This is a genomic window from Rhizobium sp. NZLR1b (genome assembly GCF_019685155.1).
GTDB lineage: Bacteria > Pseudomonadota > Alphaproteobacteria > Rhizobiales > Rhizobiaceae > Rhizobium.
Genome location: NZ_JABDWC010000032.1, coordinates 1 through 57671, shown reverse-complemented (window position 1 = coordinate 57671; position 57671 = coordinate 1). Strand labels below are relative to the sequence as shown.

Sequence of the window (57671 nt, the reverse complement as noted above, 5' to 3'; positions counted from 1 at the left end):
AGCGCGATCTTGAAACCTGTCACCGCCATATCCTGGAGGGAGACAGCAGACAGTCCGAGTGCGCCCCAGAGGAAGTAGAGGATCAGGAAGATCGCCAGGATGGCTGAGACAAGATTGCTGTGTTGAGCAAACAGGCCCCAGGCCCGTTCGAGGGAGGCTTCGTTGATCTTGTCGAAATATCTGAGCGCATCGCCATAGAAATTGATCGCGTAGCTGACTGGATCCATGTCGCATCCTAATTGACAGGCCGCATCGGGCCGCAATCATCCGTGACGGCTCTCGCCAGCGCCTGTTCCGGCCGCGCTGGTTGCGGCGCTCTATCGTAGCCGAGCGCCGGCACCGGGTTTTCGTCGGCCGAGCATTTCGCCAGTTGTTCGTATTTGCCGCCGCAGCCAGTGAGGGCCGCGCAACAAAATGCCAGGATGAGGGTCAGCCTCACTGCTCCTGCTCCTGGAACGCCTTCAACTGATCTCGAACCGAGGCCCCCTGCTGCTCCCCGCCTCCATCACGCATCACGCTGTCGGGAAGGGGTGCGAAGGTCTTGAGGTTCTGCGACGCGGTGGCGAGCGCCGCCTTGTACTGCTGGTTTAAAAGCATGACCTGGTTGTTGAGGGAACCAACGGCCTCATTGGCGGTCTGATTGCCCTGCAGCACCATCTGGGTGTTTTGTTCGAGCGCACCCTTCAGATCCTGAGCCGTGCCGATCTTCTCGGTTGCCTGCATGAACGAGTTCTGCCGATCCTTGGTGGCGCTGTTCATCGCATCCGTCAGCGCCGTCATCGTCGTCAAGGCATTGACCCCTTGCGAATAGGCCTGGTTGGCGCCGGAGAGCTCTCCACCCTTGACGGTATCGACCACCATCTTCACCAGGTTGAGGCCGTTGATAAGTTTGGCGGCCGTATTCTGAAACTCACCGCTGATGCCGCCGAACACGGCTTGGTTTCCCGACAGGATCCTCCCGAAATCCGGCGCTTGCCCCATGCTGAAGCCATTGCCGGTCGCAAGCTTGGCAAACTGGCTGGCATCTTGACTGCGATCGCCGGTGATCGCCTGCAAGGTCTTCGTCGTGTTGTCCTTGACGACCGAGGTGTCCTGCTGGATCTCAGACGACAGTTTCTTGATGTCCTCACTAAGCGAGATGTTTTCCGAATCCTTGACCGGGACCTGCGCGTAAGCATGCGAGACGGCAACGATGCCAAGGGCTGCCGCGATGACAAATGTCTTCATGTGCCTAACCTCTCTTGTCCGTTCAGTTTGCTGTCGGTCTGGCATCGACGACCGTCACCAGGCCCAATACGGGATCCTGCATCGCCGAAAAGGTCGCGATGGTGCCATTGGCGCGTGCCTGTTCCTGCAGGTCATCGAGCCAGCGCTGGATCTGCTCGGTCGTGGCACTCGACGGCACGGCAAAGCAGCGGGTGCTGCCGGTGTCGACGATCGTCGAAGGGCATTGGATTTGCGCCATGACGAGCGAGCCGTCGAAATCTTTGGAATTGCCGCCACCGGAGCCGCGCAAGTTCGCCGATGACGATTGCAGCCCGGCCTGCAGGCGCTGCAGATATTGCTGGTTCGCTTCAATCGATTTCCCAAGCAGATCATTCCAGACCGATCCGCGCTCGACCTGCGCCTGCGTGTTGCGATCGACAGCCTTTTTCAGCTGCTCACCGCAACCGTTCCCGTAGCTCGCGCTTTCGGGCTCGGTGTTGTCGCCAGCTGGTGGGGTTCGGTCGCCATTCTGCGCCTTGTTGCGGCCGTAGTAGGCGGAGACCTTTTTGACATAATCCTGGGTTTCAGGAATGTTCGGGATCTGACCATTCTGCAGCGACTGGCGATATGGCCCGGCATTGTAGCCGGCGGAGATCAGGTCGTAGCGACTGCCGAACATTCCCTGGAGTTGCTTGATGTATTTGACGCCCCCGCGGATATTATCGCGCGTATCGTAGGGATTGACGCCCAGCTGAGCTGCGGTTCCTGGCATCAGCTGCATGACACCGGTGGCGCCGACCGCCGAGCGCGCGGACTGTCGGAAACGCGATTCCTGTTCGGCGATGGCGAGCGCGAAATTCGGATCGACGCCCTGGCGGATCGCCTCGTCCTCGACCATGCGGGCGACTTCCTGCTGACTCGGCGTCCGCTGCGATGATGCCGCCGGTGCGGTATCGCCACTCATGCCATCTGCCGAGCAATCGGCGGGTGCGCCGGAGCCTTGGCCGGGCGCCACGCTGTCCGTCGTTCCGCCCGAGGCGCCTTTCAGTTTCCGGGTATCTGCCTGATAGCCCTGGTACCAGTTCAAGGTCGCCTGCTGGATCTTCTGGCGGGCATTGTCGATGACCGGAACCTGGGCGCGGGTGGCGGCGGGGGCTACCACTGTCGCCAGCGCCAGCACGGCGGCCGTCGCCAGCTCAGGAAGTCTTGCGTTGGTCATCGGACGCTTCTCCCTCCCAGTCGCAAAATCTCGACAGCCAGTTCTTCGGATCGTCTCCGTATTCGTCGAGCAGCATCTCGACCTCGCGAACGGTCTCCTCCCGGCCGGACAAGACCTTGATGAATTCCGGCATGTGGGACATGTCGACACGCGCGATCACGCTGCTCTTCGCCTGCTTGATCAGCATGAAACGCGAGCTCGGGTCGCCGTTCTTGACCCATTCGAATTCGGCCCTCGAGAGTCCGAAATTCTCCATGTAGGAGTGCTCGTCGGCCTTCGGATTGGCAAAGAAGATATTGGTCGACGTTTGCTCGATGATCGTGCGGCTGACGCTGGACTGCACGACGTCGTCGGCCGACTGCGTGCCAAATATCACCAGACCGTTCCGTTTCCGGATGGTCTTGAAGTAGTCCTTCATGGTGCGCTTGAACTCGTCGTCGTCGAGCAGCTTCCAGGCTTCGTCCATCAGGTTGATGATCGGCGCCTTCCCGTCATAAACCTCGTCCAACCGATGGAACATGTAGAGGAGGGCCGCGGTACGCACCGTCGGATCGTCGAGGATCGATGTCATGTCGAAGCCGATCATCGGCCTCGAAATATCCAAATTGTCATCGGCATTGTCGAAGAGCCAGGCATAGGGGCCGCGATCGATCCATTTGTCGAGTCGTGCGATCAGACTGCCTTCGGTCCTCTCGCTTCCAGCGAGCAGCGCCCGCAGCGAGGATAGACGACGATACGACTTGTCCTTCGTCTTAAGGACGGATTTGATCGCGCTACGGATGATCGCTTCTTCCTGTGGCGTCAGGCTCTCGCCTTCCTTCGATGGCTTCAGCATCAAGCTCAAAAGCCGGTACAGGAAAACGCGGTTCTCCTCGGTGTCGACGAGAAGCAAGGGATTCCAGCCCGCCGGTTCGCCGGGTTCGAGTGTCATGTATCGCCCGCCTGCCGCACGAACCATGATGTCGAGACCACGATCCTTGTCGAAGACGATCGTCTTCAGTCGCGGGCTGACGCGGTAGGCCTGCAGAATCAAGAAAGCCATGATAACGGTCTTGCCTGAACCCGTCGGTCCGAACACCGTCATGTGCCCGACGTCTCCCTGGTGGAAGTTGAAAAAGAACGGCGTGCCGGAGGTCGTCTCAAAAATGGTGATCGCCGGTCCCCAGTGGTTTCCGTCCGGCTTGCCATAGGGATAGGCGTGAAAACTACTCAAGCCCGCGCAATTGAGCGTCGAGATGAGCGCGCGCCGCGCAATATAGGCCTGGTTGCCAGGCAGTTGCGCCCAGTAAGCCGGCTCGGCGTTCAGATCTTCGCGAACATAGGAGGCGCCAAGCGCCCCAAGCTCGTTTCCGATCAGCGCCACCGCATCGTCGAGTTGAGCCGTCGTCCTTGCGACCGGCATGATGGTGAGGTGATGCTCGGTGAAGGCAACGCGTTTGCGCGCAAGCTCGTCGCGGGCGATGTCGAGATTGGCCTGCACGCTGGAGCCGCCCTCGTCGGCCTTCGACATCTGCCGATCGAGCCTTTCGATGCGGCTGCGCGCAGCCATGTCGTCGATGAACGACATCGACTGGGTCAGCACCATCTCGAAGGGCAGCTTGAGGATGTAGTCGAGCATGCCGGCGCCGGTCTCGGGCGGATATTCCTTCAGCGATACCATCGCGGCATAGCGATCATCGCCTGATGTTTCGCCTTGGAGATGGATGATCCGGTTGCCGATCGACGTGCGCCGCGCCGGCAGCATCTCGTCGATCGGTATGTTGCCGAGACGGATCGGGCGGACACGGCCGCCGTTCAGCAGCGTGTAGAAGAACTCGCATTGCTCCGAGAACCAGATTGTTCGCGTGCCTTCCTCAAGCATCGTGTCGTCGGAGATGGTCCGGTAGATCGTCTTTCCGTCGCCAAGATCGACCTCGGCGCGCCGCACGTCTCGCAAGACTTTCGGACCGTAGGCGGCAAGCGATTTTTCCAGTGCCCTTGTTGCTTCGACAAGCTTGTCGCGCATCGCACGAAACTGCTCCCTGCGCACGACATCGCCGCCGATGCCCATGACACGGGAGAGCGCCGAACCCTTCTTGAACAAGGGCCGTACAACAAGGGACACATAGGTGTCGTTGACGAACATCTCGTTCCTGGAGATGCTCGACTGATAGACGTCATCGAGACGCCGCATGAAGGGATCGGCGAACGCCGATGGCAGCGACGGCGCTACCTTGCGCCTGATGACATGGGTGTAGAGAGCAAAATTGCCGATCGACGAAATCGCGCGGAAAGCGGCGTTCCGCTGCCGCTGCAGCATGTTGATCGTCTCGATATCGGCGGTCTCGAAGGAAAAGCCGGTCAATTGCACTGTGGAGACCAGGCAGTCGTTCTTCAGTCGGATAATGCCGTTTTCGATCGGCACATAGAACGGGACGTGTGTCGATATGCTGCGGTCGGCGAATATCTCCCAACCTTTCGACAAGCTCCCTTTCAACGATCTCGCCATGGTGCCCATCGATCACGCCCCATAGGTCCTGATGCCACCGCCGAGCCTTCGACCCAGAGGATTGACGCCGCACATGCTGAGGCGTCCGACGATCTCGAAAAACCACAGGTCGAGCTTCACCGTCAGCACATAGAGAATGCTGTGAAGGATCACGAAGGAGACCGGGAACCAAAGGATCGAGCCTAAGATCATGAACACCATCAGCGAGATGAAGCATTCCGCCAGAAAGTATGTGTAAGGGATCCCCATGACCGTCGGCGGCCGTGTCAGAGCGAGGATGACCGGATGGCATTCGATGTAGTCGTCCCCGCCGTCGGTGTTGCCGCTGAATGCCGCCATGATTACGACCCACTGCCAGCGAGGAAGTCGACCAGTTCGGCGGCAGCAAACATGCCGGCAAGGCTTCCCCCGACCCGAAGCAGGGCGCCCCAGGACCAGTATCCGAAGGCTGCGGCCAGAAACATGCCGATGAAGGCGATCGCTCCGACCGAGCGGCCGAAGGGGCCGGTAAAGAACTGCACCAGCCGGTCAGCGGCATTTTGCAGCGCATCAAGGTTCTGCGCCGCCGCTGGTTCGAACTGGCTGACAAGCAGGATCAGGCTGGTCGCCAACACCATCGCGGCATTGCCGACCCACTTGCGCTTTGCCCTCGAACGCCAGGCGACGCCGGCATAAAGGACTGCCATTGCGATTACATTCATCAATGCACCTCTTCCTTGACGATTTTAACCGGACCGCCAACGTGGGTCGGTCCGTCTTCCTGGGGGGAGCGGTTCGCCGCTGTGAGCGGATCTGCAACAGAAAAAACAAGCATCGGCGACTTGGCGCGGTCGGCAGTTCCTGCCCGGCGCTTCGAGCCGGACTCCGACGGAACTAACAGGCCGCCATGCATGCCCGTAGCGGTCGCCACCGCGCCAACGTAGAACCCGACGACACGCGTGACATAGTCCGCGGTTTCCCGGATCAGCGGCAAGGAGTGGCGAAGATCGACACGAGGCTCACCGGCATTATAAGCAGAGGCGACAAGCACAGGATTGCGATACTTGTCGATGAGAACACGGAGGAATCGAGTGCCGGCGCGGATATTCTGTTCGGGATCGGTGAGATCATTCGCACCAAAGGCTGCGCCGATCCGCGGCATCACCTGCATCAAACCGACGGCACCGGCAGGACTGACGAGGCGTGGATCGTAGCTCGCATTTTCGGCCCGCATGATCGAGAGCACCCAGTTCGGGTCAACCTCTTCCGCAGCGGCGATCGTCACTGCCAGTTTTGCATATTCTTCGGGAATGCCGGAAAGCAGATCAGCTCGAGGCGGCGCCAACGACTGTTTGGCATCCAAGTTTGGTTCGGCCGCCGGATCAATGACCGGTGTGGCTGGCCTCTGGTCGAAAGAGAAGACGCCGATTGGCGAATGCACGGTGCGATCGCGCCGTGCACCAGCCGCTTCTCCTGGTAAACCCGCACGCCGGTTATCAAACTCTTCAACCTTTTCCAATGGGAGAGCACTGGCACCAATCGGACGTTCATCGTTCGGCGCGTCAAAGCGCTGGCTGAAGCTGACCCAATCGATTGTCGGCTGTGGCGGCTGCTTGGCTGCAGCGGCCAGACTTGACCCGGCGATTGGGTTCAACCGGGCTGCCACTCTCCCCACCTTCTCAGTCGTGATACCGCCAGGCCCAACAGCGTGAGCAGGCGTTCCTGAATAGAAGGGCAGATCGCTGTCGCCGGAGTTGGAAGCGAAACCGGTGAGCAGAATTGTCGACATTCCAGCAACCCACAGCGTGCTTCGCGACCATGCCTTTTGCGGTGTTTTCACAGGCGGAAGTGGGATTCGTTCCATGGCCGAACCAGTTCATAATTATACTGCGGTATAAGATTTTGAACTGCATTCCGTTACGGAAATCAACCTTAAAATTTCACTCCGGTATAATTATCGGCAGCGATAGCGATGGCGGGGCGCTCTTTTCCTGAGCAAATTCAGTCGTCTAGCCGCGACCATTTATCTGGCATCCAGCGATATTGGATCTGTTCGCGATCGCCCAGAACACGCGCTAAGCGCACCGCAGTGCCTCCTTTGATCAACACCGGACTGACATCCGTTCCTGATCGAGGCTCATAGATTCGGCAGACGAAATTGGGCAATTCCCTCTGGATCCCCGAGACCGGATAGCAGGACGCGACCTGATAGCGGCTGTCACCGCCACTGATATTAAGACCCGTCTGCTGGACAGGACCGAGGCGTTGGCGTCCAAACCGTGTACCATACTCAAGCTGGCACTCGACGATATTGCTGGCATAGGCTCTGCAAGCGGTGAGGCTGAGGTAAGCAAATGGGACTGGGGGCAGCGGTCGCGTTGGGTGTGTCAGGTCGCCACATCCGGACAACAGGATCAATATAGCCAAAGATCCCGATCGCGTTTTGGAAATCCGCATCGTGTTGCTTTCTAATTTTCCTGCCGATATCCGGCATGGGCAAGGGTTTCGAGGAAGAGATCACGGGCAAGCCGGCAGTAGGGTGATGATGGCTGTGCCAGGTGGAGCTGCGTCAGGACCAGTCCGAGATTGGAAACAGTGGCCACTACGACGGCGAGGTCATCATGGAGGGTGTCACGGCAAATCTCCCGACCTTCGTGACCTTTCACAGTGATGGCGTAGTCATTACGCGCGATGCTGTGCCACAGTTCGACGGTACCGGTTTCGCCGCCTGTGCTTTCCGCATCGCAGATCAGCATGAGCGCGTAATCTGGATGCGGCAGGCCGCTTTCCTCGATTGACGTGCCGCCATGGAATTCCGTCAACACAACGTGCGATGCGAAGAGCAGCATCCGTTCGTTGACCAGCAGACGTCTCTGCCCAAGGCGGACAAAGCCGTTCATGGCGACAGAGCGGGTAGCGGCAGGTGAAAGACTCTCCCCGCAGTGCTGGCAGATCGCCAGCAAGTGATCGTTCCTGAATTCGAACGCGTTGTGAAAGCGGTTGACAATGGACTGCTCGACATTCTTCGTTCGACCACCGAGCGACTCGACGAATGCGAAGGCATCAAGCGGTGTCCATGGCCGCTTCAGAACATCGTTCTCAGAGCTGTCGGCAGCGTTGACGAGGCTCGATGGTCCGACGACAATGCCGGCGGACCGGGTCTGTGCGCCGCAGCCCGGGCAATCGATGGATATCGGAACTTTGTACCATTCCTTCGTCAGTAGGGATCGATTGTGTGTCAGATGCAGACCCGGTTGTTAACAGCGTAGAGGGCGCGCAGGTGGTGTTCTGATCTCCGACCTTACCCCTCGCGCAGCGAGCTATACTTATACTCCAGTGTAATATTTTATCAACCAGATGAGGCCGCCTGAGTGCTTCAAATGCTGCGGAGACGACCTGCCGCAACATCCGACGCATGAGGGTTATATTGAGCAAGGGGCGCCGCCCACATCAATGGAAGCACCAAAACCCGATGAAGCGGTCCCTCCCGCTGACGCGGCAGAGTCTTCGCTGCCACAGCCAGCCAGGAACTGCCTCCAAGATGATTGCTGAATAGCATTCACTATCGTCAAACAACGACGAAGCAGCCATCGTTGCATGAACCCTTCCCTCAATCAGTTCAGGAGATTCTATGCAGCGACGTCAACAAATCGAGCAGGAGACACGCAAGAAGATTTCCGATCCGTATGACGTCGACTACTTCGCCAAGAAGCACGGGATAAGCCTCAAAGATGCCGCTCGGATCATCAACCTCCATCGCTCGGACAGGGTTCTGATCGGGCGGCATACCATCTGAAAGACTCGTGTTGAAGACCGAGGCTCGCCGTAAGGTCGTTTGCCTCACCCGCAGCCACGCACAAACGACGTCTTGAACCCGCACCTGCTGATGATCTGAGTTCGCACTGTCGGCGCTCTATCCGTCGCGACGTCTGCTCAGCGCTCGGCTGACAGCTTTCCTGCAATTTCTCAAGCAGACGGTTGCCAACGGAATGCCCGATGGACTGGCGGCTTACGTTGGCAAATGGCAGGTAAGAGCCTCCCCGCTAAAAGCAGCCTCGACGTTCATTCGCAAGATCGCTCATCAGCGCAATCGCCGAACTTCGGATTCGCGAAATCACCTACCAGCTCATACGCGCAATCCGCAAGACGCCGCTTTGCTCAACCACCTATTCGCCGAAATCGCCGATGAGTGATAAACGCGATCGCCGGTTCGCCGATGCGCGGAGTTGGCGAAGCACCCCCTCGCCTATTATGCCAGTCGCACAATCGCTGACGAACCTATTCGCTGCTCCACCGACCAGCCCAACCGCCGAAACGCGAGAACGCCGGATCTCTCACTGACCGATTGGCGAAACGGGGGAATTGCCCGTCCGCCGATTCACCGACCAGCGATTCAAGGTGGCGCCGTGAGGATGCGCCTCTTTCTGCCACCGAAACGACTTCTACCGGGACCAAGTCCATACCCGGGCAACCCTACGCCTGCGAATAAGCGGTGACAGATTCCTGCACTGATCACGCCTCTCGGCAATCGCCCCTCGGGCGAAAACGGCTAATGGTATACCGTTAGCCTATCCTGCCATCCTCACCAAATCTGCCTGGCCACTGTGCCCGAGGCGCTGATGCGGTTGCGAGTCGTCAGACAATGCAACAGCGACGACAGGCGCAAGCCTGTCGTCTGCGCCGGAGGAACAGCGCGGTGGACAGGCAGATTTGGTGAGGATGCTGAAGCGAGCCATCGTCGTGAGGTGTCGGGATGTCCGTGACCGGAGGGAGCGGTCATCGATGACATCCGAACGATGAGACGGCGAGCGCACCGCAGGAGAGGACGAGTACCTGGAGCGGATGCCCGAAGCGTGAGGGCGCAGCGCAAGGTACTCGTCCTCTCCGTCTTGTTTGGGGAAGTCGCGGCAGCGTCCGCCTAGCGGCCCGAGAGGCCGGGCGGGTCTCGACCCGCACCGCAGGGAGAGGGGAGATTGAGGGGAGAGGCGGCAAGTCTCTCCCCTCAAGACCGCGCGCAGACTCGATGCCTGTAAGCGATCATGCCAGCAGAAGAAGTGAGAGACGGACACGTCCGTCTCTCACCGCGCATCAATCGTAGACGACGCGTGCGATGCTGATACCGATGCCCACCTCGCTGCGGATGGCGCGGACGATCGGGGCGAGCGTGCCCAACTCGGCATCGGTGAGGGCGACAAGCCTTGGATAGCTGATCTCGATGCCGTCGCAATCGGCCGAAAGCGCATAGTGCCATTCGTCGCCGTTCATAAGGTATTCGTTTGTGTCGAAGTCGATTTCGAGGTCGTCGAGCAAAGTGGTCCGGAAACGGGCAAAGCATTCCTCTTCGCCACGAAGCTGGAAAGCGGCGAGTCCTTCCTCGTCCGGCTCGTTGGCAAGCTGGCGCTCCAGTGCCGTGATGGATTGCACCCGCGCAATTGCAGATGCCAGCTCGTCGGCGAGCTCGTCATGCAGTTCCCGCAAGAATTCATCCTCGCAACCGATGCGATTTGCAAGGACGATGAGCCTGAAGCCCGCAAGCACTGCGAGCTGATGGACGTAGTACCAATCATTGGACATATCAGTGTCTCCTTTCTGTCTCTGACGAAAGGAGCCCGCACCGTAGCCGCGAGGGGTCAGGGATCGCGGTACGCGACCGCCAACGGCGGCAAGCGGAGGAGCCGATTTTCTGGCGATGGCCCGAAGGGACGGCGACTGAAAATTGGAGGGGCCGCGCAGTCCTTGACGCCGGAGCGGCGGGTGCACAATGGGACGTCAGAGAGAGATAGACCACGGCGCCGCCAGGCGCCGTGTCCGTATCCGGCGTCCAGCCGGCCATGCAGCCTTATCATCGGCCGTAGTCGTGAAACATTCCCGCCGCCGATGCGACAACCGCGAGAGGGGCGTGACCCGAATGGGCGGAGACCGTTTTGCGGGCTCCGTGAGCGACGGCGAATAGCACCGTCCGCCGCAGGCGGCTCGCCCGGATCATCCGCCGACAAGCCATCATCAGCATGAATCAATTGATACCGACCGATTCAAATATGTCGTTGGACGCCGAGACCGCCTTGCTCGATTCTCCGTGCCATGATTGCGCAACGCTACCAGCTCTATGTCGAACGCACCGACGCTTCGAAAAACATGGCCCGCTACTATGCCATGTCGATCGAGCCCAACCTGTTCGGCGAGGCCTGTCTCATCCGTCGATGGGGTCGTATCGGCGCAAGAGGTCAAAGGCGGGAGCATCATTTCGCGCGGGAGGAAGAGGCGGTCAGGCTGTTCCTTCAGCTTTTGCGAAAGAGGCGGTCGCGCGGATACAGGCCGAGACCGCATATCCGGGAAGATGCATCGGGTGATCGATAGCGAAGGGAGTGCCGCGGAGGCAGATGCCATCCTGATGTCGATGGCATGGGAGCGAAACAGGAGTGGGGGTATCCCACCGCTTCCGCCCTTCCCACAAGAACCTCCGCAGGTTCTGACACCTGCCAGTGGCGAGCGAAGCTGGCCTGAAGCGCCGGTCGATCCGGCGCCTCAGGCCAGGCGACATGGCGAAAGCCACCCTCAGAAGGGTGGCTCGGTGTCGATTGCGCCTTCCTGCTCTGCGGTGATCACCGCCAGTTCGGCGCGCGCCAGCTCCAGTTCGTTTTCAATCTCGCGGCGCTCCACCGGGTCGATTGCTTCGCGCAGTTCGAGTCGAAGCTCTTCAATGTGTTGTTCCAGAAGCATCGTCGTCTCCTTGACGTTTGTGAAAGACGACGCGCACGGTCATGGGTGCGTGGCGGGGTCAGGGATCGCGGAACGCGACCGCCAGCGGCGGCGAGTGGGGGTGCCGATTTTGTCGGAGTGCAGGGAACCGGAGCGGAGGCAAAATTGGGGGCACCGCTCGTCCTTGAGGCCGTCATGCACCCATGACACCCTCGGACGGACTGAGCAGACATTTCCTCAGGTATGGCACCAGAGATCCGCAAGCGGGCTCGATGCCCGCTTGCGGATCCACCATGCAGACCCACGGAGATGCCTCAAAGTCCTTGGTAGTTGTGGAAAAATGGGCAAATCGTTGATCTTGACGCGGTGCGTCGATGACAGCGCTTTGATCCCCTGTCAGGGATTCTCACATTAACGTTGATGCGGAGAATTGACATGACCACCACGAATGAAATCGCCGACAAGATCGCGGGCGAACACAGCCTCACCAAGGCGCAGGGGAAAGCCATCGTCGAAGCGGTCATCGCTTCGATCACCGAGGCCGCGGTTGCCGGCAACGAGACCAGCCTGCCCGGCTTCGGCAAGTTCAAAATAAAGGAAACGCCGGAACGCGAGGCTCGCAACCCGTCGACTGGCGCAACGATCAAGGTTGCCGCGGCCAAGAAGCTAGCCTTCACGCCGGCCAAGGCATTGAAGGATGCGCTGAACAAGTAATCTTGTTGGCCAAGCAAAAAATAGCCCGGCGTTGTGCCGGGCTATTTTCGTTTTGGGTTTGCGTCAGCGGGCGGATGTCCCGTTGAGAATATCCTGGATGATCGTGTCGCTGACCGCGTCATGCGCTTCGCGGGCATGGTCGTCCAGCAGCCTGTGAAGAATGACGGATGCCAAGGGTATGAAGTCGAAACCGCGTGCGATTGCTGCGGACCGCAGTTGCGACAGTGTTTCGAACTCCCTTAAGTCAGTGCCAAGCCAGAGTTCGAGATCCTCGCCACCGGCATCCGGAAATGCCTGGAGGAAGAACGTCTGAAGCGGGCGGTCGTAGCCGATAATGGCATCCGGGTCGGAGTGGCGGGATGCGGTCCTGGTGACGGCAATTGTGTAGCGGCTCATGGCGGCCTCCTTTGGAATGGGGGGCGCCGACCCCGATTGCGGGGCCGGCGGTCCGGCTCAGGCCGGGCTGTTCCAGAGGATGACCTTCTTGCCGGGATCGCCGCCGGGCGCCGGGGCGACGTTGCCGAAGATCACGCCGATCTCGGGCGCTTCGATCTTCGTGGAGATGTATTCTTCGCCGGTCTGGCGGGAGATGCGGTTCCAGCCCGCGCCGATCTCAAAGCCGGTCTTGCGGTGGATGATGCGGTAGTCCGGGGCTTCTTCGCTCGCCTTGTTGGAGTTCGGGACGAGGGCGATCGGGGCGTTGACCCGGATCGTGGCGAAGACGCCTTCGAGAGTGCCGTCGGTCTTTTCGGTGAGGGTTGCGATCGTGGTTGCCATGGGATTGTCTCCTTCGTTGCATCGGGACCATTCCCGATGGCGCCCGAAGAAGGGGCCGCGCCGCAGGCGTCACCGCAGCGTAGCGAAGGGGAACCCCCTTGCGGGGTTGACGCTGATCGCGGCCGGTCCCTTAGAAAGGCGACATAAAGAACGGGAATGGTCCTTGATTGCGACGTCGGCGGGAGACCTCGCCGTGGCGGCCGTTCGATGCCGCGCCGAGTGCCGCGCTCGTGACATGCGTTGGTGGTGTTCGGGTCAACACACGCTGGCCGTCAACCAGTCGGGCACATCGCGAGAGATCAGCACAGTCCTGATCCCATCCTCATCTTCAAAGATGGCCTTCGGTGGCGTGAGGCCCGAGCCCTCGGCCTTCCCTGACGCGACTGCAGTTCCGCGGAGCGCAACCGCGTGACAGACGTGATTTCAAGGGAGGTCGCTTCGGAGGGCGGCGGGGATGCGGCAAGTCTCAGTCGAGGCGGTTGACCCGGCCGGTTCGGCCGCGGGCCTCGGCAAACAGTCTGGCGATCTTCACCATGAAGGACTTGCTGAAGCGGCCGAGGATATCCTGACCGGGCTCGATGTACCAGGAGCGCTCGACGATATCGTAATTGTATTCGTCGACCATGATCCAGCACTGCTTCAGATCGCTTAAGCCCGCGCGCTTGCGCTCGATGTCCGGGATCTCCAATGAGGCGCGACCCGTTTGCGGCGGTTGGGTGGTGATGGCGAGAAGCGCCAGATGGGTATTTCCATCGGCGGCATTGCGGATGGCGACGACGACGCAGACGGGACGCTGCTTGCGGCCTTCGGTCTCACCGCGCTGCTGCTGCCAGGCCCAGAGGTAGGGATAGGAGATGACCTCGCCGGGTCGGAATTCACGGCTCATCGTCGTAGCCTTCGCCATGCGCCAGCCGATCGAGCGCCTCGTCGAACAGTTCCGCATGCTCGGCGGGCATTTTCGAGATATGAAAGGCGCGGCGGGGGTCGCCACCGGTGCGCATGCGCTCATAGTGATCGTAGCTCATCAGCACGAAGCGAGGCTTCTTGTGGCGAGTCAGAACAACCGGCTCGCGGCTTGCCGCATCGGTAACGTCGCCGATCTGCTTGTTGAGGTCGCCTGTCGTGAACTGCTTCATCGCAAAGATCTCCACTTCGATTCCCATATAATCTATTTTTCCCATGTTTTCCATCTTTTCCATGTATCCGGGACGACGGCGCTCACGCGCCGTCTCCTGAAGCCTGCCAGACCGGAATGCCGAGCCGGCGTGCCTTGTCGGCGAGATTGCCTGTGATGCCGTTTCCGGGAAAGACGATCAATCCGGCGGGCATGACCGACAGCATATCGTCATTGCGACGGAACGGTGCGGCCTTGGCGTGTTTCGTCCAATTGGGCTTGAAGGTGATCTGCGTCACCTTGCGGGCCTCAGCCCAGCAGGCAGCAATCCGTTCGGCACCCTTCGGAGAGCCGCCGTGCAGCAGCACCATGTCGGCATGCTTGGCATGGGCCCGATCGAGCTTGGCCCAGATCCGCTCATGATCATTGTAGTCCATGCCGCCGGAGAAGGCGATCTTGGTGCCGGCGGGGATCAGAACCTCGGTCTCGGCGCGCCGCCGCGCGGAGAGGAAGTCGCGGCTGTCGATCATCGCCGCCGTCATGTTGGCGTGGTTGACTTTCGAGCCGGTGCGCGGCCGCCAGGACGATCCGGTCTGCGCCTCAAACAGATCGGCGGAAACATCGCGCATGAACTCGAAGGCGTTGCGGCGTTCCAACAGCGTGATGCCCTCGGCGATGAGGCGCTCGAGCTCGACACTCTTGACCTCCGAGCCGTCCTGCTCGCGCTGGCCGGTGCGCTGCGCTTCCTCGTTGCGATCGAGTTCGCGCTGGATACGCTCGCCGGCGCGATGGAAGAGATTGGGGATCGACCAGACCAGGTCTTCGAGATCGGGCTCCAGCCGGGTGTCGCCGAGCATTTCTGCGAGGGCGGCGAAGATGGTGGTGATCGATGACTGGACCTGCGGTTCCTCCGGCAATGGCCGCGGGTCGGGCTCGTCCTGGAAGGGGCGATTGCCGTAGACCTGCATCTCGTAGATGAAGCGGTCGGTCGGGGAGGAAGCGTGGTTGGGCTCGAAGCCGTCGTCGGGGTGGAGGATCAGGTCCATGGTGGTCTCCGTTCGGTGGGCCGCGCCTCTCGCGGCCTGACGGCGAACCCGGTCACGCGGGCCGAGGCCGGAACCGCAAGCGAAGCGCAGCGGCCCAGCGAAGCGCCGGGCGGGGACAAGAGGGTTTCTTGATCCGCGAGGAATGACGGACCATTGCATCGGCCCGAAAAGTGGGAACCGGTTTTCGGAGGAGCCGATGCGCGGAAATGGCCCGGCAGGGGAAGAAACCCGACTGACCCGCTGAAGGCCGGAGCCCCGCGTGGTAAGAGTCGCCTCTCGGCAGGCCCGCGGGCGCGCCCATTCGCAATGAGACGAATGGACCGCCCTTCGCCAGTGCTGCCGCTAGCCCCTCCCCCACCCTTTGCGCCCAGCTTCAGACGGGCAGGAAGGCCATCATGTCTTCGGGGATGAGTTGAGCCCTGAGGCTTGCCGTCAGCCGGTCGGGACCCAGCCAGCGAAGATCCTCGTTGAAGTCGCCGAGCTCCGGCGACAGCACCAGCGGCAGGATCCCGCGTTCCTGTGCCCTGCGGCTCAATCCCTCGACCCCATGACGGCCGGCCGCATCCGCGTCGGCGGCGATGTACAGGCGCCGGCATCCGGGCGGGAAGTTGAAGGCCGCGAGGTGATTGGCCGTCAGGGCTGCGACCATCGGCATGCCGGGCACCACGTGTGAGAGGGACAGCATGGTTTCGAGGCCCTCGCCCGCCGCCAGGACTGGTACAGGATCGGTAACTGGATAGCGGAAACGGACGCCATTACCGAGCAGCCCACCGAGAGCACGGCGCGGATCGTCCACCTTGGCCTTGCCGACGCCATCGGGATCGAGCCAGCTGCGGTGCACGCCGGTGATGGCTCCGGCCGCATCGGTCACTGCCGCAATGAGAGCCGGAAAGCTGGTCGTCCGAGCAGTGACGAGATCGCGATAATAGCAGGACGGATGGAAACGGAGCGCACCATGGGTGGACGCCCGCAGAATGCCGCGTTCGCGCAGATAGATGTCGGCGAGCGTACCCGCCAACGGCTGCGTCATTCGAAACAGCCGTCGTGCCCGCTCTGTCGCCGGCCGCTCGACCGGACAGGCGTCACTTACGTCGCCCCTGAGGTCCGACACCGGTTCGGGCTGGGGCAGGCTCAGAAAATGACGCGCCTCCTCGGCAACGTCCCGGAAGTCCACGAGGCCACAGGTCTCGCGGACGAGATCGAGCAGGTCACCGAACTGACCGGTCGCCGCATCCGTCCACCGGCCAGCACGCGGGCCGGCCAGATGCACGTAGAGCGACCGGCCCTTGTTGTTGCCGACATCGCCGACGAGCCAGTAGTTGCCGGCGCGGCGGCCGGCGGAAAGATAGTGACGGCAGACCGCCTCCGCGTCTTGTGCGAGACGGCCCGCCAGATCGGAGGCAGACAGCATGGCGGGCCTCCTTCACGACCGGCGCGCAACATCGACGAGGCGATGACGCTGCATCAGCTTCGACAGGATTGCCGGACCTTCCTCTGTCGTCGGCACGAAAAAACGCAGCTTCCAGTTGATCATCTCGGAGAACAGGCCGATCGACCGCAGCCAGTCGCGCATGCCATCGGTAAAGCCAGTCAGTTCGACGCGGTACTCGTTCATCACCCGCACGCGGCGGAGCGTCATGTCACCGGCAAGACCGATGATCGAGGATCCGTCGACCAGCGCCGTCCAGGCTTGGTCGCCGCTCAATACTTCCGTCTGATCAATCCCGAAGTTGCGGCAAAGGCCGGCCAGCCTGTCCGGAGCGATGACACGGCCAACGATCCGTTCGCCATCATCGGTCTGCAGACGCCGTACCCGGCAAAAGTCCTGCGGCAGCAATTTCCAGATCGGCAGCAACAACCCGCTGACGATATGCACTATCGATGCCGAGAATTTCGGCACGGCGGCGACTTCGGTATTCCAGGCGAGGACGAAAGCCTGTTCGTCAACCTCCTCCCAACTCGTCTCTTCGAGCTGCCGGACTTCGAAGCGGAGCTCGTCCATCGGCCGGATCAGCGACACGCGTGGCTGGACCGAACCGTCGTCCAGCATGATCGCGCGGGTCGGCACCATGACCGCTGGCCTACCCGACTTGCCGTTGACCATCAGCTTCGCGCGCGGATCCTGGCTCACGAGGGTCTGCACGTCCTTGAGCTGCATCGGTGCATTGCGATCCCTGCGCTCAATGGTGAAGAGGTGCGATTGCGCTCCGGTGACCGGATGGGTGTAGATCAGCCGCCGGTCGGCGATTGTCATGCTGTCGGCGGTGATCGTCTCCAGGCCTTTGTCATAGATGCCGGCGGCGATCGCCCCCTCGATGCGGGCGGCCAGCAGCTGCTCGAAGGCCTCGAACAGCAGGTTCTGCATGGTGATGGTCAGTGCCAGCATCCGATTGAGGAATGTCTGGATCGGCGGCAGTTCATCCTTCAGTCCGCCCTCCTCCGAGGTGAGCGACAAACCAGTAATGCTCTCAAACTTATCCAGCGAGCAGCCTTCGATCCTGCCCGCATGCAGCAGGCCGTAGAATTGCCGCAGCCCGTCGCGGGCATATTGCGATTCGAGATTGTCCTCGGATCGGAACATCCCCTGCCCGCCGGTCTGGCGCTGGCCGCGGGTGATGGCGCCTAGCGTGTCGAGACGCCGGGCAATGGTCGAGAGAAAACGCCGTTCGGCCTTGACGTTGGTGGCGATCATCCGGAACCGGGGCGGCTGCTTCTGATTGGTGCGATGGCTGCGCCCTAGGCCCTGGATCGCCACGTCGGCGCGCCAGCCGGCTTCCAGAAGGTTGTGAAGACGCACGCGCTGATTCTTGGCGCCGAGATCGGCATGGTAGGATCTGCCGGTTCCGCCGGCGTCGCTGAAGACGAGAATGTCTTTGTCGTCGTCCATGAAGGCGCGGGCCTCGTCGAGATTGGCGCTGCCCGGCCGGCTCTGCACGGCATAGCGGGCGATGGTGCTGCTGTCCTCGCGGCGGACGATGCGGCGCGAGCGGCCGGTGATCTCGGCGACCTGGCTGGTGCCGAAATGCTGGACGATCTGGTCGAGGGCCGTCGGGATCGCCGGCAGGCTACCCAAGGTTTCGACCAGTTCGTCGCGCCGACGCTCGGCCTCCCGGCAGATGACAGGGTTGCCGTCCGCATCATGAACAGGCCGGGAGCTGAGATTGCCCTTGGCGTCGGAGAATTCCTCGAAGAGCTGCACCGGGAAGGAGTGTAACAGGTAGTCGATCACATATTCCCGCGGCGTGACGTCGACCTGCAGATCGCCCCATTCCTCGGTGGGGATCTGTGCCAGTCGGCGCTCGGTCAAAGCCGCGCCCGTCGAGACGAGCTGGACGATCGCAGCGTGACCCTCTTTCAGATCTGCAGCGGTCGCTTTGAGAAGGGCCGGCGTCTTCATCGAGATCAGAAGATGATTGAAGAAGCGCTGCTTCGAGCTCTCGAAGGCCGAACGTGCCGCGGCTTTAGCGTTTTTGTTCAATGTCCCGGATTTGCCGGTTATACCGGATGCCTCCATTGCGGCATCCAGGTGATTGTGGATGACCTGGAAGGCCTGGGCGTAGGAATCATAGATGCGGATCTGTTCCTCGGTCAGCTCGTGCTCGAGGATCTCGTATTCGACGCCCTCAAAGGAGAGCGACCGCGATGCGTAGAGGCCCATCGCCTTCAGGTCTCTTGCGAGAACCTCCATGGCGGCGACGCCGCCGTCCTCGATCGCCGCGATGAATTCGGAGCGCGTCGGGAAGGGAAAGTCGGCGCTGCCCCACAGACCGAGCCGTTCGACATAGGCCAGCGATTCGACGTCCGTGGCGCCGGTCGCCGAAACGTAAACGACGCGGGCGTCCGGAAGTGCACGTTGCAGGCGAAGCCCGGCCCTGCCCTGCTGCGACGCCGCCTTGTCGCCGCGCTCCGTCTTGCCGCCGGCGGCGTTGGCCATGGCGTGGCCTTCATCGAAGACGATGACGCCGTCAAAATCACTCCGGAGCCAGTGGACGATCTGCTGCACGCGCGATCGCTTGCCCTCGCGCTCATCGCTGCGCAGCGTCGCAAAGGTGGTGAAGAGGATGCCTTCCTCCAGCTTGATCGGCTTGCCCTGTCGGAAACGCGACAGCGGCGTCACGAGCAGCTTTTCTTGGCCCAACGCGCTCCAGTCGCGCTGCGCGTCCTCGATCAGCTTGTCTGACTTGGAAATCCAGACATGGCGACGGCGGCCTTTGAGCCAGTTGTCGAGAATGATGCCGGCAGCCTGGCGGCCCTTGCCCGCGCCCGTGCCATCACCGAGAAACCAGCCGCGGCGGAAGCGGACGGCATGTTCTGCATCGGATCCGACGACCTTGGGATTGTCGAAGGAGCCATCCACTGTCCAATGGCCGGCGAGATAGCCGGAATGGGCTTCGCCGGCATAAATGACGCTCTCGAGCTGGGCATCCGAGAGATCGCCGCTGGTGACGATGCGCTTCGGCAGATGCGGGCGATAGCTCGGCTTCGGCGGTGCGACCGAGGCCATCGCAACGGATTCGACCAGCGTGTCAGGATGAGGTTTTGCGTCGGGAATGTGGATCGACTGCAGCCGGTAGGTCTCGTAGATGCCGTCGGCAGCGTTTGCCTCATCCTTCGGCCGAGCGTCCCGCAGCTCGTAGGAGAGTTCGATGATCTCGTCATCGACGGGTATCGGACGGACCGTTGCTGCAGGCTGCGCCTGTCCTCCGACCGCGGGGCGATGCGTCGGGGTGGCAACCGCTGCTGGACGCATCGTGTCCGCGCGCAGGCTACCGTTAGAGAGCGCACCGATGGAGTTCGACGCCGCCGCGGGCGCGCGGGGCGGAAGGCCGGTGATCCAGGTGAGCAGTGTTTTGAGATCGTGCGCAGTGCCGCTCGACGTCACAAGCTTCGAAGGATCGCCCGCCGGGATCTTGTCGATCACGATCAGGCGCGTTTCCATCGTCGTTCCATGTCGGGCATAGATGCTCCCGCCGATCGCTGCGGTGAACAGCAACGTGCCCTTCTCCTGCAGCCGCACGAAAGCGTCCCGCCATGCGGGATTGTCGGGAGAAAAGCTCGCGCCAGTGATCGCGACCAACCGCCCACCGGGAGCAAGCCGCGCGAATGCGGAGGCCAGATGCCGCCAGGCGGCATCAGCCACGCGACCTTCGACGTGAACGCCGGCTGAGAAAGGCGGGTTCATCAGCACCACGGTCGGTCGAATGGAACGATCGAGGTAATCGTCGATATGCGCGGCATCGCGCTGCGATACCGGAACACCGGGGAAAAGCCGCTCCAGCAGCGAGTGCCGGACCACCGCATATTCGTTGAGCGCCAAGCGAGCGCCTGCAAGCTCCGGAAAGATCGCCATCATGCCGGTCCCAGCCGACGGCTCGAGCACCACGTCAGCGGCTATGATGCCGGCAGCACGAGATACGACGTAGGCAAGCGGGATCGGGGTCGAGAATTGCTGTCGTGCCTGGCTCTCCTCGGATCGGCGTGTATGGGTCGGCATGAGGTTTGCCACTTTCGTCAGCATTGCTAGCGTCGCTTGAGGCGACTGGGTTCCGGATACGATCGCGCGGAATTTGCGCAGAAACAGCACCTGGGCGATTTCAGTCGCCTCATAGGCCTCCTTCCAGAGCCAGACGCCCTCGGCGTCGCTGCCGCCGAAAACCTCGGTCATAATTTGCCGCAGGTCAGCTGTGGTGAGGACTTTACCTTGCTCCAGAAACGGCGTGATCTGACCGCCAGCATCCATAAGTGCTTCAGTGCGCGTTTTGATATCAGGACGTGGAGAGGTGGAGACGATCTGGGAATGCGAGATGATATTCATCGAAGGATGCTCCAAGAGTGAGGAAAGAACAGAGGAGCCCAGCGTCCTGCCGAAGGTCGGAGGAACGAAATCGGGCAGCCAGGGCAGGATCGGGGATCGCCGGCTTAAACCGCCGGCCATCGCCAGTGTCTAAGTCGCCGGGCTCGCGATGAAGCCAGTCGGATCATCGGGATCGGGCGGCAGATAGGCATCGTAAGGATTGCCTTCGGCAAGATGGCCAAACGGCGTGAAGGCGTATTCGCCGTCACTGCGGCCGACGGCGCAGACCACGTAACGCGGCTCGCGTGTGCCGGCATCAAGGCATTCCATGAGAGCGAGATTGCCATCGGACGCGGCGCGAAGCAGCGTATCGAAATTCAAGCGTGCGTAATCGGGGATAGCCATTGCAGTGCTCCATGAACGGAAATGCCCGACACGGGGCCGGGCTGATGGTGATGTTGATGTTGAGGCTAGTTTGATCTGTCTCGAGGCGCGTCAGGAGGCACTCTCCAGCAGCTTCTTCGCTTTGCCTTCGAGTTCGAGACGGGTGTCCTGATTGGTCTTGGTGCGCGCCAGCGCGGTGATGCCCTGCACGAAGTCGAAGACCGACTCCGGCGGCCGCCCCTCCTCCGACAGCACCATCTCGATCACCTTGCCGGTCTCGCCCTTTGAGAAGCCTCGCCGGCGCAAGAAGGTCTCGCGGTCGTCGTCCTTGCGCGCGACGATCTGCTCACGCGCCGCCTTGATGCCGGCGATGAACGGCGCCGGTGACGAATTGGCGAAACTCGTCAACGCAGGCGCCGCCTCATGCGCAAAGCGCTGGGCGGCGAACTTCGAATGGCGGATGGTGATCTCCTCAAAATTCTCCGTGCCCCAGAGATTGCGGTTGGCGCAGACCGCGCGCAAATAGAACGAGGCGATGCCGAGCGTCTTCGATCCAACCTCCGAGTTCCAGGCGTAGAAGCCCCGGAAATAGAGGTCGGGCTCACCGTTCGGCAGGCGTCCGGCTTCGATCGGGTGGGTGTCGTCGACCAGGAACAGGAAGACGTCGCGATCGCTGGCATAAAGGGTGGTCGTGTCCTTGGTGATATCGACGAAGGGATTGTGGGTCATCGTCGCCCAGTCCAAGACGCCGGGTACTTTCCACATCGTGTCACCGGTCCCGTTGCCGGCGATCTTCATGACCGACGAGACCAGTTCATGATCCCAGATCCGACCGTATTCCGGTCCGGTCACTGCGCGCAGTTCCAGCCGGCCGTCATCCATCTCAAGCGTCTTGACGAGCTCGGCACGATGGTTGAGCAGGCCATGCTGCAGGTTGATGGCAGCAAGCGGCGCGGGCAGTTGCCGCATATAGGTGGCGGGAGCGCCAACCAGGCTGCAAAGCTGGCCGTAGCTCCAGTGGGTCGGTGCGATCGCTTGGCGCTGACCTGGGGCAACAAGCTCAAGCCGCTCCGCATTGTCGCGCGTTGCCTCGACGCGGATCGCCGCGCTTTCGATCGTTCGGGCATGGGCGCGCTCGGCGCGGGACCGGACGGTGTCGTAGAGATCGCTCAGCGACAGGAAGCGTTCATCGTCCGGGCGGGAAAACCATTCCGACGAAACGCGGCCGATGCGTTCGCCACGGGAGATATCGACCTTGAATGCGGAACGGACGGACGGGTTGTTGGAGGTGAGGGTGGTCATAAGCTGTCTCCTTAAAAGCGGAAACCCGGCGCGATGGCCGGGCGAGGTTCAGAAGGATTCTGGGAAGAGGAATCAATCGGAAGCCAGCCGTCGGTGCGCCGACCGGATGGCCAAGAGCGCTGCCTGGAATTCGGCGCTGCCAACGACATCCGAGTCGTCGAATGCCGTAACTGCGGTGATGCACGCCGCGTGGATGTCGTCATCAGTGACCGCCTCCGGGGTGAGAGGGTCGAAACTTCGGTCGATCTCCAGCACCGCGGTGATTGCGTCCCGCACACGTTTTTCCTGGAGCCTGACCAGGACGTGGGAAGGCTTTGGTGGATCAACCGGCTCTTCAGGATCCGGGTCTCCGGCGAGAATCGCTTCTCCTCGGGCAATCGCCCAAGCAGATCGGTCGAGCCAATCGAGTGACGGTGGCCGGGCAGCACGGACGTCATCGAACAGGATCTTCAACAGGCCGAGCAGGAGCTCGAAATGACGCGCCCGGCGCTGAACAGGTTCATCGAACTGCGGCGGGATCTGGACCAGCGGACCTGCATAGGCCGCATGTGCACCGTCCCAGATGCCGGTGACATGGATTTCGCCTGAGGAATCGAAATCCTTCTCGGCGATATCCCAACTGTCATCTTCGATGGCAACACGGCACGCCTCGTCCAGCGTGTCAGCTTGATAGGTGCGATGCCGGAAGACCGGCAGGTGATAGGTGGTCTCGATGGTGAAGTCAGGCATAGGTGCCTCCTGAAACGGAAAAGCCCGGCGCGATGGCCGGGCTGTTGGGAAAGAAGACCCGACCGCAAATGCGATCGGGTCAATCTGGTCGGATCACTATTCGGCGGCGACGAGATGCTCGTCGTCGGTCTCACTCTCGGTATCGCCAGCGCCATCGCTCGATGTTTCCGGCTCCTCGAGCAGGAAGGCCGGCAGGTCCCGAATTTCCGTAGTCTCAGCCTGATCGGGCTCGACGGCGTCATCTCCGACAGCGTTATCGATGCTACCTTCGCCGTTCGTCATGCGGAGCGGTTCCGGCAGCCAGCCGCAGCCTGTAATCAGCCGTTCAGCCTCGCGGGCCATGTCAGTTTTCTTGAGATGGCCAATCAGCTCCGCTGCCTGGTCCCCCTTTGCCTCGCGAACCGCCTGCAGGATGCGGGCCTTGGTGACACGACCGAGATAATTATCGGCGGTCGTCGTCCAACCGGCTTCCACGATATCGAAGCCGATGGAGCTGGCCAGCTGTTCGGCATGGGCGATGGCGCGCGTCCGCTTGTTCCAGGGTTCGATCACTGCGTTGACCGACAGCGAGGCGCAATGGGCAAACAATGCCTGGCGGCTGACCTCGTCGAGCTTGATCAGGAAATCCCAGAGATCGTTCGGATCCTTGGGCAAATCCTGGCCCCAGCCTTCCTGCCTTTGATCGATCTCCTTCGCCCAGACCGTTTCGCCGAGACCGGGCGTCTGGCTGAAGCGGGCGCTCTGCAGCGTCACCTCCAGGCATGAATCCGAACCGTAGACGTAGAAGGTCTTTAGAACAAAGGCATGCAGGACGGCGACAAAGGCGATGACCGGGTTGTTCGCCAGCGCGTTGCGCAAAGCGATGGTCCGGGCTGCCGTCAGATCGAGAACCAGGCGGTCGGGAAGCGGCTTGATCGTTTCGTCCTCGTCGTCCGGTTGCGTGCCCTCGCCGCCGGCCGCCCGGGTTGCCGGAAGATCACTGCGGTGATCGGAACTATCGTTATCGTCATCGGCGGAGGGATCGATCTCGGCCTTCGGTTCATCCTCCGGCCGCACGAAGCCTCGCTCGATCTTGAGCTCGCCGCTGGCGCCTAGCGACACGAAGACACCGCCGCGGGCGATCTCCTGTGGATCGAACACGTACGGACGTTCGTTGAGCCGGTCGAGCTCGGCACCAAGCTCCTCCAGCTTCTGTTCGGTCGCTTCCGAGTACTCGTCTGCCTCCGCATATTCTGCGTCGAGCTTGTCGTATTCGGCACGGGTGGCGTCATAGCGGGCCAGTTCGTCTTCAGTCATTTCAGCCTGCTCGCCGTAGACGCGGCGCAGGCCGGACGTGTGGCCGTAGGGGAAGTCGAAGGCGGCTTCGACCCATTTCCAGCCTTCGCTTATCCGAATTGCCTCGGCGTCAGCTTTCAGCTTTTCCATCACGAGCTGCTCGAGCAGCGCCGGATCCTGCAGCCATCCGCCCTGGTCCTGGTCGAACAGATCGCGCATCGTCACACCGCCTGCGGCCTCGTAGGCTTCGATGCCGACATAGACGGCGCGGCGGTCGCTGGCGCGGATCGCGGTTTCGGTCAGCAGCCGGCGGATGTAATACGGCTCGCGGCTATGGGAGCGCGAGATCGTGTCCCAGACCTGCTCCTGGCGGACGTGGTCGTTGGTGATTGAGAAGGCCATGATCTGCTCTAGCGTCATCTCGTCTTCGGCATAAAGATCGAGAAGCCGCGGTGATACGGAAGCCAGCCGCAGCCGCTGCCTGACGGTCGCGACCGAAACGAAGAAGCGCGCGGCGATCTCCTCCTCGCCGAGCCCCTGCTCCCGCAAGGTCTGGAAAGCGCGGAACTGATCGAGCGGATGCAGGCTGACGCGCTGGAGGTTTTCGGCGAGCGAGTCCTCGACTTCGAGGGTTTCGCCTTTGCTGACGATGCAGGGAACGCCGGCGGTTTTGGCCAACCGCTTCTGCGCGACCAGGCGCTCGAGGGCACGATAACGGCGCCCGCCCGCCGGAATCCGATAAATTCCGGTCTCGTTGCCATCGTCGTCGAGTTCGGGGCGGACATTGAGGCTGGTGAGCAGACCGCGATGGGCGATGTCTTCCGCCAGGTCCTCGATTGAGACGCCCGCCTTGATCTTGCGGACGTTCTGCTGGCTGAGCACCAGCTTGTTGAAGGGAATATCCCGGGCTGCACTGAGGGTGATTTTCTGAATGGCCTGGGCCATGTCGGTTTCTCCATGACGAACCGGGCGGAGCCTCTCTCCAACCCTCTCAATCCGTCACAGCTTTCCCCTTCCCTCCTCTCCCTCTATCGCCTCCCCACCATGTCCCATCGTCTCTTCGGCAAGCGAAGCCTCCCTTGCGGCCAAGACCCGGTAATGCTGCGTCAGGGATCGAAGCCCTTCGGATGAAGACTGGCGCATCCTGGCTTCAGCTTTGCCAACATTGCCGCACCGTCAACCGTGCCCGTGCCTCCAGCTGACTCCTCATGCAGCGCACTGAATGCGAGACCTCCGCTAGGCAGTCTGACATCCATTGCAGCAACGCCGAACGGCAGCACCACGGCCTTGCGGCCCGGGCTGCCTTTCAGTGTGCGAAATCCGTTCTCGCAACTTCTCTATCACCCGAGGATGGGCGCGCGGCATCGTCCCCAGACTTCCTCAGGTTAGCGTTTCCAGACAGGACCTATGTCCGCAATCCATTGATGTTCTTTGTTTGTTCTTCTTCCTGACTAATTCCAGGAAACCCGCGCTATCTTTTTCTCTGGAGCAGAACCCATACTGCGAACGCCTTGCGATCCGATCGCGGCGCCGATGCAAGATCTCTGATTGCCTGCTCACAGTTGTCGATCAGAACGAGGACTTCGGCCCGGACATAACGTGCAAGCGGGTCGTAATCGGCGCGGTGACGTTCTTCCTGCAGGATGACAAACGTATCGGCGAATGAGACAATACGGCCCGGGAAGCCGCGGCTTGCCGCTGCTTTGCAGGAGTTTTTCGCGACACCGTGCTCGAGTGTCCTGTAGACTTGGGCCCATGCAGGTTCACTGCGCGTTTCGCCTGTACCCACGAGTAGATCGGCGCAATCGCGAGCAAGCGCATGAAACAGCGCATAGTACGCTGTACTGACGCCGCGTTTCAGGTCGGACTGGCGTGGACGTTTCGGGCTGGCCTTCGCGAGCCGCCGAGCGGTGGCGATTAAATCATGCGACACGGCTTAGCTTGCGATCTTCTGCTGTTCGTCGAAATGATGCCGAATATGAGGAAACCGCGTCTCTCCAAGGGCGCTCAAAGCTTTTCGCACCTCGGTCGAAAGACCGTAGGTAAGTTTCGAACTGATCGGCTTGTCCGAATAGGCATACTTCACGTCAACGAGCAGGATGGGATCGCCATCGCTGTCTCGATCGGCCCTAATGTCGGCGCCAGAAAACCCCGCCTGGCCGAGCCGGTCACGGAGGACCTTCTCAACGGCCGATTTGGTGGAGTTCGATATGGTCTGTTCGTCGCTCATGTTTGCAATATAGAGGATTCTGCCGGGGACCGCCACTCCCGCAGATACGAGGGCGAGCACATACAAAGCACTCCTGCGCAATCGCGTGTCTTCTGTAGCGAATTGAAGGATGAAGCGCAGCTCGGCCTTGAGATCGGCTTCAACAAATGCATTTCTGCAACATGGACAACTACACTTGGACGATGTGGATCTCAGTCTCGCAATGAAGAAAGAATGGCGTAGAACGTATGACAATCCCTTGGACAGTCAGCCGCGGCCCGATCGTAGCTTCGCAGATAGACATCCAGAAAGCAGACGCCATAAACGCTTTGCTTGTTCGTCCGATCGGGATCCTGCCGGAAAGGCCAGGCGATCTTATCCGACCCTTTGCTATCGGACTCTTTGAGGAAATTCGCCGCCTCTTGAAACCTGGTGTTGGCATGACGACGTTGCGCGGACGGTTGCCGCCTTCGTCCACTCCAAGCGATATTGTTTCGCGAGTGCCCAGCCCGATTCCGGCCTTCATAATCTGGACGCTAGGCCGCTGGAAGCCCTGAGCGAGGACGATCGCATGACAGCGCAGAACCGTTTTCTAAGGTGAAGCAAAAGGCGACTAGCGGTAAGCGAAACTCAGAGCCGTCGTCACCCTCCACTTCCTCGACGGCAGGCGCGACCACAGCAGAGCAGATCCGTGCGAGTCTTCTCGGCCCCGGAAAAATGCAGCACACGTCGTCCACCGCGCCTTGAGCAAGTCGACCGATTTTGAGCGCGGTGAGGACTCCCGATCGTCGATCGGCTATTTTGAGAACCGGTAGCCTGGTGGCTCGGGAGAGGTGCGGAGCGGGTCATCTTTCTTCTGCCGCGCAGGCCTGACGATATCCTCCTCCCGGTGACGCGGAACCCGACGGTCCGATCGACGGCCCGTCCGCTGGACGGCGGATACGGCTTGATGACGAAGCGTCAAAAGGACTGCGGTAAACAGATTGGCGACTTACTTGCGTGCGCCACATGGGCCGAATGCTGAAGACCTCACTCCTGCGGAACCGACCGCGCGCGAGACGCAAAAAGGGGCGTATATGACTCGTATCTCCAGCTCGAGGGGCAAGCTTTTACAGGTGATACATGCCGTAGAGGCGATTGGGTTCTCCTGCCCTATGTCCATCCGGACGATAATCCAGCCAGAAGGCGGTTTCTCAGGGACATTAAGAAGGCGCTTGCCTTCCTTGGAAATGGAGAGGCAAAGCACGCCAAATCGCTTCTTGGGCATCTACGGTCTCGAAAGCGCCAAGCGGCTGGTCGAAATCTACAATCGGCATTTTGCCGGAGGACACAATGCGATTTCGATGTCACTTTACTCTGGGCCGTTATCTCAACGCGCCGTCGCAAGCTCAAGCCACACAGGGCCCTCCCGGCAATGGCGCTCCTCGCTCGAAGAACCATCAAAGGTCGCTTCTTCTTGTCAGATGATGCCGTCGGCTGGGCGACGCCGCACTTCGTCATGATAGATGGCGACAGCCGTGGCGGACTTCTTTCGAAGGCTTTGATGGCCGGATCGCAGTCATGACACTGCCACATCATGGTCCGGCCAATAATCTTTATCCTGACATTCTTGGGTTTCGAGGATTGCGGTTCGCGCTTGCTACGATGGTAGAAGCTCGAAACCGCGTCTCTCCCCAGAGAGAGACCCTCAGCGCAGTTGAACTGAGGGGTATTCGCACCAGAGTCATCGACAATGAACGCTTAAGCCGTGTCACAGTCACTTGCGAACGTAGCATGGCCTAGGCGACCGACGGTAAGGCCATGCTCGAAGACTATGAGGAACTACCCAGTGGCGGCGGGATTGACCCGCGCCCGAGAGACGCTCCCGCGACGCGTTCATGGACACGAAGGACGATCACGTTACAGTCCCGCAGCCGGCATCCGACGCAGCTCACTCCCTCGAAGCCCACGGACTCGTTGCCGCGCTGCTGAACTCAAACAACCTGTGGGCGACGAAGACCTTTGGTCAACATCTGTGAAAACCGAGTGATTTCAGCGGCTTCATGCGGTTAGTCATGACTAACGACAATGACCTCCCGTTAGCGACGCCTGTTGAGCAATTCCAGCGAATCAACGCAAGCACCTGTTTTCCACGGATACTATGAAAAACTGAAAGTCAGGCAGTTGAGTGTTTCAGACCGTGGTAGGGGTAGAATTCACGCAAGCGTCACACCAGCCAGCACTAAGTATTCCCTCCCCAGAGCTCCCATACGCGACGCTTGTATCGCAGGGTGGCGACGGAAATGCCAAGCAGACCAGAAACACTTTTATTTCAGCCGTTTAGCGCCGTTAGTCGCAACTAACGGCAATTTACACTGCCTGCAGGAGCGTGCCTACATTGTTCCGGAGTAGCGCCATGATCACCGGACCGAGAGAAAACTCACCCCGCTCGGCTCGCCGCGTCAGATCCCGCAGATATCCACCTGGGGAATTGATTAGATTTGCGCGCTCAAGAATGCAACCGACCGCCACCGCGGCATTTTCCGGCCCCATGACCTCGCACGCATTTTGGTAAGCAGATGGGCTGATCCCCAGCATCGATCTCACCACGACCGCGGCCGACATGAGGTCTCGCCAGCTACCGACAGCCCCGCCCGGTCCATAGTCGCCCATCTGCTGACAGGCCTTCAGCACCACACCAAGAGAGAAAGCCTTTAGCGGCTCGACCCTTAGCTTGTCGGGTTTGCTCGGGTTCGCGCCCTGCTCTTTTTCAGAGCTAGGTTCAAGTTCATGGATGGATTCGGGATTTGAATTCTGTATGTGCCGCTCAAATTGAGCATCATTGGTGCTACTAATTTGTGAATTCTCCTGATTGTCCAAGCGATTAATGATCTCTTCCCGAAGAAGCTCCATTTCGTCCAGAACGCCCGCTACGTCTCCCATGGCCGGGGAGCGGGGAATGCGGGCAACGAGTTCAACGTAGATCGATTCAATGGCAACCCAGTCGCCTTCGGCACCCTCCTCCATTGCTGCCGAAATCAGCTTGCGAACGTCGCGCCGGCAGATCGTCAGGTTCTCTTTGGCCTTCCTGAATGCGGAACGCGCGGCAACGACCTTCTGCGCGATGAGAGCCAATTCTTCGGATCGGGCGAGCATTGGTGAGAGATCAAAGCCGAAGGCATTCTCGATTTCACCAGTATTATTCTTGCGCGCGAAGCGTTTGCCGTTGGCGCTGTCTTTCCGAACGATCAGCCCGGCTTCCACCAGCAATGCAAGGTGACGGCGAAGTGTTGCTCCGGCCATGCCATGAGCGCGCAGGATTAATTGTGCGTTCGACGGAAACACCACCAACTGTGCCTCCTGGCGCAGTTCATTCTCGGGGTAGAAACTCAGCAGCGCGTCGAGCACAGCAAGGCTGCTCGACTGCAGCCCAAGTGCTTCCCTGGCCTCTGAAGCGTCCCGAAAGACCTTCCACTTTTGGACCGATTTTCCCGGCTTGATCTCTCTTGTAGCGACCTGTCGCTTCAGGAGAGCAAGCGTCATTGACCGCCGCCCAAAGGGCGTCGTCACACTTCCTGTTTGCATCGTCTTTCACCTTTCAAAAGGCAAAAGAAATCAGCTCACCAAATCGGTGCCATGACTCTTGACGAATATCCGTGGAAGTGCGATTCTCAGGTTGCTTAGATCTGAAAGAGGTTTCCACGACGGCGACGTTTTGGGGGCCTTTTTCTTTTTCCGCTTAATCTCCGTTGTTCAACTGAGTTCTGTTTCTGGAGCGATGCTCCTCGAAGAGCGTTGGCAAACGCTCCAGGACGAAGGCTGCGAAATCTGGCATCTCGCGCCGATCGATTGACAGGTCCAACTTGGTTTTGCTCTTCGTCACCTGGGCCAAACGTAGCCCCGTGGGCGTTGTCAGGAGATCCGGTAGTCCGCGCTTGGTTGGTGTAGGTTTAAGGCTGGCGACGAGCAACTTGAACCGGTCGGGCGAGGGCAGGGCTTTCGCCTCGGCCGATCGCAGGAAAGTTGAAGCCTGTTCAAGGTCGTTGTCGCCGGTGAGAAGCTCGGCGAGAGCCACCCAACTTTTCAGGCCAATGCCGGGTGCCGAGCCGATTGCATCGACAATTTCCGTGGGGATGCGGGTCACCACCGACAGCATGTTCGAAAGATCGCTTTTGTAGACGGACAACGCTGCCATCACGACATTTCGTGAAAATTGCTCGGTCAGCCGGGAGGCAAATCGCGCCTTTTCTATGAATGTCAGGTCCTGGCGTTCATTGTTCTCCTGACCTTGGGCAATTACGAGCTGCTCGTCAGTCAGTTCCCTAACAACCGCCTTGACGGGCCGGTTGAGTTCCGAGACCGCGCGCAGGCGACGGTGTCCAAATGCGACTTGATAGCGTCCTGGTGCGTGAGGGTGAGGGCGCACCAGAATTGGGATCTGCTGGCCTTGTTCGCGGATCGCTTCAACAAGCCCGGCAATATCACCGGGCATGCGGTCCTGAACGAAAGATGGATCGACCGTATCCGTGTCGAGCTCGATGATGGTCTGGCCTTCAGCCAGCCGCTTTTCAATCTCTTCGGCGCGCTCAAACCTCGCTTTACCCTCCGCGAAAGCGCCGCCAACCTGGCTGGTGAGACGCGAAGATGCGGCCGTCGCCCCTTCCGGTGGTGGAGAGCCCATAAGCGGAAGAAAGCTTCGGCTCTTGACCGGTCTTTCAGTCGGCGCGGCAACGGCAGAGATTGGCTTAGGGGTGCGGAGGATATCTTTCCTGCTCATGACTTTCTTCCCCATGCTTTCTTGATCAGCGACTCGATCTCGTCGTTGACGCTGTTCATCGCCTCAAGCGCGCGATCGTAAGTGGCCCGAGTGAATTGGCCTCTCTCCACCTCGAAAAGGGTCTGGTTCGTGAGACCGGCATCGGAAACGGCCGTTGTCTTCAGCATCGGAAAATTCAGAACATTTTCTCCGAAAATCGCCCTGAGATACCCGACCATCTGGTTCTGCGGCCCGTCACTTGGTTCGAAACGCGTCACGAGATAGCGCATCCAGTTATAGTCGAAGCGCGCACCGTGCGATGAGATCTCCCGGAGCAGATCAGATGTCATCGACAAGAACTGGTTCATCGACATCACGTCGAGCATCTGCGGATGCACTGTGATGAGAACGGAGGTGGCTGCGGTTAGGGCGGAGAGGGTGAGGTAGCCCAGTTGCGGCGGGCAGTCGATCACCACGACGTCGTAATTGGGCGCGACTTGGTCAAGCACCTCGCTGATCCGGTGGAAGAACATGGTATCACCGATCTTCCGCTTCATCAGCGCCCGCGGCGTATCGTGTTCGAACTCCATAAGTTCGAGGTTGCCGGGGATCAGATGAAGATCAGGAATGTAGGTCGCGCGAACAATTTCAGCCATTGGGCGAGCGTCGTCGTATCGAATCGCACCATAAAGCGTCTCATTCACGCCGACATCGGTTTCTGGCTGGTTGCCAAAGAGTGTGGACAGACTTGCCTGCGGGTCCAGGTCGATGGCGAGCACGCGGTAGCCGCGAAGCGCGAGATACTGCGCAAGGTGAGCAGCTGTTGTGGTTTTGCCGGACCCGCCCTTGAAATTCATGACCGAGATAACCTGCAACGCTTCATCTTCGCGGCGGTGTGGAAGATAGCGTCGATTGCCACGGCCCACCTGGTCGAGATGCTTGCGGATCTTATGCATGTCTTCGACGGAGTATGACCGGCGGCCAGTCGGACTGGTGCTGACCTGAAGACCTTCCAGCTCGTTTGCGAGTTGACGGAGATAAACCTCTTTCACGCCGACCAGTTTGGCCGCCTCGGCTGGCTGAAACGTGCGGATGCCCTTTTCCGCCGTAGGGGGAAAAGTCGCGAGCTGATGCTCTTGCAGTTGCGCCGACAAGGAACGAGAATGGCGCTCAATCAACCCCATCAAGTCTTCATCTTTTGGCGGTAGTTTTGCAGCGATTTTTGGCATCCCCGGACCTGATTTCTTGAAATAGCGCTTTTGAGCGGAATTTCTTAATCACTCCGCTGCTTGCAATAAGCATCGATTCTAACGGGCTGGCAAGCTATTTAGGGTTAACAGAACCTTAATGACGACGGTTGCTCAGGCCAAGAGATCTCACATTATTATGCAACAACAAGCGGTTATAAGCACCGTGACTCAAGATCCGGTTTTCAACCGTACACTGGAATCTTTGAAAAAAAGGCGGAGGGGACCCCTTTTGCGGTGGCGACCACCCATCTGGCAACTCAGATTAGCATCCTGGCGTGCCGATGATTGAGAATCATCACCGCCGGAGAGGCCATAAAACCGCCGCTACGAGGCTGCAGCGCGATGCATGGCTGCACGGGTTTGCACTGCTGGACCAAACGACCTGGGTCGGGCGTTCTTCGATAGAGGAGCGATGAGTCGGGAATGTCACATTAGTGACTATCGGTAATCTGCGAAAATCCTCCTCCCGCAATCAAAGCATACGTGCAGCCCGTCCGCTGCGACGCGTGGTATTATTGTAGTAGCTCGATGCCTGCTGCACCGACCGATGTCGCGACTGCTCCATCGCCTCGGGAAGGGGAATGCCGCAATTGGCCGCTTCGGTCAGATATCCAGATCGTAGCCCGTGCGCGGAAAATTCCCCCGGCTCCAATCCAGCCAGTTCCACCCGCTGCTTGATGATCGCATTGACCGACTGCGGATCGATCGCCCGTCGCGACACAGTCCCCCATCGCCCGATCGCCCGAAACACGCTGCCGCTCTCGATCTTGGCGGCCACCATCCAGGCATTCAGCGCATCCACCGGCCGACCGGTCAGATAGACAACGTCGTCCTCGTCGCCGCTGGTCGTCTTGGTGCGTCCGAGATGGATGGCAAGCGACGGGAGGGAAGGGCCATCGTCCCCCGGGATTGGCGGCTCGACGGTCAGCTGCTCGCTGCGCAGGCCGGCGATCTCGCTGCGCCGCCGACCACCGGAGGCAAAGGCAACCATCAGGATTGCACGGTCACGGAGATCGCGCAGACTGTCGGTCGTGCAGGTTGCCAGCAGTTTTGCCAGCACATCGCCGGTGACGGCCTTGGCGCTCTTGCGACGCCGCGTCCGGGGGACGGCGCGAACGGCGAGGCGAATGGCTGATTTGAGGGCAGGGGAGGCGAAGGCGCCGTCAAAACCGCGCCATCTGGTCAGCGTCGACCAGTTCGCCAGCCGCCGTCGCACGGTGGCCGGCGCATGTGGACCGACGGATCTGAGAAAACCCTGGCTCCGAAGGTCTTCGTCGACGTCGGCCGGCATGCCGTGATCCGGATCGGTCTCGCGGTGCTGCGGATCCCAGAGGTGATGCGCGACGAATTTCAAAAGCAGCGCCTCGGGTGCCGGCCAGGGCAGGGATTGTCCGGTCGCCGCCAGTCCCCAGGCTTCCAGATAGGCAAGGTCGGAAGTCAGCGCCCGCAGCGTGTTGTCGCCCATGCCCTGGTTGACGAGATGGCGCAGCGTCTCGACGTCCTGGTCGGTGAGAAGCTTGGCGAGTTCGTCGCGGCGCTCGATCGGCAGGACGGCGGCAATGGTGTCGAGCTCTTCGGCGCGCCGCTCGACGGAAGTCTGTGATTTTTTGGGTTTGGCCACAGGCGCTCCGAAAGGACGTTTCTGGCGGCCATGACAGCCTGCTTTGCTGGGATCCTTGCTGATTTGCGCCGTGAAATCAATCTATCATCGATAACCTATACTTATCGATGGTTAGAGCTTTGGAAAAAATCCCGAGCGATGGCGGAAGCTAGCATCCATATCGCTTCTGGTTAATGGCGTGTTTACCATGATTTCAATGTCTTACGATCTTGCAAAATTGCCCATCCAGACCCTGTTGCGACGTAAGCGGGGCTGATTTGGTGGCCATGCCGACACAATCAGCAGATCTGACGCAGAAGCAGGGTGCTCGAAGGGCCGAGAGCGTTCAGGCGCGTGCTGCAACCATCGAGGCGAGGGGTGCAACAGCGTGATCTTCGGCATTGATCCCCAGCCGATCACCCAGATAGTGCCAGAACGACAGGCCGAGCTTTTAGCAGGTCTTCATCAGGCCGAGCATGCTGTCGCGCGCCTGCCGACCGTTGCGACTGACCGTGCCGCCGGAGATCTTTCGCTTGATGACAAATCCGCGCAGATCTCTTTCCGACGCATTGGTATGGAGCGGGGTTTCAGGCCGCTCCAGAACCCGCAGCAGTTCGGCCTTGCGGCGACCAAGTCGAAACACCAGTTTGTCGAGGTCGCCATAACCGGTGCGGATGGAAAAAATCCGATCGAACCGAGCCTGAAGGCCCCGGGCTGCACGGGGATCAGGTCTTCGCTGATAGGCTTTCAGGCCTTGTAAAAGTGCCAGATAAGATCCCGCAGGGTTTCGACGTGTTTCACTTGGCCGGGCGTCGCCGGCATCAGCTTGTGCAGCAAACGCTCGGCGTGGATCCAGCTTGCGTCAGGGCAAGCCCTGAAAAGGAGAATGGAATGTAAATCCTGAAACCTTTTGTAGTCACCCAGAGGGTTCGACGCCCTTCCGGCAAAGGCGCAGCCCGCCAGCCGGAAGCGAGTCTTGCATGGACGGCGGCGACGTCGTTCGTGAAGCGTAGACAGCGGATGCTGAAGCCTTGGGTTAGCCCCGAAATCATGTAGTTTCTGAGAGCCTTCGGTCTGTTGGGCCCGGGGGCAGCAGCGGCGGAATCACTAGGGCGAGATTCTGCCGGCTCGGCCGGGGTCTTGGAACAGGCAAAGGCATGGGATGGGTGGCCAGGGAACCTGAGAGCTCCCGCTTGCGCCCACGGGCGAGAACGCCGGAACAAGGGACGCCGGCTGACCATGGTTCCAGGCTCGGGTTGCGTCCTCCACGCTGCTCGGGAGCGCCTCGGCGATGACGAACGAGGGAGGAGCGCGTGGGGCCTGCGAGAAACCATAAGGAAGGGCGTGGCGCTCCCCGCGTCGCCCTTCGGCCCGCGACGCCGCGCAGGCTTTCGGCTGCCGGCAACCGCCTTGTCGCTGGTTGCCTGGTCCATACCCGAGGGCCTGAATGGTGGGCGTGGCGGAAGGTTTTTAAGCCGCGCAATCTCATCGCGCAGAAGCTGGTTGTCGACCTTCAGCCGCGTGTTCTCTACCCTGAGCAGGTCGTTTTCTTCTCGAAGCTTTCGGTTGACAGCCTCAAGCGCCTCAATCCGGATTTCCGCCCGATCAGCCCGCTCCACCGGACCAGTCACGAGCTCGCGCAACGCCTTCCCCGACAGCGTATCAGCATGCTCGGCCATGGGGAGGCGGCGCTTCGTCCTAAAGGAAGTGAATCATGATTCACAAAAAATCGGAATCCCCCGTGCCACCAGATCTGCTCCAGCTACTGGAAACCAGGCGGCCCGTTGGCACGATAGACGGGCCGTCGGGCGGCCACTCCTCTAGGCGGCCTCCCAGACTTGGTTCAAAAATGCGTGCGCAATGCACCGCCTTATCCTGCGGCAGGAAGCGGCCGTAGTTGCTGGATCAGATCGGGCGTATCCTGGATCGCGTAGCTTGCCTGCTCGTAGAAGCCGGTAAGCTTCAGGATATGCGTGGCCAGCACGTCGCGCGCGTTATGTGGTCGATCGGGAAGCAAGCCGGGCAGGGCACCGCGGCCAGTGTAAGGATTATAGATGCCGTAGCACTCGCCTCATAGAAGGTCGTCTGATCGTATGCGGCGTCCGTGCTTGTCTCCTCGACGGTCTTGACGAAAAATGTACCTGGATCTTTGCCGTCACCCAAAAGAACGCCACGGTGGCGATCAATGTAAGCGCCAATATGGTGATAGAGGTCGAGTAAATTGGGTAACATCAGGCGAAAATGGCTTCGATCCGAAGAAGGACGAATAGGCGTTCTTGAAGGCGTTTGAGCATAGTGGCCAATTAGCTCAACCATGTAGCTTGACGGGTTCTCGGCACGAGTGAGGCTGGAGGAGAGGCGAAAGACGCATTTGGCAGAAGGTCGTTCCGGATTTATGGATTGTGATCATGGCCGGACCCAGCGCAGCCAAAATCGGCCGGCGTTTGGCAAAAGACCGACAGCAAGAGGTTTTGTATGATCGGGAGCTGGAGGACTTGCCGGCCGAGCTGCGCTGGCGGGAATGGATGCTGCGCGTCGAGGCGGTGATTTTTGCTTCGGCGGAGCCGGTCGACCGCGAGACGCTGGCGCGGGTGGTGGGAAAGGATGCAGCATCGACCTGCTGTCGACAATCTCATCGAGGAACTGCGTGACAGACCCTAAGAACTGGTGTCGGTCGCCGGCGGCTGGCAACATCGCACCCGGATGCGGTTTGCCGAAACGATCCGCGCCTCGTCGGCGCCGACGCGGGGAGGGGCGGCGGCACTGTCGGAGTTTGAGGCGATGGTGTTGATCGCGGTGGGATATTTCCAGCCGGTCACACGCAGCGAGCTGTCAAAGAAGTGAGTCGCGATACGATCGAGGCACTTCGCGGCCCGACGCCGGGTGCGCCTTTATACTTATATGACGACGCCCCACTTCCTCGCCGCCTTGGAGACATTGCGCGACCTTCCAACATCGAGGCGCTTGAGGATGCCGGTCTGCTGAGCAGACATGCTGTGCAGAGCGAGATCGCCACCTCACAAACCGGCGGCGCCGAGGAGGACGAGGGAGCGTCCATAATCGAGTGAATTGCGCCCTTGTGTCTTGGCGACTCGTCGCGCTTTTAACGGCAACTATGTCATCGCGTGCCACGTTAGCCAAATATGCGGGATATTTGTTGAATAGTGCTCGCTGGCCTTGACTTGATCTGGTGATTTTCGGCAGATGCTGGCATCTAAAGGCCTTCTTTCCAGGGAGGACCGGTCTATGCCGGATGAAATCCTAACGCTACCGGAGGTGGCCCAATTGCTCAAGGTCGCTGAGAGGACCGTCTACACCATGGCTCAGAAGGGTCAACTTCCCGCTTTCAAGGTGGGAGGGCAGTGGCGATTTCAGCGCATCGAAATTGATCAATGGATCGAGCAACTGAAGGCAAGCACCCGCGATGAGGGAAAGAGCTGAGATGGCTGCCCCTTCGTGCGGGAGACCACAGATATCACCGGAGATCGGTTGTGGCTTGCGCTCAGTTTCTAGCTTTATCAAAGCGTTCTGCCAATGAAGAAGGCAGGAATCGATTTCGATCGGCTGTTGAAATTGCGATTGGTCGTGGCCCGGATTGGTGAAATGGATCTCGCCAAATGGTGGAATACTCGCGGGCAGCTCGGTCGCCTTGGCGGTGCCGCGATCCGGCGAGGATTTCCTCGCACCCATTATTTTGCGCAAGCTCGCTCCGTATTCGCAGTCGCAGATTTCCGCTGTAGTGAAGTCTTCGATCCTCCGCAGAGCGTGACGCTCTGGCGACTTCCCGAATCCGTGGAGGAAGAATTCGAAGCGCATTGGGAGCGCTGTCTTGATCAGGCTGACACATGGAAGCCTTTTTTTCTGGAATTGGAGGCACTGAAAGAGACAGAGGTGACGACGGCGCTCCAATCTTTCAATTTGATTACCCACGACGATTCAGCGCTGTTTTCACACTTGCGGCTTTCCGCTGAAGGACGCGCGGTGCCCTTGCCTGCGCCGTTCACCAGCACCAATCAGGACATCGCATCTCTTGCGCTCGGATTCGGCCGTGGCACGCCGGGCGCATTGGCCGTCCCATACGCGCGCCTGGACAACCTATGAAGCCGGCCGCCCGATCCCACGTTGCTTCGTCATTCACCCTCATCAAGGGCGCGATGATCGATGAGACATATGCGGTATTCGCCGCATGGGATTTTGCCTCTTCCAAGAAAGAGAATCTGGATCGCTTGAGGCAGCAGAATTTTATCGGCGCAAGCACAACCACTTGGCTCCGAGATGTCGCCAAGGTGCTGAACCGGCGCTTCGATCCGAACGCCCGTGATCGCGCGCTCGTGCTTTTGGCAAAGCACGGTTTCCCCATTGAGGAATGGAAGCCGATCCTGCTTTGGCACATGACACGCGACGAGTTCCTGCTTCGTGATTTTCTGATCAACTGGCTTTTTCCAACTTTCGTTTCCGGCACGTATCGCGTTCGCACCGAAGATCTCCACGATCACCTTCTCAATGTCGGGCGCAGAGGTGGCACCACTGAACATGCTTGGAGTGAGACGACCCTCAATCGCGTAGCCACCGCTCTGCTAAAGATGGCCGTCGATTTTGGTCTGCTTCGGGGAAGCGTCGCTAAAGAGTTCGCGAGTTACCACCTACCGGAGCGGAGCTTTATTTACCTTCTTTATGCATTTCGCGAGGAACAGCAAAGCCCACGTAAGGTTCTCGAATCGGTGGACTGGCGGATGTTCCTGATGCAATCATTAGATGTAGAGCGGGAGCTCCTTCGACTGCATCAGTATCAGAAGGTGGACTATCAGATCGCCGGCAGCATCGTCCAACTCACACTGCCGTGTGCCAACGCCTGCGAATATGCGGAAAGGATGGTGGCATGAGCGATCTCGCACACCGCATCAGGACTGCTCTCGAGCCGATACTAGACTTGGCCGACCCGCGAGAACGCATAAGCGCGTACCATGACATGCCCTATGCACTCGTCCGCTATGGGCCCGAAGAGGAGTTTGAGTTGCGTAAGCAAATCACTCTGCTCGAGACCCGGCTTACCCAAAAGGGAAAGCGCGTCAGCCGCATATCGTTGGCTCAGTGTCTGGACCAGGCAATGCAGTCTCAACGACCACTCGAAGATTGGTTTGCGGCGGAACGTGAGCAAGGCACGGAAACGATAATTGAAACGGTGCACTCGGTCCTTTCTGAGTATGCGCCCCTTGTTGATCTCGTCGCTGCGCGGATGCCAGACGATCCCGATCCGCTTCGCGACATCGTCTTCATCCTGCGGACCGGCGCCTTGTTCCCCGTCTACCGCACATTCTCATTGTTGGAGCAGCTGAAGGGACGCGTCACCGTGCCGACGGTCTTGTTCTACCCAGGCGATCTCGACGGTGCCGCAGGGCTCCGGTTCATGGGCGTGCTCGCAGCCGAGCATAACTATCGCCCAAAAATCTTTTGACGGGATTTCAATGATGGCCAACGAACCGATCAAAAGTCTTTTTGCAAATGACATCCATCGTCGCATCGAGGAAGTCATTAAGGTCGATCAAACCAGCGACGACATCCTACGCGACGAAATCAATGAGTATGTGGTGACCGACGCCATTCGGTCTCACTACACCAATATCTTCGACGCCTTTCGCGAGACCCCGAACAAACCGCACGAGGGTATTGCGATTTGGGTGTCAGGCTTCTTCGGCTCGGGTAAGTCCAGCTTCGCAAAGATGCTGGGCTTATCGATCGAGAATCGCGCGGTCGCTGGAATTCCAGCCGGTGATCGATTCGCTCAAAGAGCTGGCGACAATAAGCTTCAAGTCCTCCTAAAGGCGATAAACGAGCAGATTCCTACCCACGCCGTTATCTTCGATGTCTCGACTGATCGAGGGATTAGGAGCGGTAACCAGTCTCTCACCGAGATCATGTACGGGCTTTTCCTTCAGAGCCTTGGCTATGCCAAAGATCTCGACCTCTCCGAATTGGAAATCGCCCTTGAAGAGAAAGGGCAACTTGAGAGGTTTGAGGCGGAGTACGGTCGTCTCTTCCAGAAGGAATGGTCATTCGAGAAAGGCAAGGTTGCTTTCGCTCTTAGTGAGGCGAGCCGGGTTCTCCACAGCCTCGATCCCGAGACGTACCCTATGGCCGACTCATGGGTAAAGGCAGTCAAAAACAAGGCTGACATCTCTCCCGGGAAACTGGCAGAGCGCGCCAATGAATTGATGAAGCGACGGCGACCTGGCCAAGCCCTCATGTTCGTTGTTGACGAAGTCGGCCAGTTCGTTGCTCGCGATATACAAAAGATGCTCGACCTACAGGCCGTCGTCCAGAGCCTCGGAGTCAAAGGTCGAGGCAAACACTGGATTGTCGTTACCTCGCAAGAAAAGCTTGGCGAGCTTGTTAGCGGTCTCGATGACAAGAAGATCGAGCTTGCGCGCCTGATGGACCGCTTCCCTCTGCAGGTGCACTTGGAACCCTCCGACATTTCGGAAGTCACCAGTCGACGCGTTCTATCCAAGAACGCTCCGGCGGAGAGGGCGTTAGGACAGCTCTTCGACCAGCACCGGGGGAGGTTCACTGAGCACACCCGCCTCACTGCCGATATCAGGCTGCCAGAACTGACTCGCGACAGTTTCGTCGATCTCTATCCGCTTCTGCCCTATCAGATCGATCTAATCATCCAGGTGGTCTCAGGGCTACGCACGCAGGGTGGAGCTAGCAAGCACGTGGGCGGAGCAAACCGCACCATCATCAAGCTGGCGCAACAGCTGCTGATCAATCCTGCTGTCAACCTTGCAGACCAGCCAGTCGGCGCCGTGGCCCGACTTGATCAGGTCTACGATCTCGTCGAAGGCAACATTGGCTCTGAAGTGCGGGCGAAGATTTCAGCCATTTCCAAGGAGCTTGAACACCACCTAGCACAGCCAGTCGCGAAGGTGATTTGCCTGCTGCAGTACGTGAAGAGCGTTCACCGCACGGCGGAGAACATTACCGCCGCGCTCCATCCTGATGTCGCCGGAGATTCACAACTCGCCGCGGTGAAGGATGCGCTGCGTCAGCTTGAAGCAGCTAACAAGGTTCGCCTTGGCGACGACGGATATCGAATTCCGACGCCGGCGGAAGACGACTGGGAGCGCATTCGCAACGGCATTGGCCCGAAGCCGGGCGATGCTCATCGGATCTACTCCGAGGTACTGGCCTCGTTCTGGCAGCCGCAGCCAACCCATACCCTCCTTGACACAAAGACGTTCAAAGCGGGCCTTTCCATACATGGTCGTGAAATCGTCGATGGCGACATGATGTTTCACGTCCATCTCGCGGAAGTTGGGGAGTCCTTTCAGGCACTCGCGACTGAACTACGTGCCCGCAGTCAGCAGGAACGCAAGGGTGTGTTTTGGGGTGTCGCTCTCAACGACGCCATAGATCGCGAGACCGTGGAGCTCTTCCGGTCCAAGGAGATGCTGGCAAGAAAAGAACGCGAAGCCAAGACGGCGGACGAAACCGCGCTCATCGGCGAAGAGAAGATCCGACAAAGGCGGCACCAGGATGAACTGCGCCGGCTCATTAGGGCCGGTTGCTTAGCAGGTAGCGTCAGTTTCCGTGGCAATGACCGCAGTCCAGACGATCGGGCGGTCGATATGGGCAAGAGCGCTGCCGACATTCTGCGCGATGTACTGCCGGAAGTGTTCGACCGCTTTAAGGAAGCCGCCGCACGGCCGGCCGACGTGAAGAAGGGCGTCGATGCGCTGTTCGTCGCCGAGAACCTACAGGGCCTCCCGTCAGTGTTCAGTGGCCTCGGTCTTTTGCGTGACGAGAAAGGAAAGACGGTCTTTCGTGTTGAAAGCGGCGTCTTAGCTGAGGTCTTGTCTCGCATTGAGGAGCGCGCCAACTATGGTGACACCGCCAGCGGCCGATTTCTGGCTGACGAGCTAGCGAAGGAGCCATTCGGTTGGGACTTTGAAATCGTCCGGTTGCTTGCGCTCTCGTTGCTGCGCGCCGGAAAGATTCAGGTGACCAGCAAAGGTCAGACAATAGACTCCGCAACGGGGGTCGAAGCCCGCGACACCTTTTCGAACAACAATTTCTTCCGTCAAGCCTCGTTCCGCCCCAAGAAGGGCATCGAGTTCGAGGAGCTTGTAAAGGCGTCCGAGGCCTTTCGGGACACGTTTGGAAGCGAAGTCCGGGAGCTCAACGCCGGAGCCATTGTGTCCGAGCTTCGCAAGGAGGTCGCGCGGCATGAGGACCCGGTTGCCTCAGCACACGGCCAGCTCATCGCATATCGACTCCCAGGTGCTGCGGTGCTCGAGGGTGCGATCGGTCAGATGAAAGCCGTTCTTCGCGATTCAGAGGACAACGCGATCGCGACATTTAATGCGTCGCATCGCTCGATTAAGGAGGCGATCAAGCGGGCCATAGAGCTTGAGCAAGCACTGTCGGAATCTCGCTTGCGGGATCTAGACCGTGCGCGCGAGGCACTAAAGACGGCCTGGCCCTTCCTGCGCGGCGAGTCTGACGTGAGCGAAGACCTCCGAGCAAGGGCGGCGGAGCTCGAAGACCTCCTTGCCCGTGAGACCTTCTACCGAGAGCTGCCGACGATTGAACAAAACGCGTCGGCCATCGACGCCGAGTACGCCCGTCGGTTTGATGAAGCGCTGGAAGTTCGGATTGTGGCCTACACACAGGCCCTCGACCGGTTGGCACATACTCCCGGCTGGGATGTCGTCGATCAGGATCAGCAGCAGAGGCTGGCGGCGCCCTTGGAACGCGGCAAGACGCGAGAACAGGAGCGGGTGCCGATTCCTCAGCTCCGCTCTGAGTTAGATGCCTGCGAGACTCGTCTTCAGGACGCCATCGCGGAACTGCACCGCATCGTCGATGGTGATCGGGTCGCGACGGTGAGGCTAGGCGGCTATTTCTCTGGGGGGGTTGAGACCGAGGAACAGCTCGATGCCGCCCTCGCCGGCATTCGGGATGAATGTTCGCGCCTGATCGGCACCGGCAAGAAGGTGATCGTTCAATGATCGGCGCACTTCATGGATAAGGCGACGCGCAACGCCATTGAACGAGCGACACAGCAGGCGCGGAAGCTGCTCGAGGAGGATTTTTCGTCGCAGCTCGAAGGGACATTCGACGTCTTGCGAAGCGGCGTTATCGCTCCAAAAGGCGGTGCGCATCTTTCCGTCCGCCAGCAATTTCAGCGTGATAAGATCGTCGCCACCATTGAACACAAACGTGCCGCTGGCCCGACGGCCGTGGAGGCGGTCACGGACTATGTGCGGGATTCCGCCTTCACGGCGCTTAATCGCTTTGTGGCGCTTAAGATGCTGGAGGCGCGCCAACTAGTTCAGGAGTGCATCACGAAAGGCGAACAGTCCGCGGGTTTCAGAGAGTTCTGTGGAATGGCACCAGGGTTGGCATTGCTCCCCGATGCCGCAGGCTATCGCCTCTATGTTGAGAGCCTGTTCGACGAGTTCTCAACCGAGATAAAGGTCCTGTTTGACCGCCGGGACGCCGCCTCCGTCCTGTGGCCCAAGCGGCCGACGTTTGAGGCGCTGCTGGCCATCCTCAACGCGCCTGATTTATGCGAGGTTTGGGCTGAGGATGAGACGATCGGATGGGTCTACCAGTTCTTCAATAGCGGCGAGGAACGCAAGAGGATGCGCGAGGAGAGCCAGGCTCCGCGCAACAGCCGCGAACTGGCCGTACGCAACCAATTCTTCACGCCGCGATATGTTGTCCAATTTCTTGTCGACAACACGCTTGGTCGCCTCTGGCTTGAGATGTACGGCGAGCAAACCCGGCTAGCTGAACTCTGCGAGTACCTCGTTCGCTCCGCTGACGAACCAGTTCAGACACGCCAGCGGAAGGATCCTCGCGACCTCCGCCTTCTTGACCCCGCCTGCGGCTCAGGACATTTCTTACTCTACAGCTTTGACCTCCTACTGGTGATCTACGAGGAGGCCTGGTCGACTGGGGATGCCGGTCCCATTAGTGAGGCATCAGACCGTTCGCTGCGGGAAGACTACCCGGAGCTGGCCGAACTGCGTCGAGCAGTTCCGAGGCTGATTGTCGAGCATAATCTTCATGGCGTAGACATCGACCCACGTTGTGCGCAGATTGCGGCTTTGGCGCTATGGCTGCGGGCGCAACGGGCGTGGAAGGATTTCAGCGTTGCTGCACCCGATCGACCGCGTATTCGACGCACGCATATAGTGGTGGCAGAGCCAATGCCCGGCGATGTTGGGCTTGTTGACGAATTCGCCTCTCGCCTCGATCCACCGCTGTTGCGTGACCTTTTTTTGAAGATGATCGGCGAGAGCCGCCTGGCTGGCGAGCTTGGCACACTTCTTGGCGTCGAAGTCGGCATCGCCGGCGAGCTGCGCCGGGCTCGTGAGCAGTTTGTAAAGCAGCGGCAGACCACCGGATTTCTGCCCGGCATGGAGCCGGATGCCAAACAGGGTTCGTTGGATCTCTCTGGTATCGATGACGACGGCTTTTTCCACGAGGCGGAAGTCCGAATCATTGAGGCATTGCGCACCTTCGCGGAGTCAACAACTGGCGCCCATAGCGTGCGTCGCCGACTCTTCGTGGACGACGCCGTCCAGGGAGTCGCGCTGATCGATCTGGTGCGAACTAAGTTTCACGTCGTGCTGATGAACCCTCCCTTCGGTGCTTGTAGTCTTGCCGCTAAGAGGGTGTTTGAGAAGAGCTACCCGCATACTAAGAATGACGTCTACGCAGCCTTCGTCGAACGTGGCATTCAGCTCCTTTTTCCAGGTGGTTTACTGGGCGCGATTACATCGCGGACAGGTTTCTTCCTGTCGAGCTTTCAAAAATGGCGAGAGGAAATCTTGCTAAAGCGAGCCCCGCCTGTGGTGTTCAGTGACCTGGGAAACGGTGTTCTGGATAGTGCAATGGTTGAGGTCGCCGCCTATTGTCTGGAGAAGGCAGCCGAGGTGACGAGATGAAGACGGTTTTCCTTCGTGTGCTCGACGCCGCCGACAAATCCATGGCACTTCGCCAGGCAATCCGTGAGGCGAACCCGACAGAGACGCTGCAGCGGTTCGAAGTTGACCCCCGCAGTTTTGCCATAGTGCCACGAGCACCGTTTGCATACTGGGTTAGTGACGCGCTGCGAAAGCTGTTCGTCGATTTTCCGTCCTTTGGTGCCGAAGGGCGCATCGCTGCGTCTGGTGGGAAGACTCTCGATGATTTTCGATGGATTCGAGCTGCCTGGGAGGTGCCCTACCTAGCGACGTCAACGTGGGTCGGCTTTTCAAAAGGCGGAGCATTTTCGCCGTATTACGCAGACATCCACCTTGTGCTTGACTGGAGAGATGACGCACGAGCGCTGAAGGAATACCTCGTAACATATCGGAGCACTCGCGGTTGGTCGCCTAACTGGACGGCAGAGCTTCACGGGAGCGAACATTACCTCCGACCGGGCCTAACTTGGCCGCGGAGGACACAAGGTGGTCTCTCTCTTCGGGCGATGCCGGCGGGCTGCATTTTCGGCGATAAAGGACCAGCGGCATTTGTCGATGAGGACGATAGCGATGACCTGCTCACGCTGTTGGCGATCGTCAATTCTAGGATCTTTCGTGCGCTAATAGAACTACAGATGGCGTTCGGATCATATGAAGTGGGCGTTATTCAAAGAACCCCCGTTCCTAAGGTTAACAAAATTGAATCTTCCGCCATCCTAGGCTCGCTAGCCCAAAGGGCTTGGTCGTTGACGCGGACGCTTGATCGTCGGACAGAGACCTCTCATGCGTTTGCGTTACCAGCTTTTCTGCAGGTTCAGGGTGGGACGGTTGACGCGCGGGCCAGCCGTTGGGCTGAGCACGTCCGGGCCGTGAAGGCCGATTTGGCTGCTATCCAATCCGAGATCGATGATCTCTGCCTGGACTTCTATCAGGTTGGCGAAACGGATCGTCTGGTAGTCAGGAAAGGCTTCAAAAGCGACGGAGATGATCTTCCGGAGATCGATACCGACGCTGACAACGACGGCGATCCAGATGAGAAGATAGAGCGCGACGACGGCGCCGATACGGTCACCCTTGCTGCCGAGCTGATGTCTTGGGCGGTTGGTGTGGCCTTGGGCCGTTTCGACATTCGCCTTGCGACAGGCGAGCGTTCTCTGCCGGCAGAGCCCGATCCATTTAGCCACCTACCGATTTGTTCGACGGCCATGCTAACGGGGGACGATGGACTACCGCTCGCGAGGGCACCTGATGGTTATCCCATCATATTCCCCGAAAACGGCATTCTGGTCGATGACGTCGGACATCGGTACGACTTGACCAAGTTTATACGAAGGGTGTTTGACGAAGTCTTCAAGGCAAGCGCCGATAACTGGTGGAGTGAAATCGGCGTACTCCTGGAGCCGAAGGGGCATGACATAAGAAGTTGGTTCGCATCGAGCTTCTTCGAACACCACCTAAAGCGTCACTGCAAAAGTCGTCGTAAGGCACCGATAGTTTGGCAGTTCGCCGTGCCTTCTGGAAAATACAGTGTCTGGCTTTACGTGCACCGGCTCACTCCCGACAGTCTATTCCAGGTTCAGAATGACGTGGTCACCCCCAAGCTTACTCATGAAGAGCGGAAGCTAACGAGCTTGGTGCAAGGCGCCGGCCCAAATCCGTCGGCGACGGAACGCAAAGAAATCGTCGAGCAGGAAGCCTTCGTTGAAGAGCTTCGTTCTCTCCTCGCTGAGGTGAAACGAGTCGCGCCACTTTGGAACCCAGTCCTCGACGACGGCGTGGTTCTGACGATGGCCCCCCTTTGGCGGCTCGTTCCCCAGCACAAACCCTGGCAGAAAGAACTCAAAAGCAAGTGGGAGGAGCTCGCCGCTGGGAAGTACGATTGGGCGCACGTCGCGATGCAGCTGTGGCCCGAGCGACTCGTTCCCAAATGCGCGACAGACCGCAGTCTTGCCATCGTCCACGGACTTGAAGACGTCTTTTGGGTAGAAGGAGACGATGGGAAATGGCTTCCACGATCTATCCCGACGCGCCCGAACAACGAGCTCGTTCGTGAACGGACTTCGGTTGGAGTCAAGGCCGCTTTGCAGGAACTGATGGAAGCATCAGCGCCGAACGATTCGACTGCAAGAACACGGAGGTCCTCATAGTGACGATCTCCGAAGACACAATCAAAAACGCCGTTCTCCGCTATCATCGCGAATACGACAGATATCTAAAACTCTCAGCGCGCGTTGCCGAGATCTGCAGATTTGAAATTATCGAAGGTAACGCTATCCGAGCGCAAGTCACATTTCGCGCAAAAAGTCCCAAGAGCCTTGAGGGAAAGCTCCGTCGCTTCGCTGCTTCTGGGAAGAAGGACCTTCCGAGTGTGCAGTCGGTATTTGACGCGGTGCGAGATCTCGCCGCTGTTCGAATAGCGACCTACGAACAAAGGCACGAGGATCAGGTCGTTCAGCTGGTCTGCAACCGGTTCGCGGATTTGCGTGGCGCTTCGCCGAACAGCGAGCGGAAGGACAAGAACGCGGCGGATAACAACAACTTCTATCGCGCTACCCATATCGAGGCATTTCTGCCGGGAGGCGATGTAATCGGCACCTACGCGAACGTCTCGGATGTCCCTTGCGAGGTCCAAGTGTGCAGCATGATGGCTCATGTCTGGAACGAGGTTGAGCACGATCTTGGCTACAAGCCTCTCACCGGGTCACTTTCAGACCAGGAGCGCAATCTGCTTGTCATGCTGGGCCATGCAGTTCGGCAAGGAGATATGACAATAGGAAGCCTGTTCTCCGAGACCGAGCGACGGCAGCGCGAACATGGCGGCGTGTTCACGGACGTCTATGACTTTGTGGCACGTGTCCGTGGCTGGTTCCCCGGCATTGATTTTGGTCGAAACGCCGGCCCGCTCTACGAAGCGCTACAACCAGTCCGACTCGTATCGCCCGAAAGTATCAGAAAGTTGATCGCCGTTGCCGAGCCGATGACGGCAGCCGCTCAGAACGCGCTCGATGAGTTCACGGGGAAACTGGCGGCCAACGGTAATGCGCGGTTCACGCCGGACCGAAACTCCTCCGACCTTCTGCTCATTCTGCTTTTACCCAAGGTCGCAAATTACATTGTTTCGTCGTCGGGCGATGCCGTCTCCGACGGCGTCTCGCGCCTTCGCTGGTTCGCGGCCCGCTTTCTAGAATTATCCAAGGTGGAAAGCGGAGGTCTCAGCTGATGCACCCCTTGCATGACTACATTTCGAAGCAGCTCGCCGAGAGGCTGAAGGCCAGGAAGGTGGTCGTTTGGTACGACCTTCGCCGCGAGTTCGCGTCGTTCATCGCTGAATTACGGGGTGGTGCGCGGATCAACGATGAGCCTGTGTCTGTCGTGGTCGGCAGCATCCGCGTTCGGCTGGTCGAATATAACGGCTCGATGTTCGAACTGCGTACGGTTGTCGAACCCTTCGTATGCGGCGATGAGCTGGCCGAATGCGTGATCATCTACCTGCCGAGCTGCGAGCGTGATCGCCATGGCTCCGTATTGATGGAACTCGAAAAAGCCGGAGATTGCTACGAGCCGCAGTTGAAGCGGCTCGCGCGCAATGTGCTGCGTCAACGTTACACCGACGGCGTGATTGATGAAATGCTGACGCCGGAACGCGTCTCTTATGAAGATCTTGCGCGCGCATCCTCAGATGCTTCGTCGACCGAGTCGCCATCGATTCTGAAGTCGATTTTCCACAACACGTCCGGGAGCGACGGCATCATCGCGTCGTGGCTCGCAAGCAACCAGCGTGATGCTGAGATCGAGCGCAAAGAGGCAACTCGCGAGTTGCTGAAGCTGGTGCTCTCGAAACTCGGCCTGGAGCTTCCAAACGATGCCGCCTTGCCAAAGCTTCGATCCATTACGCTTCGGTACATTCTCGCAGGTGAGTTCAGACTCGACCTCAGCGGTCCTCCGCCCTCTTCTCTTAATGCCATACCAGCACCCAAGTCGAAGGACGAGGAATCAGCCGTCAGAGAACTCGCCCTTCAGCTTCGTGCTAGGTTCTCTGACGGCTATCCCGCGATGGCGGATCGCGTGGAAGCCGAGCTGGGGCTTCGCGACGTAGGCGTCCCAGCCTCGACTCTCGGGTCGATCGACACGTTCCGTTTTGAGGAGCGGGTGCTGCTGGCGCATTGCGGGGATCTGGTCGCGGCGAAGAAGTTCAACGAGGCCCTCGATGTCATCGCTGAGCGGGAACATAGCTTTTGGCTTGATCGTGATGTGGGACGGAAGGCTCAGTGGGAGGCCTGCCGTCGCATGGCCGAGCTGGGAAGCGTCGGAGTGGCTGTGCGAGCAGCAGTCGGGAAAGCCGGCAGTGACGCTAACGCCTGGATCGACGCCTACGTCGCCAAAGAGGGATGGTTCCGATTGGACCAGGCTCAACGCCGCCTTGAGGCTTGGGTCGCCAACCTCGACGATGAACCGCAGGAGCGCCCGCTGGGTATCGTTCGGGGTGTTTACGAAGACGCGTGCCGCGCGATGGCCGATGGCTTTACTAAGGCTCTCGTCGCGGCGAAGTGGACCGTCTCTGCCTCCCTGCACCAGACGCGTATCTACAGCGAGGTCGTCTCAGCGCAGCCCAAGCCCGTGGCGTACTTCTTCGTTGACGCGATGCGTTTCGAGATGGGCGTCGAACTCTCAGAGCGGCTTCCAAAGTCGGCAGAGGTAAGCGTGCGGCCTGCTGTCTGCGCGCTACCCAGCATCACTCCGATTGGCATGGCCGCGCTACAGCCCGGAGCATCGTCCAGCTTCAGTGTTATCGAACAGGCAGGCACGCTTGGGGTACGAATCGACGAAGCATTCCTTCCCGATCTGACAGCACGGAAGAAATTTGCGGCCTCACGCGTGCCTAGATTGGCCGACGTCGCTCTGGATGAGCTCCTGAGTCTTCAGCCCTCGAAACTTGCCAAGAAGATCGATGGCGCCCCGGTGATCATTGTGCGGTCCCAGGAGATCGACCATGCCGGTGAGCGCGGGTTCACGTTCCAGGCCCGCCAAGTGATGGATACGGTTATCGACAATCTAGCCCGGGCGATCCGCAAGCTCGCCGCGGCCGGCGTGGAGCATTGTGTGCTGACCGCTGACCACGGGCATCTTTTCTTCCCATCGGACCGCGACGATTCAATGCGGATCGACGCGCCGGGCGGCGATGAGATCGACCTTCATCGCAGGTGCTGGATCGGGCGCGGCGGAGCGACGCCGCCAGGTTGTGTCCGGGTCGCCGCCTCGGCGCTCGGGTATGACTCTGACCTGGACTTCGTATTCCCCTTCGGAAGTGGCGTCTTCAAATCAGGCGGGGACCTCGCCTTCCACCACGGTGGCCCATCATTGCAGGAAATGGTCATACCCGTGGTCACGGTCCGTATGAAGGCGCGAGAGGCAGAGAAGTCGACCGCTGGACCCATGACAGCAACAGGTCTGCCCAACGCAGTGACGAACCGCATTTTCAGTGTGACGATCCAATTCGACGAGAAAAACCTCTCCCTTTTTTCGAACGAGCTGGTGGTTCGGCCCCTATTGGTTTCAGCGGGAAAGCAAGTTGGCGGTGTAGGCATGGCAGTCGATGGCGACTTTGATCGCGCGACAGGCTGCGTGACGCTGCAGGCCGGGAAGCCCGTTACGGTCGCGTTCCTGTTGAGCGATGAGAGTTCACCGTCGCTCCGTATGGTCATTCAGGACCCGACAACAGATGCCGAGCTGTATCGCTCACCCGTCGACATCCCCGTTCGTCTTGGAGTTTGAGCATGAACAGTGGATCACCGCCGACCCGCGATGGACTCGACAACAAGGCGAACCAATTGTTCGCCGGAAAAGTCGTCCGCAAAGATCTCGTCCGGAAGGTCAAAGTCGGAGCCAACGTCCCAGTGTTCGTACTTGAGTTCCTGCTGGGAAAATACTGCGCCTCGTCAGATGAAATTGCGATTCAGATGGGATTACAGGTCGTCAATGACACGTTGGCAAACAACTATATTCGACCCGATGAGTCGGCAAAAGCGCAGAGCAAGGTCAAGGAGAACGGAAGGTACTCCTTCATTGACAAGGTGAAGGTTCGCCTCGTGGATTCTGATTACTGGGGCGAAGGCGTCAATTTTAACAATAAGTTTCTTCATATCCCCAGTCAGTACGTGCGTGATTATGAGCGCCTGTTAATGGGCGGCGTCTGGGCTCAAGTCGACATGCGGTTTGAATCCGACGAGGAGACGAGAGGGAAGAATCCGTTCTGGATCGACAAACTGGTCCCTATCCAGATCGCAACCTTCGACCTTGATGAGTACCGCAATGTCCGTAAGCAGTTTACGACTGACGAGTGGATTGATCTCATCGTCCGAAGCATGGGGTATGAGCCTGGCGAGATGTCTCGACGGCTGAAGCTGCTGTTCTTGGTACGACTGATCCCGTTAGCGGAGCGAAACTACAACCTCGTGGAACTCGGTCCACGCGGCACCGGTAAGAGCTACGTCGTTCAGGAAGTCTCGCCTTACACCGCGCTTTTGACAGGTGGGACCACGGTCGCCAATCTGTTTGGTCACATGTCGGGCCGACAGAAGGGCATGGTGCAGATCTGGGACGTTGTGGGTTTCGACGAGGTTGCGGACCTCCAGAAGATGCCGAAAGAAGTCATCACGACGATGAAGACCTACTGCGAGTCCGGCACATTCCAGCGGGGTCAGGAGGCCGTCGCAGGTGACGCCAGCATTGCGATGTTCGGCAACACCAATCAGTCTATCGACGTCATGGTTCAGACTGGCCACCTTTTTGCGCCGATGCCCGACACCATCCGCGACGATATGGCGTTCATCGATCGACTACATTTCTATCTCCCGGGCTGGGAAATTCCGCAGATGCGGAACGAACTGTTCACAGACCACTATGGGTTTGTTGTTGATTATCTCGCTGAGGCGCTGCGCGAGATGCGCAAACACAATTTCACGGAAATCATCGACAGATATTTCTCGATGGGCGCTCACCTCAACGCCCGCGATCGTAAAGCCGTCCGGAAGACAGTGTCGGGTCTAATGAAGATTCTATTCCCGCATGGCGATGTGACCCAGGAAGAACTCTCGGAAATCCTTGGGTTGGCTCTTGAAGGACGCCGTCGCGTGAAAGAGCAGCTAAAGAAAATGGGCTCCTTTGAATATTATCAGACTTCGTTCAGCTACACGCTCCAGGAGACTGGAGAGGAAAGGTTCGTAGGTGTACCCGAACAAGGGGGGCGGGACCTAATCTCCCTGGATCCGCTTTCTCCCGGGACGGTATACACCGCGGGCGTAACGTCCGACGGAACAGTTGGACTCTACCGCTTGGAGGTTTCAGTTTCGAGCGGAACAGGGAAATTGAAGATGGCTGGCGGCGTTTCGGGAGCAATGAAGGAATCGGTTCAACGAGCATTCAGCTATATCCAGGCGAAGAAGACCGAGTTCGGCATCGGCCGCGAGTTGGACAGTTCGGATATTCATGTTGAAGTAATCGATTTGCTTGGCAATCGGGTGGAGGCTGAAATTGGAGTGGCCTTCTTTGTCGCATCCTATTCAGCCCTTAGAAAAACACCTGTCAGCCCGGCACTACTCGTGCTGGGAGACATGAGCGTTCAAGGAAACATTAAACCTCTACGATCCCTCACGGAGCCGCTGCAAGTTGCTAAAGATAACGGTGCGAAGCGCGCACTTATCCCGATCGAGAACAAGAGGAATTTCCTCGATGTGAGCGGCGACATTATTGAACAAGTCGACCCTATTTTCTATGGCGATCCTAAGACAGCAACAATAAAGGTGCTCGGAAACATCTAGTCTAGATGTATGCACATCCATTAGTCATTCGAGATGCTGGCCTTCGACCAAGACGCGTTGTAGCCCATGGAAAGACAAGACAATGTGATAGCAGTCGAAGGTTCGTGGATAAGCTTTCCCAGGCGGCACAACACGACTGTGAGTCGATTTCGACGAGGCGCGCGCGTGTTGAGTTCCAACTGGCACTAAAGGAGAGTTCAGCCGCGCCTCAACGTTCACTAGTACGTCTGAAGTGCGGCCCGCGAGAAGGTAAGCAAGCATCGCGCCGGACGGGGAAAATGGACCATAGCGACATGTTAGAAACTCGTTGCGGATATCAGCAAGATAAGGAGCTAGTGTCCTTGGGGTTTCTAGCACCTTGGCTTCGACGGGCCACATGACGCGAGGATCCGCGCGAAATACGAAGGCGAGATCGTATGCAGGTGGCTGGGCCGGAGGGCGGGCCATTGTCTCGCGCTCGTAAGGCCCGTGCTGAATGTAGTAAGGCTCATCTCCCGACATCTCGTCGCGGATCATATTATCGAGAATCTGCGTGATACTGCGTTCGAGGTCTCGCCCGTCGACTGGTGGGCGCGTTCGCTCCATCACCTCGTAACCTGCCCAGATATGTTCAATGAAAGCCTCTTCAGAGAACCGCATCCAGTCGACGACAGCAGCCACGAAAGCGTCGTCGAATTTGGTGGCGAACGTGGTCCATTCCGGTTGCTTCATGCTGGGGTTCTGCTCCCGACAGATGCTCGCATCCAGCTAAAGAAGTCCATTGCAACGTCATCTGCTTCGTTCAGTGCCGCTGTGCGCGTCCAGTACCGCACCGCGTCCGGCTTTAGGATATAGATTGTTGGATATTCGCCTTGACGATCATAGATGCGAGCAGTGCGACGGAACAGGATTGACCGATAGTTGCTCAACCCTCCCTCGGAAAGAGATTCAAACTTCTCCAATAATTCCGGGGCATCCATGGGGAGGCTGCGTATAATGCCCTCGTCGTTGTCGACGAGCTCGAACGCAACCAGCCGGTAGGGGAACTGTTCCAGCTCGGGGGGCACGAAAATTGAAGAGCGGATAGCTTTTTTCTTACCGAAACCTGCTTTAAGCACTCGGGTGAAATATTCGCAATAGTTTTCCAAGACCGTCTCGCTACCATCAGTAGAAGTCGGGAGCTGGCCCGGCCGATCATACTCGCTTCTCAAATCCGCCATGGTGATATTAACCATGTCCTCGATCAATGCGCGCTCGGCATCCTTTAAACGGAAGGCGGCGAATATTCTGGTGTCAATGTCTAGCTGAGAGCTTACCGAGGCAATGTCTACCGGACCTTCTGGCAGAGGCACCTTAAGAAGATCCCTGACTGCGACCTCCGGGCGATATGCGGCCATTCTGCCACTTGAGAGCTGCAAAAAATAAGTGGCAAGCATGCTGTTGTAGACTAGGCAAGCTGTTTCCAACAATTCCTCGGACCCGTGCACGGTTACGTAGCTCTGGTTACACAGAATCCCTTGGCTATCCGGGGAGCGGACGATACGTGCCTGAAACCGCCTAGTAGCAAGCTGCCATCCCTGCTTAATGATCAATTGGGGCATCGCAAAGGCTTCAAAGTTCGTAGAATCCCGGCTATGGACAAACAGCTCACCCGCTAGGGGCAAGACTGAAGCCATAAGTTCAGTCATCGATCCTTCCGGAAAGGACCTCCCCTTGAGAATGTGACGATCTGCCATGGAGGCGAGATGCCTCTTCTCGTCCCCAAAAATGATACCTTCGCGGGTCAGAACTGACCGGTCGATCTTGGCTGCTTCAAGGGTTTGGCATCTACGCAGTCGCTGCATGAGATTGAGGTCACGCGGCGTTCCCCACATCATTGTGGTCCAGATAAAAGGATCATTCAATGCGTCGACGGAAGAGACCCAGCGATAATCGTTGGGTTCGATTACGATCGAGAAGTCGTCGACTACCGTCGGAACCGTCTTCGGACTAACGTAAGCGATGAGCCGGTCGGCCTCCGGTGCTATCGCCTGCAAAACCACTATACAGGATGGTGACGAAGATACGGCCGTCGTATGACTTTTGCGCTTGAAGACTTTGAACCGAAGTGCTGAAAGGTTGTAGATAGCCTCGACGGCATGTGTCTCGAACAGCTGTCGTCTGAAGCCGACTGCGTTGTCGGATGAGTTAAAAAGCAGAGAGCTCGCTGATTGAATCAGTGCCAGCTTTCCACCGGCGGCAAGCAACATTGCGCCCTTCGCAAGGAAGAGGCTGCCGATGTCCTTGTTTGGGATCGGCCATTCGTGGGATGGGTCGCCTGCCCATACTTTGGCAGCATTGGTTGCCAGGTCGCTTCCCCAAGGTGCATTTCCGATGATCAAATCAAAACGATCGCTTTTATCTTCGGTGTTAAACCCCTCGGCTTCCACGAAGAAGTCTGAGCAGACGAGCTGACGATTCCGCATGGAGGGAAACCGCACCTGCGTCCAATAGTGCCGCGGTTCGATCTCGTCGCACATTGCGAGGTAAAGACTAAAGCAGGCGACACGAACGGCGTGGGGATCCTTGTCTACGCCCAGCAAGTTTCGCTCCAGGATACGGCGCAGCAATTTTGCCGGAATCACCTGCTCGCCGGTCTTGTATCTCCACCGGTGCACCAAGCGTTGGAAGGATTTTACCAAAAATATCCCAGATCCGCAGGCTGGGTCGAGGACGCGAATATCCCATGCTTCATCGTTCCATGGAAGAACGCGGTCAAGTACAAAATCTACAAGGTGCGTAGGTGTATAAAAGATCCCGTCCTGGGCCGCGCGCTCAACGACGAAAGTTTCATAGATGCTACTGATGAATTCCAGCGGAATGACGTCAAACGAATATTGCGGCCACAGACTTGCTTGACCGGTTGGAAGAAAAATATTACCTGCGATAAAATCGGCAAGGAGTGCTAGATGCTGAGCTTTTACCAGCGCCTGTTCGGCGATCCATCCCGCCGCGCGTTCTTCCGCCGTCTCGCCCTTTCCAGGAAAGAGGTCGCCGTTAAACTTGCTATTCAGCCAATCGAATAGGCGATAGCAATCGTCGTAGTCATGCAGAATTTCAGTAAAGCTCGAATATGATCGAGAGAGTGTGCCATCTGCATAGAGGAGCTTCAGCTTCTCGGCATTAAGAGCAGCGATTCCATCGCTGTCCTTGCGATCAAATAGAAATTGAACAAAGATCACGCGGGCTAGCAAATCGTGACAAACGTCGTCGTTTTTGAGGCCTTTGTTACCCAGTTCAGTACGGATGAAGCGCAGGTTGCTAAGCAAGGTTTGATCGGCGCGGCCATCGCGGCTGAACCGCGATGCGTGATCATTGAAGAACTTGCCAGAAACAAGATTGAGCCAGTGCAGGGCACGCAGAGCCCCTGCTTGGAGGCGATTGCTTGGGCTTCCGAAGAACTCCTCCGCAGCGATTGAATGGACCACAAAGTCTTCGATTAGCGTTTCGTTAGAGGGGGCCTCGCAACAGCTCCAAACTCTTACCATGTCTGGTTCGATTGTAATTAGTGTAGGTGCGTGCGAAAAATTCCACGCAAGTCGATGAAGTTCGCGCAGCGTTCCCGCTGACACCCGACCTCCGAACTCCGCCACCAGGGCGAACGGCGGATCTGTTTCGGTGCCGTCGGGATTCGCGACAAGGACACCGATCCGCTTAAATCCGTCGCTGGTCAAGCGACCAAGGCCTCTGCCGACCTTAACTTTAACGAGCCGTGCAAAGTGCGCTGGTCCCGCTCCGCTCGGCTCAACGAGAGATTTTACCGCCGGCCAACCAAGCGTTGCAGATACCCGTTCTAGGGTGAGTGGATGTACTGTCATTTTGACAGGTCCAGCACTTGCTGACGATCACCACCGAACCGTCCACGCGCAGCCCCGCCGCGAGGTTTCTTCTCCGGCATTGCGGCCCGGCTCACCGCTTCCGTGTAATCTATTCCGTGGCTACGTAGGTCTGCCATCAAGGCTGCAATCAATCCAAGGTGTGCAGGAACTTCGCGGCCCGCATAATTTGAGACAGAGTTTGGATTCATGCGCACAAGCTCCGCAAATGCGCGCACGCTGAGAGAGGCACGGTTTAATTCGGCGATGAAATCGTCGTAAATCATATCCGTCACAAAACACAGCAATTTATTGGTAGTAACACATTAAACGCTGTGCAGCGGCAAGTAAAGTGGGCCTAGCCGCCGACTGGGAGAATTCGCTAATCGCTATCCCGTTGACCTTGCCCCGTTGAAATAATCCATTTTGAAGTAAGCTCTGGCCCATTTGAGAGGACCAGAGGATGAAGCGCAATCGTTTCACAGACGAACAGATCATCGGCATATTGAAGGAGCACGAGGCAGG

The 57671-nt window shown here is 59.0% G+C and carries 46 protein-coding genes and 4 pseudogenes (1 of these 50 running past the window's edge); 17 read left to right on the top strand and 33 right to left on the bottom strand.

What is annotated here, in order from left to right:
- The 9 genes from HJB84_RS30250 to HJB84_RS33860 all read right to left on the bottom strand — a co-directional run.
- On the bottom strand, nt 1–227 hold the start of the coding sequence (locus HJB84_RS30250) for a type IV secretion system protein (RefSeq protein WP_029875117.1). 847 nt of this gene lie to the left of the window's left edge; the window shows 227 of its 1074 coding nt (coding positions 1–227); the start codon lies at nt 225–227; its stop codon lies off the left edge, out of view.
- An 8-nt stretch (nt 228–235) separates the two neighbouring features.
- Nucleotides 236–439, bottom strand: a complete 204-nt coding sequence (locus HJB84_RS30245; RefSeq protein WP_029875116.1) for a hypothetical protein — start codon at nt 437–439, stop codon at nt 236–238.
- Complete coding sequence (locus HJB84_RS30240) at nt 436–1227, bottom strand: conjugal transfer protein (protein WP_221117719.1); 792 nt, start codon at nt 1225–1227, stop codon at nt 436–438. The genes HJB84_RS30245 and HJB84_RS30240 overlap by 4 nt, the downstream gene beginning before the upstream one ends.
- Before the next feature lie 22 nt (nt 1228–1249).
- On the bottom strand, nt 1250–2425 hold the full coding sequence (locus HJB84_RS30235) for a lytic transglycosylase domain-containing protein (RefSeq protein WP_029875114.1): 1176 nt from the start codon (nt 2423–2425) through the stop codon (nt 1250–1252).
- Nucleotides 2403–4922 (bottom strand): VirB4 family type IV secretion/conjugal transfer ATPase, encoded by a 2520-nt coding sequence (locus HJB84_RS30230; protein WP_221117718.1) that lies wholly within the window; start codon nt 4920–4922, stop codon nt 2403–2405. Before HJB84_RS30230 ends, HJB84_RS30235 begins: the two co-directional genes overlap by 23 nt.
- Before the next feature lie 3 nt (nt 4923–4925).
- Nucleotides 4926–5252, bottom strand: coding sequence for a VirB3 family type IV secretion system protein (locus tag HJB84_RS30225; protein ID WP_026154667.1), 327 nt, complete (start codon nt 5250–5252; stop codon nt 4926–4928).
- A 2-nt stretch (nt 5253–5254) separates the two neighbouring features.
- Entirely contained in the window at nt 5255–5614 is a 360-nt protein-coding gene (locus tag HJB84_RS30220) for a TrbC/VirB2 family protein (RefSeq protein WP_064682858.1), read from the bottom strand.
- Nucleotides 5614–6681 (bottom strand): lytic transglycosylase domain-containing protein, encoded by a 1068-nt coding sequence (locus HJB84_RS30215; RefSeq protein ID WP_221117717.1) that lies wholly within the window; start codon nt 6679–6681, stop codon nt 5614–5616. The genes HJB84_RS30220 and HJB84_RS30215 overlap by 1 nt, the downstream gene beginning before the upstream one ends.
- Nucleotides 6682–7360: 679 nt before the next feature.
- Nucleotides 7361–7855 (bottom strand): hypothetical protein, encoded by a 495-nt coding sequence (locus tag HJB84_RS33860; protein ID WP_244915133.1) that lies wholly within the window; start codon nt 7853–7855, stop codon nt 7361–7363.
- Nucleotides 7856–8523: 668 nt separating this feature from the next.
- Between HJB84_RS33860 and HJB84_RS30205 the strand changes: the two genes are divergently transcribed.
- Nucleotides 8524–8688: a hypothetical protein gene (locus HJB84_RS30205; protein WP_221117727.1), complete on the top strand. Its 165-nt coding sequence runs from the start codon at nt 8524–8526 to the stop codon at nt 8686–8688.
- A gap of 97 nt (nt 8689–8785) precedes the next feature.
- Nucleotides 8786–8914, top strand: a pseudogene (locus tag HJB84_RS33855) (LysR family transcriptional regulator); the annotation flags it as partial.
- Nucleotides 8915–9980: 1066 nt separating this feature from the next.
- Here the strand turns inward: HJB84_RS33855 and HJB84_RS30200 are convergent.
- Nucleotides 9981–10466, bottom strand: coding sequence for a hypothetical protein (locus HJB84_RS30200; RefSeq protein ID WP_221117716.1), 486 nt, complete (start codon nt 10464–10466; stop codon nt 9981–9983).
- Between the two features lie 507 nt (nt 10467–10973).
- On the opposite strand from HJB84_RS30200, the gene HJB84_RS30195 reads away from it, so the two are divergent.
- A complete protein-coding gene (locus HJB84_RS30195) occupies nt 10974–11249 on the top strand; it encodes a WGR domain-containing protein (protein ID WP_221117715.1) in 276 nt (91 codons plus the stop codon).
- 198 nt (nt 11250–11447) lie between these two features.
- Here the strand turns inward: HJB84_RS30195 and HJB84_RS30190 are convergent, their stop codons facing one another.
- Nucleotides 11448–11612, bottom strand: a complete 165-nt coding sequence (locus tag HJB84_RS30190) for a hypothetical protein (RefSeq protein ID WP_165419125.1) — start codon at nt 11610–11612, stop codon at nt 11448–11450.
- A gap of 414 nt (nt 11613–12026) precedes the next feature.
- Between HJB84_RS30190 and HJB84_RS30185 the strand changes: the two genes are divergently transcribed.
- A complete protein-coding gene (locus HJB84_RS30185; protein ID WP_221117714.1) occupies nt 12027–12305 on the top strand; it encodes an HU family DNA-binding protein in 279 nt (92 codons plus the stop codon).
- Between the two features lie 63 nt (nt 12306–12368).
- Here the strand turns inward: HJB84_RS30185 and HJB84_RS30180 are convergent, their stop codons facing one another.
- The 13 genes from HJB84_RS30180 to HJB84_RS30120 all read right to left on the bottom strand — a co-directional run bounded on the left by HJB84_RS30180 (nt 12369) and on the right by HJB84_RS30120 (nt 27016).
- On the bottom strand, nt 12369–12701 hold the full coding sequence (locus HJB84_RS30180) for a hypothetical protein (RefSeq protein ID WP_221117713.1): 333 nt from the start codon (nt 12699–12701) through the stop codon (nt 12369–12371).
- A gap of 57 nt (nt 12702–12758) precedes the next feature.
- A complete protein-coding gene (locus tag HJB84_RS30175) occupies nt 12759–13082 on the bottom strand; it encodes a DUF736 family protein (RefSeq protein WP_221117712.1) in 324 nt (107 codons plus the stop codon).
- A 466-nt stretch (nt 13083–13548) separates the two neighbouring features.
- Nucleotides 13549–13968, bottom strand: a complete 420-nt coding sequence (locus tag HJB84_RS30170) for a hypothetical protein (RefSeq protein ID WP_065283685.1) — start codon at nt 13966–13968, stop codon at nt 13549–13551.
- Complete coding sequence (locus HJB84_RS30165; protein WP_128461430.1) at nt 13958–14218, bottom strand: type II toxin-antitoxin system Phd/YefM family antitoxin; 261 nt, start codon at nt 14216–14218, stop codon at nt 13958–13960. Before HJB84_RS30165 ends, HJB84_RS30170 begins: the two co-directional genes overlap by 11 nt.
- Before the next feature lie 82 nt (nt 14219–14300).
- Entirely contained in the window at nt 14301–15242 is a 942-nt protein-coding gene (locus HJB84_RS30160; protein WP_221117711.1) for a DUF2493 domain-containing protein, read from the bottom strand.
- 373 nt (nt 15243–15615) lie between these two features.
- On the bottom strand, nt 15616–16653 hold the full coding sequence (locus HJB84_RS30155) for a toprim domain-containing protein (RefSeq protein WP_221117710.1): 1038 nt from the start codon (nt 16651–16653) through the stop codon (nt 15616–15618).
- Between the two features lie 12 nt (nt 16654–16665).
- A complete protein-coding gene (locus tag HJB84_RS30150; RefSeq protein ID WP_221117709.1) occupies nt 16666–21057 on the bottom strand; it encodes a strawberry notch-like NTP hydrolase domain-containing protein in 4392 nt (1463 codons plus the stop codon).
- A 129-nt stretch (nt 21058–21186) separates the two neighbouring features.
- Nucleotides 21187–21441 carry a DUF6117 family protein gene (locus HJB84_RS30145; protein ID WP_221117708.1) on the bottom strand — a complete coding sequence of 85 codons (255 nt, stop codon included), beginning with the start codon at nt 21439–21441 and terminating at the stop codon, nt 21187–21189.
- 90 nt (nt 21442–21531) lie between these two features.
- Nucleotides 21532–22722: a DUF932 domain-containing protein gene (locus HJB84_RS30140; RefSeq protein WP_221117707.1), complete on the bottom strand. Its 1191-nt coding sequence runs from the start codon at nt 22720–22722 to the stop codon at nt 21532–21534.
- Nucleotides 22723–22794: 72 nt separating this feature from the next.
- Nucleotides 22795–23451, bottom strand: a complete 657-nt coding sequence (locus tag HJB84_RS30135; protein ID WP_221117706.1) for a hypothetical protein — start codon at nt 23449–23451, stop codon at nt 22795–22797.
- Between the two features lie 96 nt (nt 23452–23547).
- A complete protein-coding gene (locus tag HJB84_RS30130) occupies nt 23548–25671 on the bottom strand; it encodes a ParB/RepB/Spo0J family partition protein (protein WP_221117705.1) in 2124 nt (707 codons plus the stop codon).
- Between the two features lie 526 nt (nt 25672–26197).
- Nucleotides 26198–26659: a hypothetical protein gene (locus HJB84_RS30125; RefSeq protein ID WP_029875098.1), complete on the bottom strand. Its 462-nt coding sequence runs from the start codon at nt 26657–26659 to the stop codon at nt 26198–26200.
- Nucleotides 26660–26662: 3 nt separating this feature from the next.
- Nucleotides 26663–27016: a hypothetical protein gene (locus tag HJB84_RS30120; RefSeq protein ID WP_029875097.1), complete on the bottom strand. Its 354-nt coding sequence runs from the start codon at nt 27014–27016 to the stop codon at nt 26663–26665.
- A gap of 167 nt (nt 27017–27183) precedes the next feature.
- Here HJB84_RS30120 and HJB84_RS33850 point away from each other — a divergent pair.
- A pseudogene (locus HJB84_RS33850) lies at nt 27184–27682 on the top strand (ProQ/FINO family protein).
- A gap of 1602 nt (nt 27683–29284) precedes the next feature.
- Here the strand turns inward: HJB84_RS33850 and repC are convergent.
- The 5 genes from repC to HJB84_RS33845 all read right to left on the bottom strand — a co-directional run bounded on the left by repC (nt 29285) and on the right by HJB84_RS33845 (nt 35166).
- Entirely contained in the window at nt 29285–30499 is a 1215-nt protein-coding gene (gene repC / locus HJB84_RS30115; RefSeq protein WP_221117704.1) for a plasmid replication protein RepC, read from the bottom strand.
- Between the two features lie 154 nt (nt 30500–30653).
- Nucleotides 30654–31691 carry a plasmid partitioning protein RepB gene (gene repB / locus HJB84_RS30110; protein ID WP_029875095.1) on the bottom strand — a complete coding sequence of 346 codons (1038 nt, stop codon included), beginning with the start codon at nt 31689–31691 and terminating at the stop codon, nt 30654–30656.
- Nucleotides 31688–32899: a plasmid partitioning protein RepA gene (gene repA / locus HJB84_RS30105; protein ID WP_029875094.1), complete on the bottom strand. Its 1212-nt coding sequence runs from the start codon at nt 32897–32899 to the stop codon at nt 31688–31690. Before repA ends, repB begins: the two co-directional genes overlap by 4 nt.
- A 493-nt stretch (nt 32900–33392) precedes the next feature.
- The gene (locus HJB84_RS30100; RefSeq protein ID WP_221117703.1) at nt 33393–34541 is read right to left on the bottom strand and encodes a site-specific integrase; all 1149 of its coding nucleotides are present in this window, start codon (nt 34539–34541) and stop codon (nt 33393–33395) included.
- A 430-nt stretch (nt 34542–34971) separates the two neighbouring features.
- Nucleotides 34972–35166 carry a transposase gene (locus HJB84_RS33845; RefSeq protein ID WP_246699298.1) on the bottom strand — a complete coding sequence of 65 codons (195 nt, stop codon included), beginning with the start codon at nt 35164–35166 and terminating at the stop codon, nt 34972–34974.
- Nucleotides 35167–35833: 667 nt separating this feature from the next.
- Between HJB84_RS33845 and HJB84_RS30090 the strand changes: the two genes are divergently transcribed.
- A complete protein-coding gene (locus tag HJB84_RS30090) occupies nt 35834–36238 on the top strand; it encodes a hypothetical protein (protein ID WP_221117702.1) in 405 nt (134 codons plus the stop codon).
- A gap of 102 nt (nt 36239–36340) precedes the next feature.
- Here the strand turns inward: HJB84_RS30090 and HJB84_RS30085 are convergent.
- A pseudogene (locus HJB84_RS30085) lies at nt 36341–36810 on the bottom strand (hypothetical protein); the annotation flags it as partial.
- Nucleotides 36811–36928: 118 nt separating this feature from the next.
- On the opposite strand from HJB84_RS30085, the pseudogene HJB84_RS30080 reads away from it, so the two are divergent.
- From HJB84_RS30080 to brxL, 11 genes and pseudogenes are all read left to right on the top strand, one after another.
- Nucleotides 36929–37588: pseudogene (locus HJB84_RS30080) on the top strand (SMC-Scp complex subunit ScpB).
- 178 nt (nt 37589–37766) lie between these two features.
- Nucleotides 37767–37961 (top strand): methylation-associated defense system helix-turn-helix domain-containing protein MAD1, encoded by a 195-nt coding sequence (locus tag HJB84_RS30075; protein ID WP_183856139.1) that lies wholly within the window; start codon nt 37767–37769, stop codon nt 37959–37961.
- A 93-nt stretch (nt 37962–38054) separates the two neighbouring features.
- Nucleotides 38055–38621 (top strand): BrxE family protein, encoded by a 567-nt coding sequence (locus tag HJB84_RS30070; protein ID WP_183856137.1) that lies wholly within the window; start codon nt 38055–38057, stop codon nt 38619–38621.
- Complete coding sequence (locus HJB84_RS30065; RefSeq protein WP_183856135.1) at nt 38618–39403, top strand: BrxA family protein; 786 nt, start codon at nt 38618–38620, stop codon at nt 39401–39403. Before HJB84_RS30070 ends, HJB84_RS30065 begins: the two co-directional genes overlap by 4 nt.
- Nucleotides 39400–39975 carry a BREX protein BrxB domain-containing protein gene (locus HJB84_RS30060; protein WP_183856133.1) on the top strand — a complete coding sequence of 192 codons (576 nt, stop codon included), beginning with the start codon at nt 39400–39402 and terminating at the stop codon, nt 39973–39975. The genes HJB84_RS30065 and HJB84_RS30060 overlap by 4 nt, the downstream gene beginning before the upstream one ends.
- A 13-nt stretch (nt 39976–39988) precedes the next feature.
- Complete coding sequence (gene brxC / locus HJB84_RS30055) at nt 39989–43531, top strand: BREX system P-loop protein BrxC (protein WP_183856131.1); 3543 nt, start codon at nt 39989–39991, stop codon at nt 43529–43531.
- A 12-nt stretch (nt 43532–43543) separates the two neighbouring features.
- A complete protein-coding gene (locus HJB84_RS30050; protein ID WP_183856129.1) occupies nt 43544–45478 on the top strand; it encodes an Eco57I restriction-modification methylase domain-containing protein in 1935 nt (644 codons plus the stop codon).
- Nucleotides 45475–47643 carry a hypothetical protein gene (locus HJB84_RS30045; protein ID WP_183856127.1) on the top strand — a complete coding sequence of 723 codons (2169 nt, stop codon included), beginning with the start codon at nt 45475–45477 and terminating at the stop codon, nt 47641–47643. Before HJB84_RS30050 ends, HJB84_RS30045 begins: the two co-directional genes overlap by 4 nt.
- Nucleotides 47643–48716, top strand: coding sequence for a GTP pyrophosphokinase family protein (locus tag HJB84_RS30040; RefSeq protein WP_183856125.1), 1074 nt, complete (start codon nt 47643–47645; stop codon nt 48714–48716). The genes HJB84_RS30045 and HJB84_RS30040 overlap by 1 nt, the downstream gene beginning before the upstream one ends.
- Nucleotides 48716–51268, top strand: a complete 2553-nt coding sequence (locus HJB84_RS30035; protein ID WP_183856123.1) for a PglZ domain-containing protein — start codon at nt 48716–48718, stop codon at nt 51266–51268. Before HJB84_RS30040 ends, HJB84_RS30035 begins: the two co-directional genes overlap by 1 nt.
- Before the next feature lie 2 nt (nt 51269–51270).
- Nucleotides 51271–53313 (top strand): protease Lon-related BREX system protein BrxL, encoded by a 2043-nt coding sequence (gene brxL, locus HJB84_RS30030; protein WP_221117701.1) that lies wholly within the window; start codon nt 51271–51273, stop codon nt 53311–53313.
- 24 nt (nt 53314–53337) lie between these two features.
- On the opposite strand, the gene HJB84_RS30025 is transcribed toward brxL, so the two are convergent.
- The 3 genes from HJB84_RS30025 to HJB84_RS30015 form a co-directional block, all read right to left on the bottom strand.
- Entirely contained in the window at nt 53338–54024 is a 687-nt protein-coding gene (locus HJB84_RS30025; protein WP_210298725.1) for a hypothetical protein, read from the bottom strand.
- Complete coding sequence (locus HJB84_RS30020) at nt 54021–57005, bottom strand: class I SAM-dependent DNA methyltransferase (protein ID WP_221117700.1); 2985 nt, start codon at nt 57003–57005, stop codon at nt 54021–54023. The genes HJB84_RS30025 and HJB84_RS30020 overlap by 4 nt, the downstream gene beginning before the upstream one ends.
- A gap of 140 nt (nt 57006–57145) precedes the next feature.
- Entirely contained in the window at nt 57146–57433 is a 288-nt protein-coding gene (locus tag HJB84_RS30015) for an XRE family transcriptional regulator (protein WP_183856118.1), read from the bottom strand.
- Between the last annotated feature and the right edge of the window lie 238 nt (nt 57434–57671).

What these genes read in the sequence shown, in the direction of transcription:
- HJB84_RS30240 (WP_221117719.1), bottom strand. Translation starts at nt 1,227, where the DNA reads ATGAAGACATTTGTCATCGCGGCAGCCCTTGGCATCGTTGCCGTCTCG.
- HJB84_RS30235 (WP_029875114.1), bottom strand. Translation starts at nt 2,425, where the DNA reads ATGACCAACGCAAGACTTCCTGAGCTGGCGACGGCCGCCGTGCTGGCG.
- HJB84_RS30230 (WP_221117718.1), bottom strand. Translation starts at nt 4,922, where the DNA reads ATGGGCACCATGGCGAGATCGTTGAAAGGGAGCTTGTCGAAAGGTTGG.
- HJB84_RS30225 (WP_026154667.1), bottom strand. Translation starts at nt 5,252, where the DNA reads ATGGCGGCATTCAGCGGCAACACCGACGGCGGGGACGACTACATCGAA.
- HJB84_RS30220 (WP_064682858.1), bottom strand. Translation starts at nt 5,614, where the DNA reads ATGAATGTAATCGCAATGGCAGTCCTTTATGCCGGCGTCGCCTGGCGT.
- HJB84_RS30215 (WP_221117717.1), bottom strand. Translation starts at nt 6,681, where the DNA reads ATGTCGACAATTCTGCTCACCGGTTTCGCTTCCAACTCCGGCGACAGC.
- HJB84_RS30205 (WP_221117727.1), top strand. Translation starts at nt 8,524, where the DNA reads ATGCAGCGACGTCAACAAATCGAGCAGGAGACACGCAAGAAGATTTCC.
- HJB84_RS30200 (WP_221117716.1), bottom strand. Translation starts at nt 10,466, where the DNA reads ATGTCCAATGATTGGTACTACGTCCATCAGCTCGCAGTGCTTGCGGGC.
- HJB84_RS30195 (WP_221117715.1), top strand. Translation starts at nt 10,974, where the DNA reads ATGATTGCGCAACGCTACCAGCTCTATGTCGAACGCACCGACGCTTCG.
- HJB84_RS30190 (WP_165419125.1), bottom strand. Translation starts at nt 11,612, where the DNA reads ATGCTTCTGGAACAACACATTGAAGAGCTTCGACTCGAACTGCGCGAA.
- HJB84_RS30185 (WP_221117714.1), top strand. Translation starts at nt 12,027, where the DNA reads ATGACCACCACGAATGAAATCGCCGACAAGATCGCGGGCGAACACAGC.
- HJB84_RS30180 (WP_221117713.1), bottom strand. Translation starts at nt 12,701, where the DNA reads ATGAGCCGCTACACAATTGCCGTCACCAGGACCGCATCCCGCCACTCC.
- HJB84_RS30175 (WP_221117712.1), bottom strand. Translation starts at nt 13,082, where the DNA reads ATGGCAACCACGATCGCAACCCTCACCGAAAAGACCGACGGCACTCTC.
- HJB84_RS30170 (WP_065283685.1), bottom strand. Translation starts at nt 13,968, where the DNA reads ATGAGCCGTGAATTCCGACCCGGCGAGGTCATCTCCTATCCCTACCTC.
- HJB84_RS30165 (WP_128461430.1), bottom strand. Translation starts at nt 14,218, where the DNA reads ATGAAGCAGTTCACGACAGGCGACCTCAACAAGCAGATCGGCGACGTT.
- HJB84_RS30160 (WP_221117711.1), bottom strand. Translation starts at nt 15,242, where the DNA reads ATGGACCTGATCCTCCACCCCGACGACGGCTTCGAGCCCAACCACGCT.
- HJB84_RS30155 (WP_221117710.1), bottom strand. Translation starts at nt 16,653, where the DNA reads ATGCTGTCTGCCTCCGATCTGGCGGGCCGTCTCGCACAAGACGCGGAG.
- HJB84_RS30150 (WP_221117709.1), bottom strand. Translation starts at nt 21,057, where the DNA reads ATGAATATCATCTCGCATTCCCAGATCGTCTCCACCTCTCCACGTCCT.
- HJB84_RS30145 (WP_221117708.1), bottom strand. Translation starts at nt 21,441, where the DNA reads ATGGCTATCCCCGATTACGCACGCTTGAATTTCGATACGCTGCTTCGC.
- HJB84_RS30140 (WP_221117707.1), bottom strand. Translation starts at nt 22,722, where the DNA reads ATGACCACCCTCACCTCCAACAACCCGTCCGTCCGTTCCGCATTCAAG.
- HJB84_RS30135 (WP_221117706.1), bottom strand. Translation starts at nt 23,451, where the DNA reads ATGCCTGACTTCACCATCGAGACCACCTATCACCTGCCGGTCTTCCGG.
- HJB84_RS30130 (WP_221117705.1), bottom strand. Translation starts at nt 25,671, where the DNA reads ATGGCCCAGGCCATTCAGAAAATCACCCTCAGTGCAGCCCGGGATATT.
- repC (WP_221117704.1), bottom strand. Translation starts at nt 30,499, where the DNA reads ATGCAAACAGGAAGTGTGACGACGCCCTTTGGGCGGCGGTCAATGACG.
- repB (WP_029875095.1), bottom strand. Translation starts at nt 31,691, where the DNA reads ATGAGCAGGAAAGATATCCTCCGCACCCCTAAGCCAATCTCTGCCGTT.
- repA (WP_029875094.1), bottom strand. Translation starts at nt 32,899, where the DNA reads ATGCCAAAAATCGCTGCAAAACTACCGCCAAAAGATGAAGACTTGATG.
- HJB84_RS30075 (WP_183856139.1), top strand. Translation starts at nt 37,767, where the DNA reads ATGCCGGATGAAATCCTAACGCTACCGGAGGTGGCCCAATTGCTCAAG.
- HJB84_RS30070 (WP_183856137.1), top strand. Translation starts at nt 38,055, where the DNA reads ATGAAGAAGGCAGGAATCGATTTCGATCGGCTGTTGAAATTGCGATTG.
- HJB84_RS30065 (WP_183856135.1), top strand. Translation starts at nt 38,618, where the DNA reads ATGAAGCCGGCCGCCCGATCCCACGTTGCTTCGTCATTCACCCTCATC.
- HJB84_RS30060 (WP_183856133.1), top strand. Translation starts at nt 39,400, where the DNA reads ATGAGCGATCTCGCACACCGCATCAGGACTGCTCTCGAGCCGATACTA.
- brxC (WP_183856131.1), top strand. Translation starts at nt 39,989, where the DNA reads ATGGCCAACGAACCGATCAAAAGTCTTTTTGCAAATGACATCCATCGT.
- HJB84_RS30050 (WP_183856129.1), top strand. Translation starts at nt 43,544, where the DNA reads ATGGATAAGGCGACGCGCAACGCCATTGAACGAGCGACACAGCAGGCG.
- HJB84_RS30045 (WP_183856127.1), top strand. Translation starts at nt 45,475, where the DNA reads ATGAAGACGGTTTTCCTTCGTGTGCTCGACGCCGCCGACAAATCCATG.
- HJB84_RS30035 (WP_183856123.1), top strand. Translation starts at nt 48,716, where the DNA reads ATGCACCCCTTGCATGACTACATTTCGAAGCAGCTCGCCGAGAGGCTG.
- brxL (WP_221117701.1), top strand. Translation starts at nt 51,271, where the DNA reads ATGAACAGTGGATCACCGCCGACCCGCGATGGACTCGACAACAAGGCG.
- HJB84_RS30025 (WP_210298725.1), bottom strand. Translation starts at nt 54,024, where the DNA reads ATGAAGCAACCGGAATGGACCACGTTCGCCACCAAATTCGACGACGCT.
- HJB84_RS30015 (WP_183856118.1), bottom strand. Translation starts at nt 57,433, where the DNA reads ATGATTTACGACGATTTCATCGCCGAATTAAACCGTGCCTCTCTCAGC.